Here is a 57,671-nt window from a genome sequence, read left to right as displayed (position 1 = left end):
ACCCATTTGGTTTGAGATAAAGTAGGAAAACGTGTTCCATCTCCTAAACCATTGCTTTGGTGACAGGTTGCACAATATACATTATAGGTTTGTGCACCTATTTCTAACATGCCTTTCTCTAAGTTATCCTCTTCTTCGGAAGGCTTTTTAATATTGGTTCTCGTTTTTTTCCTTTCTTCCAATACGGCCAATGCATCTTCGGTAAAGTCTTCTTTATTCCCGGGATACATTACGCGCCAAATTTTACCTTTCACACTTTCAGTAATATAAAGAGATCCGTCAGGTCCCATAGAAATACCCATCGGTCGGGCTGCAGCATCTCCTGTATTCACAATGGTATCCAACTGGGCAAATCCATCGGCAAACACTTCCCATGGACCGGATGGTTTTCCGCCCTCAAATGGAACAAAGCCGACAAAATAACCTGCCTGAGGATATGGGCCACGAATTGTACTCCCATGAAATGCTACAAATGCACCATCTTTATACCTTTCAGGGAATTGATCTCCTGTATAGAAGAAGAGATCATTAGGGGCATAGTGTCCAGGAAATCCCATTAATGGCATGGCGATTGAATCCACACCTGTAGCCAACTCTTTATCTCCTCCATATTCAGGGTTCAATAGTTTTTTACCACGAATATGGTCATAGTAAAAATAAGGCCAGCCACCATTGGTGCCATCTTCTACTTTGAAAAATTCTTCAGAGGGTAGTACCGCCGACTCCCACCTTGAGTAAAGGTCAGGCCAAGTTCTGTAAAGATTGTCACGGCCGTGTTGCACCACATAGAGACTATTTTCTTTGTCATTCCAATCCATGGCAACCACACTCCTTATTCCGGTAGCATACCGATAACCATCTTTTTGAGTTTGATTCAATTTATTGGCATCGAATCTCCAAATCCCACCATGCCATTCAAGTTGCGGACATGGGAACATACCGGCCATACCCGGACGCCTGTTAAATTCTTGACAAACATCTCCAGGAGAACCAAAAGGAACGTACATGTTTCCTTCATTATCAAAGGCTAAAGGTTTGGCTATGTGCTCAAATCCATGTTCAGCATTTTTATAATCATCTCTCAGGATAAGTTCTGCTTCACCTTCAGGAACCAATTTTTCCGGATCAATTTTCATTCTGAAAACATCCCCGGCAGTACTGAAGTAATAGTACCCATTGTAAATCTCCATACCGGTACCATACCCTCCGTTTTCAGTATAACCACCAAATACTTTGACAATATCTGCTTTTCCATCATTGTCTGTATCTCTTAAGGCCACTATTCCTTGCCCTTCTTCATTGGCAACTCGGAGCTTTACATAAATATCACCATTGTCTCTTACGGTAAGGTGTCTTGCCCTGCCTACGCTATCCGCTACAACTACTGCTTCAAATCCACCTGGAAGCGTTAACCCTCCATTATCTGCGTCTCCTTTTGGTAATTCTACTCCGGATTGACATGCTGCCAAAGTAAAAAGCACTAGCATCATTAGGTAATAACCTAAACGATTTGATTTGTTAAAAGAAATATTTTTCATCTTATATAAACTATTAAAGATTTGTCATTTTAATACTATGTGGGTGATGTGATTACTAAATTAGGAAGGTAAGTTATACTGAAATCATAAAATTCCCTTAAAATCAACACGTAATTCTTAAAAAAATTACTTAAGTGGATAAAGTATTATGGAAATGGTTATTTCTAATATCGACCTGCCAAATTTCATTAAAAAAGAGGTATCAAACTCTTTTTAAATTTAGATCTATTTTTTTCCTATCATCATGCTTTAGAAAGTCTAGTTATACATATTTCTTTTAATTATTTGGATTTACAGCAAAATGAAATGGCATTAAAGCACTGGTTGCTAAGCCTTAAAGTAGGAATTCCCTAATAAATTACCTAGCGTAGTTTGTTTAAATTCAAACCGCCGCTTGCAAATTTTAGCATCAATCTCACGCCAAACACATCGAATGGATGGAGACTGCTCAAATGACAAACAAGAAAATAATTTTTAAAAAGGGTGATATCTTGGGTGAAAATAATGACAAAAGTAGGAAAAAACCCTTCCGCGACAAGGTTAAAAGGTTATTTTTTAACCCTATTCTTGTATTTTTTTGTTAAATATTGATTTTTTGGTTGATAATTGAAGCAAGAACATTTTGGATAACCGGAAATACACCAAACTATGAGATGGTCGACGGTAAAAGAAGGATATATTCCTTAATTTCCTTCAAGTATTCCATCAATTCTACATTCGAGGGCAGCTCAAGTTTTCTCCCTAGGATTTGGTAACCCGAAGCAATGATTTTTGAATCAGGAAACCTTTCCCCCAAAGATTGCAAAAACGGTTCAACCTCTTCGTTGGAAGGGTTGGTAGTAATGGCAGTAACAAGAAATTCCGGTTTATGAACCTTATAAACATTATTCAGGTCTTCATCGGGCGTATTTTGACCTAGGTAAATCACTTTGTGACCATAAGACTTTAATATATAAGAGGTAAACAATAAAGATATTTCATGTAATTCTCCTTCCGGAAGAAACAATAAAAATTTGCTCCCACCTCCATTGTACATTTGCCCGTCAATGGCCACGATTAACTTTTGCCTCACCAAGTTAGATATAAAGTGCTCCTGCCCAGGGTGAATGCTACCCGTCTGCCATAAAATTCCAATTTTTGACAAAAAAGGATAAATAATATTTAACATGGTCTGCTCAAAACCAATTTTGAGGATATTGGTAGCAATAATCTTTTCGAATCGCTCCTCATTGAATTCCACCATAGCCAATACCAATGAGTGAACCTGATCATCATATGCAAAGGAGCGCTCGGTAAGATGAAGAACTTCTGCTTTCATCTCCTCTACAGACATTTTAGCAATTTTACTTATTTTGATACCATTGTCATTAAGCAAGGCCACGTTAAGAATTAACTTTAGGTCATCATCATCATAATACCTGATATTGGTTTCTGTTCTTTTGGGATTAAGTAATTTGTAACGTTGCTCCCATATCCGAACAGTATGTGCCTTGATACCCGACAACTGCTCTAAGTCCTTTATTGAATACTTACTCATCTACCTTTATTTTTAAAGTACTTTCTAGGTACAATGAATAATCCAAATGAAACTGCCCCTTCTTTATCCCTACTTAAATGATGTGCTTGATGAGCACTAAAAATACCCGCGAGATAACCTTTCTTTGGTTTTGAGAATAACTTAAGTCTTCGATGAATCAAGACATCATGCAAGAAAAAATAACTCATACCATAAATGGTGATGCCAAGTCCTAACCAAAACCTATAATCCCACCCATCAATCCCCAAAAAAATGAGCACAATCGCAACACTTGCAAATAGAAGTGAAAAGAGATCATTGCGTTCAAAGAACCCTTTGGTATGGGTATGATGGGTCTTGTGAATTTTCCATAAAATGCCATGCATTAAATACTTATGGATAAACCAACCGGAAAACTCCATGGCCATAAAACCAATAAACGTATAAAACAGAGCGTAAATCATTGTTGTAAAAACTCCTTTTAATCAATTTTGTTTAGCACAAGTCTATTTCTTTTATAAAAGCATTGCCAAAATGGCAAAAAAGAAGAGCAAATTGAAAAAGAGAGTTAGGTGAAGCGGGTTCTCCTTTTCAAAGGAAGCCTTTCTGTAGACTATCTGAATAATAAATGCGACTAAAAACCAGGTGACGTAATTCGACAAAGGTATGCTTTCTTGATGCCACTGCCAGAAATTCAGTTCTACAGCCACAACTTCAAGGTTCAAATCCAATATAACCATTAGTGTCGCAGCTAAAACTGCCGCAATAAGGTCATTTTTTATCATATTTTGAAAAATTCCCCCTGTCAAATAAACCAAAAGGAACCAATTTAGGCCAATTGTAAGCGGAACGCCAAACAGCCTGACTCCCATAACCGAACTGTAGCTGTAGTCTCCAAAAAGCAAACCGGTATTCACCCCTATTATTTCAGTGATCATCCCAAGCAAAAAGGCAAATGAAAAAAAAATGAAAAAGCCCTTGTTAAAATCCCGATGGAAGTAAAGCAGAATACCGGTCACCACCACCAAATGAAAAGGGGTGATCAATTGAAACAATGCCCGGCTCTGCTCCCAATACAGGCCCAATAACCCTACTATGTGTAGAATAGTAATAAAAATTTTTGCTATCAGCGTTTTTTCAGGCCTAAAGCTCATCCAGCTCTTTTTGTTTTTGGGCATAATAAAACAGAAAATTAAATATTGAGGTATTATTTTTGTTTTCAATATACTATAAGTGTTTCTTTACACTTTTGTTCGAAAGAAGGAATACGAATTTAATATAAATTGATTCACACAAGCCATAAAGGTCAATCAAATGGTACTTTATAATATAACAGTAAATATAGATAGTGAAAGGGAGGAAGAGTTTATTGAATGGATGAAACAAGAATACCTCAGCAGAGTAATGCAAACCGGGCTCTTTTACGAAAAACGTTTTTTTAGACTTTTACAAGAAGACAATGGGAACGGGGTAAATTTCTCTGCCCAATTTTTAGCAGAAAACCTTGAGGATCTCGAATTCTTTCAGGCAAGATATGCCGATGTATTAAGTGAAATCATCAAAGAAAAATTTGGAAGCCAATTCGTGTCTTTCCGTTCTGTTTTGGAATCGGTTGATTAAATCTTGGTAGCCTGATTAGCTTCCTAATTTCATTAATAGGTCTCCTTTTCTTTTAATAATCAAAAGACCAAAATGCTCGTTCAACAAGGACTTGCACCTGTTTTCTGCAAACAAAGCACGAGATGGCGTATCGTACAGCAGTGTCATCCTAAGTAAGTTCTTTACATAAGCCGGATCTTGGCCTAGTGTCTGCACCCACTTTTGAAGCGTTTGTTTCCAGTCTTCTTGGTATTTTTCAAAATGACTCTTACCGTCAAATCTCAATTCCAATTGATTGGAGCCAAATTTATACCTATAAATACCTGCCAATTGCCGGTATATAATGGACAAATGTTCGTCTGGAAATGATTTTACGGAAAGAATTTTTAAATAAGTATCATCCTGCAATTCGAGGGGATTGAACAATAGGGTAAAGGCTTTTTTCAGTTCATCCACCATCATCTGCATCATCTCCTTCTCCACGGCCTCTTGGGCTTGCCGTAGGATATAATTTTTATCTAAAGGAAATAGCTTTCTGTTCATAATTAGCCTTTGAACCTGCAAATTAAACAAAAGTAATTTGAAAAATAAGGCAATACGATAATTTACAGCTTGAAATCTTTGTTTTTCATTGAAAAAAAGGGTTCAAACCAAAAACCTTAGCTTTAATTAGAGAAATAGTAGCGCTACTTACCTGGTAGAAGCGCTACTTATGGTCTGACCAAAGAAAACAGCATTTAAAAACAATTTATTGGTTCCATACCAAAAAGCCCTAAAGTTTGGGTTATCTACAAAGCCTATGGTTTTTCCACTTCCTTTTCCCGAAACTTGAACCACTCCTTTGTTTTTTATCATTTCCAGGTTTTTTGGATGGACATAACCACTTGCAAGTGGATCATCAGTATAAACCACAGGGTTAGCGTAAGGATTTCCTGAAAGCTCAAGAAATTGATTCCCTTGCTTAAAAACATGTATGTCTCCTGTCTTATATCCATAACCTATAGGGTGGGTTACATCTAATTTTGCTTTGAAAATAGCTCCTCCGGTAACTTTTGATCCCCTATCATTACTTAAATCAGCATAATCCTTTTGGCGAGTACTGTCAGAATAATCTGCACTGGCAAAATTAAACACTGCAATATCATTCTTTGCTAACCAATTCATGGCAGAACCTCTACTAATAAGAGTGCCTCCCTTTTGAACCCAGGATTTTAGCTTTTCGGCTTCCCTCTCACCAAAACCTCCGTAATTTCCGGTGGGCAATATGATCACATTGTACCTATTAAGGTCAGCTCCTGACATCCTATGTGTAGGCATCAAAGTAATTGGAATCTCCATTCTCTGATCAAAAAGATGCCATATTTCTCCTGCATCAGAACTTCCTACACCATCGTCCACTAGGAGGGCAATCGATGGCTTTTTCAACACACTAATACTTGGGGAACCAAGATTTACTCCGGCTGTAAGCCCCGTAGTCAAAGCATGAATATTTATACCTGTAGTAGCAGCTATTGATTTAAGGTCTTCATAAAATGCCTCGTAACTCCGATCTGAATTTCCTTTTTCAACCAATATGGTTCCTCTACCAAAGCCTTTCTTATCCTTCGTTTGGAATTCCTTATGACTTACCCTTACTTGATAACCAAGATCCATTAGCTTATACAAGGCCTTTGGAGCATAATATTCTTCCCATTCAAAGGCATAACTGTATGCTCCTGCCTTACCAATTACTTCGCCCTTCTTAAAAGATAGTCCCTTACTTACATTTTCTACCTTAGCAAGATTCAAAATCTTACTGCTCAATGACATATAATTTAAATTGAATGACATGGGCAGGTTCCATGTAGACACGTCATAGAATAAACTATCTTGAAAGGTAGTCCTCGTTTCAAACAAAGAATTGATAAGCCTGTATTGGGGTTGGTCCAATGGAACAATGAACGACTTCCCTGATTTGAATGGCACGCCATTTAAGGTAACATCTTCTTCTAAGCTATAAAGCTGTATATCGTGGCGCAATAAAACATCAGCAAAATGAAATGTTCTGCCATAATCCTCTAAAGCACCAAAAATTATCGCCTTGTTGTCATCATTTGTATATTCTTCCTTTGCTTCCTTATAAAAGTCTGACATATAAGTATTCAATTCTACCCTTAGGTCTATGGCAGCATTGAATGAGGAAAGAGCGGTAGTAAATTGGTTTCTGATAGTAAATGGAAAGGATATTTCCCCAAATACATTCTCATGCAGGTGCCCTCTAGAAGATGCCTGTTCAAATAAAATTCCCACAGCCCCCTGGATATCCGGGTAGGTAGAACCTTTACCGAAATAATAATCATCAAAACTTTCCTTGGAATAATATAAGGACCCTATTTTATCCAAATATTTTGCATGGTACCCGGCAATTTTTTCTGTCAATTCAAAGTTCTTAGCTGGTGTAAGCGGATTATTTCGACTAGGTATACCCGGCTGAAAAAAGTAAGTATTGTCAGTACCCATTTCGTGAAAATCAAGAACGATATTAGGTAACCATCCTTGCAATTGGGCAATTCTTCCTTGAGATTCGGGATGTTGCACAGGTAACCAATCCCTATTTAAGTCAAACCAGTAATGATTTGTTCTCCCTCGAGGCCATGTCTCATTAAGTTCCCGATTGTTTCGGTCCCCATTGGGATAATAACTTTTATGACTGTTGACCCAGGAAGCAAAACGGTTAATTCCATCCGGATTTATGGCCGGGTCTATTAACAATATAATATTGTCCAGATCTTCTTCAATTTCTTTGGCAGCAGTAAAATGATAGGCTGAAAGTAATGATGCATTTACCCCCGACGATTCGTTTCCATGAACCGAATGCCCCATATACATTACTACGGGCATTCCTTGAAGATCAGATTTAAAATCAGGATACCTTAACCCCCCACGTTGTTCTTTCAACTTATCCAGTTGCTTGATGTTTTTAGGAGAAGAAACAGCCAACATCAGCAAAGGTCTTTTTTCGTAAGTACTGCCATAATTGATCAAGGTTGCCCTAGAAGATTGTTCGGCTACCATTCTGTAATAGCTTACCACTTGGGTATGATTGGCATGCCACTCTCCCACTTCAAAACCTAAAATGGATGAAGGTTTGGCAATATTCTCATCATAAGTATAGTCATCCGGAAGGTAGTAATCAAGATTAATATCCTGAGCTCCAACTACAAAAAATAGAAATAATAATACACTGCTAAATAGTCCTCTTTTCATTTTTCAGTAAGGTTTAATACGCAAGAATAAAGACCAGTCTTTTCGGGAATGAAATTATGAGGTTTTTTATTAATAATACGACCAGTCGTCAAATCTTAGGAGAATATTTTTTTCAAAGCTAGGTTAAGGTCTCCGTATTGAAATTTGAAGCCTGTACCTTCAATTTTTTCATTACTTACCCGATTACCTCCCAAAATCATATTGGCCATCTCTCCTAGTCCTAGCTTAAGGGCAAATGAAGGAACTCCTATATTAATAAAAGGTTTCCCCTTATACTCAGCAGCTCTCTTGGTGAGGATTTTATTCGTGACAGGCACAGGGCCTACAGCATTATATATTCCGGACAATCCATGATTTTCAAGGGCAAAAGCAAACATGGCGGACAAATCTTCGATAAAAATCCAACTCAAATACTGTTGGCCAGAACCCAGTGGGGCTGCAACCGGTGGCTTAAGCATTTCTTTCAGTGCCCCACCTTCTTTGGCAAGCACTATACCGATTCGAAAAATCACTGTACGAATCTCCAAATCCTGAAATTTTTCTGTCGCATGCTCCCATTCCTTCACAACATCCGCCAAAAAATCATTTCCCGCAGGATCTCCTTCAAAAACCAATTTTTCCCCGGTATCAAACCCATAAAAGCCAACAGCACTGGAACAAACCATAGCTTTGGGTTTATTTTGGGATTTTTTTAATGCTTCATAAAGCAAATTACTGCTCTCAAGCCTACTATTCAAAATCACTTTTTTGCGTTGATCAGTCCACTTCTTCTCCGCCACACCGGCTCCTGCCAGATGGATTATAGCATCTGCCCAGTCTATTGCTTTCTCATCCAATTCACCCTTTTTAGGATTCCAATAGAAGGCTTTTTGTGCGTATTTTTTTGGACTTCTGCTTAACCAAGCCACTTTTTTCCCTTCGGCCTCAAGTGTTTTTGTTATGGAAGTACCCACAAGTCCCGATCCTCCGGTGATTAGTATATTTTGCATAATTAATTGCTACCCTAAAATCTAAATAAACGAAAATTAAACTCCACAAAAATTATTCCACCATGCGAACAATAGCAAAAAATGCTGTCAAAAGATTTGGGGGAGCTTTCAAGTGTACAAATAAGCAATAATACAGGTAAACCTAACTCGCTAAATTTTCAGTTAATTAATAGGATGAGTGAACCACAAGAAGTAGATAAAATCCATTAAAAGCTCGCCTATCCTTGTGTGCAAACCGGGAGCAAGTACAATAAAACTTTTATCAAATGTTTACCTATATTTGTGGGCAATTAGACAGGGTATATTATAAAGAGCCAATTTGCAGTATTTCAAGTAATGAGCTCAACTCATTTACAAAGGTTCCGGGAAATGTTTCCTGCTGAACAAAAAATGTATTCATTCCGGTTTATCGTTTCCCAGAATCTAAATTGTTCACTACATGTCAAATAGGAACCGAAACCTCCTTTTGTTTAACAAATTTATTTTTAAAGAATTAATCCCCAATGTGGTTTACACTGCTAAATGGCTGGTTTTGGCGCTGATCATTGGGAGCTTGGTAGGATCTGCTTCTGCATTGTTTTTAACTTCCCTTTACTGGGTCACCCAATACAGGGAATCCAACCTTTGGATCATTCTATTTTTGCCAATAGGAGGTTTTATCATTGGCTGGATATACCATCGTTTCGGCACTTCTGTAGTCAAGGGAAACAATCAACTTCTAGAAGAATTTTATAATCCCTTGAAGATAATTCCGTTGAAAATGGCTCCTTTGGTGCTTTTGGGGACCTTGCTAACGCATCTTTTTGGTGGTTCAGCAGGAAGAGAGGGCACTGCCATACAAATGGGAGGAGCGATAGCAGATCAATTTACGAAGTGGTTTAACCTTAAAACGGATGATCGTAAGATGGTCATAACAGTGGGAGTGGCAGCAGGATTTGCTTCAGTATTTGGAACACCGCTTGCCGGTGCAGTATTTGCATTGGAATGGCTAATTATTGGTAGGCTGAGATACGAATCTATTCTTCCGGCCTTTCTTGCTGCAATCATCGCCAATTATGCTTGCGAAGGTATATGGCTGGTTCACCATACTGAATACTTAATTCCGACAGTGCCGGTCTTTGGTCTCATCAATGTGTTTTGGGTGATTCCCGCAGGAATATGCTTTGGGCTGGCGGCCAGGCTTTTTTCAAAATCCACTCATTTTTGGTCAAATTATTTTAGTAAAAAAATTAAATACCCTCCTTTTAGACCGGTGGTAGGTGGTGTGATTATAGCTGCCTCCGTCTTTATAATAGGGGATACCAAATACATTGGTTTGGGAATCCCTACCATCGTAGATTCCTTTTCTCAAGACCTTCCTTGGTATGATTTCTTGGTAAAAATAGCCAAAACTTCTTTGACTTTAGGTTCAGGGTTTAAAGGTGGGGAGGTCACGCCCTTGTTCTATACCGGTGCCACCTTGGGCAATGCCTTGTCATCCATTATTCCATTGCCTGTTGCATTATTGGCAGGCATGGGTTTTGTGAGTGTTTTTTCCGGAGCAACAAACACTCCATTGGCCTGCACTATAATGGGAATTGAACTTTTTGGAGCTGAACCAGGTGTGTACATTGGCCTGGCATGTGTCTTGGCTTACTTGTTCAGTGGTCACTCCGGCATCTACAATTCACAGCTTATAGGCTCACCTAAAAACCAACAATTTTTAAGGCGAAAAGGCAAAAAGATTGGTGAACTCTAATTAAGCAAAAACCAAACTTAAAGTAAAATTTGACCTTGTATTTTGGCTGTTTAACAAATTTTAATGAAAAGATTTGTTGAAATGCACAACAAAACAAAAGGTATCTCCGTATTGATTCTGGATTGAACTTAATGCTATGAACAATATTACTGCAATGCGCAAGGCCATAGGAATTTTCCAATCTTACGGAATTCCTTTAACTGGAAAGAAAAAAGCTGCCAACTTTTACTACGATTTGAGGATGGACAAAATTTTTGTCTCAGGATTGATCTTCGAATTAGAATACGAGTTGAAGAAAGAACTGGAAGATGACAAAATTGCCCGTATTCAAACCCCATCAGAATTGATTGACACCCTTTTGAAAGCCTCATAAGCACTGCTTGCAAAAGGTTTTTTCCCATCTATGTAAATTCCAGCTCAATTTTATTGCTGATTTTTTTTACATGGAATCAGTTTATTTTTTTTATGATGAGCATTCTTTGTTTTTCTATGAATGAAAAGCCCCTATCCTAATTTATCAGGACAGTAGAAAAACCGATTTTTAGCCATAAATTTTACCCTCGAAAACTTCGCCCGTATTAGTTAGACCCTATTTCCAAAGCAAATTATAAGTTTTAGGAAGCCCGTTTCCACGGCATTTCACTGCGATTCAAAATTAATTATCAACCATTGCTACCAATCAAATAAAAAATTAGGCAAAACTTGAATTAAATCTCAATTTTCTTTTACTTATGTATTCATTCTGAAAGTATTATCAAACCCAAATCATGAAACAAAGAAGAGAATTTATCAAGAAATCTATTTTTGGAGCAAGTGGATTAACCATTGGAGCAATGAGCTTTAATGCAAAATCTTATGGCTCCATAATTGGTGCCAACGATCGTTTTAGGATGGCTGTATGCGGAGTCAATGGCAGAGGTAAATCCCATATTGGAAATTTCTCGAAATTAGAGAACGTTGAAATTGCCTATTTAGTAGATCCTGACAAAAATGTACTCAATGAACGTGTACAATCTCTTCGAAGTGGAGATACCAAAAGCAACCGAGTAAAGGGTGAAGTAGATGTACGCCGAGTTCTTGAAATGAAAGACATCGATGCCATCAGTGTGGCAACCCCTAATAGCTGGCACTCCTTAATGGTGGTGTGGGCCGCACAAAATGGAAAACATTGCTATGTAGAAAAACCCGCTAGTCACGATGTCCACGAAGGGCGTATCGCTTTGGCTGCCGCTGAAAAATATGGCATAGTAGTTCAACATGGTGCTCAAAGACGTAGTAGTGACGAATGGCGCGATCAGGTAAGTGATATCAAATCAGGAAAATACGGTAAAATGGTGGTTTCCCATGGTTTTGCCTGTAAACCAAGGGAAGGTATAGGCTACAAACCCAATACTGCCCCACCAAGCAATTTGGATTGGAATTTATGGAAAGGTCCTGCAGTAATTGATCAGTACAATGAAAACCTGGTTCATTACAACTGGCACTGGAATTGGCAGGTTGGAAATGGTGAGTTAAACAACCAGGGGACTCATCAACTGGACGTGGCCTATTGGGCCCTAGACGATGAAGTGGCCAATACGCACCCTGTAAGGGTAATGGCTATGGGTGGCAGATTCAATTGGGATGACCAAGGGGAAACGCCAAATACAATGTTTGCTATAGCAGAATTTGCCAATGGCCAACAAGTGTTTTTCAACGTTAGGAATGCAAACCATGAAGGATATGTGAAAGAAGTAACCAATCGCTTCTATTTTGAAGATGGTGGCAAACTTATAGATGGAGAATATAAGTCACACAATGGAAGCCAAGCACGAAATGTCGACGTGAAAAAAGTTCCTATGACACCTGGAGGTGCATTTGGAAGTTTTATCAATGCCTGTCGTGCCAATGATCCAATGATGGCCAATGGCAATATGTATGATGCACATTACAGCTGTACTTTAGGCCACCTGATGAATATTTCTTACAGAATGGGAGAGAAAGTCCCTTTCAATGCAAAAGCAGGTAGATTTGGAGACAATAAATTGGCTTTTGAAGAATTTATGAAGATTCACGAAATCGCAAGAGATGGCATGGGAGTGCCTGTGGATCAAGCAGATTATATCGTAGGTCCATGGCTGGAATTTGATGGAGATTCAGAATTCTTTGTTGGAGACAGATCGGTAGAAGCCAATAGATTACTCTTCGATCCTAGGAGGGCTGAGTTTGACCTTCCTTCACCGGACAAAGTATAAGTAAAAAGCAAAAGAGATTTTCTAATAGAAAATTAACAATAAACCCCAAGGGCTGTTTCCATTTTGGAAGCAGCCTTTTTTATTGGCATTTATCAATAAATAGGGTCTTTAGGCAATGAAAGAAAGCAATGAGGGTGCCTTTTCATCCCTATTTTAGGGTAATAGTCGACAGCTTTGGGCGCTGAAAGCAAAATCAAATTGGACTGAGGAAATGCTTCCTTGGTTAACTTTATCAACTTTTTCCCTATGCCTTGCTTTTGAAAATCAACATGTACAGCCAAGTCTGACAGATAAGTACAATAACTTTGATCAGAGATCGATCTGGCAATTCCGATTAATTCTCCCTCCTTTCTAGCCGTGAGAATCAGGTCAGCATGCAAAAGCATCTTTCCCAGACGCTTTAGATCGTCTACCGGCCTCCGCTCCCCCAAGGTAGAAGAGATTAACAACTTTTGAAAGTCAGCTGCTTTTAATTCAGGCTCAGCCTGATATACAATAGAAGACGACATTTGGATTGGGTTGGTGTACCATTTGTTTCATGCCTAAAAATATTTTATTTTCAGTTTCCGGATAAAAAACAATATCTTGTAATTAAAGAATTTGATCGGAATTTTGCAATTTTATTTAATCCCTATAATTCAATTAAGGATTCAAGAACAACAGCACATAAACAATCGACCATTGCCTATTCAAAACTTTAAACCTAATTAAATCATGACAAGCAGAAGAAACTTTTTGCAAAAACTGACACTCTCGGCAGTTTCCCTCCCTCTTATTCCAAACTTCACGCAAAACACACAAGCAAGCATGAATCACGATACCAAAAAAGCAAGCACCTTAAGGGTTGCAATAATGGGCTTGGGCAGTTATGCTACCCGTGTGGCCAAGGCCATGTTGGATTCCAAAAATGCCAAATTGGTAGGTTTGATCAGTGGCACACCTTCCAAAATTAAGGATTGGCAGGCCACTTACGATATACCGGACAAAAACTGTTACAATTACGAAAATTTCGATGCCATCAAGGACAATCCTGACATTGATGCTGTTTATATCATCACACCAAATGCCCTTCACCACCCACAGACCTTACGGGTCGCTGCTGCAGGTAAGCATGTGATTTGTGAGAAACCAATGGCCATCAATGCCAAAGAAGGCAGAGAAATGGTAGAAGCTTGCGACAAAGCCGGTGTTAAACTCTTGGTAGGTTACCGCATGCACTTCGAACCCAATACATTGGAAATTATTCGCTTACGTGAAAATGGAGCATTTGGCGATATTAAATTCTTTCAGGGCTTGAGTGGGTTCAGAATTGGTGACCCGACCCAATGGCGGCTTAATAAGGAATTGGCAGGTGGTGGTGCCATGATGGACATCGGTATCTATTCTATCAATGGCGCCCGCTATATGGTGGGAGAGGAACCGGAATGGGTAACCGCCCAAGAAACCAAAACAGATCCGGTAAAATTTAAGGAAGGGGTTGACGAAACCATTACTTTCCAGTTTGGATTTCCAAGTGGGGTGATCTCCTCTTGCTTGTCTACCTACAGTACCAGCCATTTGGATAAGTTTTTCCTAAATGGGACTAAAGGTTTTGCAGAAATGCAGCCCTCCACAGGTTACGGTCCTATTAAAGCCTGGACGAATAAGGGCCCATTAAATTTTCCACATGTAACGCACCAAACCGTCCAAATGGATAAAATGGCAGGGATCATTTTAGATGGTGAAACCGCTAAGGTTCCTGTAGATGGTGAGGAAGCGCTTAAGGATCTAATCATAATTGACGCTATTTATAAAGCCGTTAAAACGGGTAAAAAAGTGAAGCTTGATTTGACCTAAAGGAACATCTAAATATAAAGCCAATAGTCATTTAGCTGTAAGTCGAGTTATGTCCCAAAGGAGAAATTCTTTGGGATTTTTTTTGATTAGGGAAATTTATTGCAAAAGGCAATAGATCCCCAAAAACCATCTTAAAAACAAAGCCTAATCCCAAAGGGATGACAGGATTATAGATCCAAAATCCATCTCAAATCAAAATCCAAAGGGGTGACATTAACTTACTTTGTCAAGGTAAAATTATGCCCAAATCTTTCCCTTGACTTTTACCAATGATTTAAAACAGATTTTTTTGATAACCTAAATTGATATGCCACTCCTAAGGAGTTTAAATCCTGCCCTAACCCTATTTTCTATAATCTTAACACCCCTTTGGGGTTTGAAAAATATTATTCCCTTTTTTAAATACCTGAAGACCTACACATTCCACTTCGGTAGGCTCACAATTACCTGATTTTAAATATTGAATAACCAAATTCACCATGTCCTAAACCAAATCCCGAAGGGATGACAGGATTATAGAACCAAAACCCATCTCAAATCAAAATCCAAAGGGGTGAAAGCCATTTTCCAAACCTGACAATATCCAAAAAAATTGGTTAAATTAAGGACTCTCTATCCTCTATTGGAGGATTTTTACTTAACTAACTAAATAACCCTATCAATCAAATTTCTATTTTTCAAAATCCCATATGGTAACAAAAATAAACATCCTAGGTATTTGTGGTAGCGCCAGCCCAAACTCCGCCAACCTTAGCCTATTAAAATACCTCGGGGATTTGGGAAAAGCTATATTTAACATGGAAATCCTCGATAATTTGACGGAACTGCCCCATTTCCAAACTACATTAACGGAAAACAATGTGCCGGAAAAAATCATCTCCTTAAGAGAGAAAATTACCAAAGCAGACGGGGTGATAATTTGTAGCCCGGAATATGTTTTTAGTATACCCAGCGGTTTAAAAAATGTATTGGAATGGTGTGTTTCTACGACCGTTTTTTCAGAAAAGCCTGTTGGTCTGATAACGGCCTCAGCAAGTGGGTTAAAAGGACATGAAGAATTGAAACTAATCATGGAAACCATTCAGGCAACTTGCAAAGAGGAAACATCCCTTTTGATCCAAGGCATCAAGGGAAAGGTAAATTCTGCAGGGGAAATAACAGATCAACCTACAAAAAATCAATTGGCCTTCTTCCTTGGAGCTTTTATCCATTCAATTGAAGGAAAAAGGAACATCTTTTAATTCGATTGCAAGGTCATTAAAAACGAATCGGTATTTGGTAAAACCAGTGGCTCCAATCCTACCCAATCACGCAAAGCATTTCTGGTGATAATGGCCTGGGAACATCCATCTGTTGTACCATATTCATCCTTTAATGAATTTGCGAAACCTCCATCATTACGTGAGAATCGCAGGACATTGTCAATCGAAATTTTAATGATATCATTTTTCTCTTCCTCGCTAATGGCAACATAGGGTTTTATAACGGCCAGTAAATTAAGTGGATTCCTAACCCAAGTGGAATTGCGACATTCCTCTTCACGAATGCATTTTAAGGTGCTTTTGAGAATGCGCTTGGCATTTGGCATTTGCCTATCATATACACCATAGAGCGTACTGACTTTAAAGGCACCTGAAAGTTGAACATACAATGAACCTCCTCCCCAAAAACCATTTTTGTTTTGGTTTTCAGCAAGAAAATCAAACATTTCCTCCACTATTTGTTCTTGTAAGGAATCTTCAAGAGAGGCGATTACATTGCCTTGGGCAGACAAAGTTCCTCCTGCCTTCCAAGGGTTTTCTTCCCAGCCCAAAGTGTCCATCCAATGATTAAAGTTTTCGACAGATTTCAAATGAATTAGGCCATCCTCTTCATCATCCTTGTTTCCCTTAATTTTTGGATAAGGGTATTTTGTACTGGCACCTAATCGCTTAAATGCGCCCTTCACATAAGCTAGTGCTCTTCCCCTTCTCATGTCTATATTCCGATGTTCGTTTGGGTCGTCATAAAACCCAGTGACAGAATCTTGAAACGAATGAAGAAATCCCACCCATTTTTTCTTAAATGGCTCTGGTACTGTATTTATTAACCCGTTGTCATCAAGCCTGCTAATGACCCTGCACGTAGATTCAATTCTCGGCCCCGTCTTTTTTTCGGGGCTATCATAAAATCCTCCGGTACCAGGATCATATAAATTGGCATAAAAAACGAACAGGTTTTCATAGGATTTGTCAAGCGCTTCAACTTCTAGAAGTAATTCATTGCCCTGCTTATTTTTACAGCTGATTGAGAAACTGGTTAATGTTAATACTGCTATAAGAATATAAATCCTTTGCATAATGGATATAAAATCAATTTATGGTGTAAGTGTTGGAAAATACCTGTATCAGACACCAACATTTTTTAGTCAAATATTCTATTCTTACCCAACATATCATTAATATTTTCGATGTGTTTTTCCTGATTACCTAAATTCCCACCTTTAATAACTGCTTTTTTTAACACTTCAACAACTTCTTTTTTGTTGGTATAAGGAGCGGCTTCATTGTTCTGCTTAATAAGTCTAAGCACTTCGAATAACCTCGGGAATTTTACTAGATATGTCCCTTCAGGAACGAAATTTATTTCTTTGAATTCACAATTCCCAAAGAAAACTATTATTGAGAAAAACGGAATTTTTTCAAACTGTCTTAATTGTCTTCTTAAAATCTCAATGTGACGATTATTTTGTTTTATAGGGTTGTAAAATCTATATTTCTTCTTTCCATAAGTTAGAACTTTAGTCCAATGTGAATGATTTGCATTTCCAAAAATCCACCCTTTATAATCCTTCACTTCAAACACAATAATTCCTTCTGATGTTGCAACTGCAACATCAACCTGAGAAAACTCTCCATTCTTCATTTCAATGCATAAATCATGGAAGATTGTTGGTGCAGGAACACCCCATTTCAGTAATTGCAAAACCAAGTTTCTTTCTGATTGGGTCCCACGGTTAAGTGAAGTAACGGTCTTTAGAAGTTTTCTATCCCTAAATTTTCTTATCAACGAAAAAATCACCTTAAGAAGAACCAGACTAATTAGTATCCAAAAAATGATATCGTAATTTTTTAATAATAGTTCCCAAACTCCCATTGCTAGCTTTTCAATATCTAATCTTTATTCCGCGCATCTTATCGTAAACTCAATACATTCTACTTAGATTGATCCAACCATCATATTACTTAGTTAACGAGTATTGCTGTTTTCTTTTTTCAAGCATTCCATAATTAGGAAGGCCATGGAATTCAATAAGGAAATTTGTCTTTCTATTTTAAGTCTGTTTGTCGTTATTATGGATTGATTATTTATTACGTAAGCTATTTCAAAATACTTAAGTTTATTATTCTCCTTAAGACGTGATTTAAATATATTGCTTGCTTTGAATCGATTATGGACTATAGTGTGTCTAATGTCAGAAGTTAGGTCAAACCAAATGTTTAATTGAATCTTGGATGAATTTTCTTTTTCAATTTTTTCATAACTTTTAGAAATTTTCCTCACAATCCACAGGAGTTTCTTGTTGTTCCTGTCCTTTCTCTGCATTTGTTTTATAAAAGCTCCATTTTTTTCGTTCTGGATGAAAAGTTGCTCGTACTTACCGAGCCTAGAGGACAGAGAAGGGTTGAGTTCGAAAAAAACTTGTAGAATTCGTTTTAAATACCCTTCAAACACCTCGTATACCTGACTCAAAGCGAACATAGATTCTCTACTTTCAATCCTTTCAAAAGTCTCTTGAAGGTTATGAGTGTTTACTTCTGTTCTGAATTCTGAAAGTTTAAGATTATTTCCTCGTATTCTGAGATCACGATAAGAGGATGTTCCTTCAATCAATCTAGTCCAAGATTTGAAAGAATGTTTCTCGTTAAACTCACGTATTGCAGACCTAATCGTTAACAACTCACCTTCAATGTACGTCACCTCCTCAAGGTAGGACCTAAATTCAAATTCTAATGGTTTCATTTTCAAATAATACTTAACATTTATATATACCCATATTTTCCAAGGAATTTGTGTTTTATAAATTATGCTCCCAATTTCTAACACATATTAATTCTATCAAATTAAGAATATGGGACATAAAAACCCAATTTCATGGGTTCAATTATATTTGAAATTCATGCTTCATGGTTAAACACCAAAGTAATAGTAAAAATGATAGATTAAGATAATATCCATTGAAATGAACCCCGTTTGAATTGTTCAATCTAAAATTGCACGCATCGACACCTTTCGGCAGGCTCCGGGACCATTCTCAGGGTTAGAGACACTAGCCTTAACTAGGCTCCCACTCAAGGGTATTCAATATAACCTGGAGAAAATTTGGGTTTTTATAATCTGATGCCGCATGCCCTGCCTGGTAATAAAACACCATCCCTTTGCCTTTTGGACTGTACCAGCCTGAAGTGGGCTGGGCTCTTGCTCCACCCTCTGTCCTAAAACCAAATAAAACGGTCTTTTGGTCGTCGGTAAAATGCTGGTTTAAAAACAACTCAGTATTGAAAAGTTGGAAAGCATCAAACTCCCACTCCCCATCGTAATTTGTTTCGTACTCGGATTTAAATGGGACGGCTTTTTCATAGTTGATCCCATTGCTGGTGATAAAATGTCCGGGATTTAGATTTACCATGGAATAGGTCAAATTAGCCAATACCTTCCATGGGTATTCCTTATGGTCCCTTGGGTACAATTTTATACCTAAAAATTCAAGCCATTCGGGATTTTTCATTTTTGAAGAGGAAATTCCATGATGCAAGACAACCAATGAACCTCCATTCATGGTATAATCAATTAATACCTGTGTCGTTCTTGGAGCATGGGTTACATGAACATACATAAAAACAAAGTCAAAACCGGATAAATCGGATTGAAGTTCTTCTTCATTTGCTTTGCTGACGAGGTAACCATTTTCCTTCAAGCCATCCGCCAGAACGTCCATTTCAGGCCAGGTATCAGACACTATTAAAACCTTGTTCTTTTGTGCAAAAGCTGAAATTGAAATAGGTATCAGTACGATTAGTACCAACAAAAATTTAAACGATGGTGATTTTAGGTTCATGGTTTTCTGTTTTTTTCTAGAGCCAAAGTATAGGTATATACCTACTTTCTCCTACCCTGTAGTTTAGCGTATGATAACTTACCTTATAAGTTCTCTTAAAGTTAATAATAATGAGTAAACTGTCAGCGCTCCTTCTTTTAGTCATTTTCTTTAGTTATTCCTTTTTGAAATGCCTTCAGTAAACTAAATGTATACTCGACATCATCTTCAGATTGCCGTGACCATTCCTTGGCAATACCTGAAAGGTGTACTTCCGTAAGGTTCTCAGCTACTACTTTCTGAATACGGTCATTAAATTGTTTCGATTTTTTCAGGTATTCTCTTGCCTCTCTACCTAGAACCTCTGCCGCAATTACCCTCTCATCAAAATCATCGGTAATCATCGTATCATAATGTTTTTTGGTAATTTTATCGAATTCGATATCATAAAAATGGGTTATTATTTTTAGGATATCTCCTAAATCATTATCTCTTTCTTCTGGCCTATCACTCCATGCAATTAATTTTAAAAGTATCATACCAGCTAAAGGGGGGACGTTAACCCATTTATTTTCTATTCGTATAGAAGAGGGTGATTCCAGCACTTCTTGAAAACCTAGGATGTGCAAATCTGAATACCGTTTATTAAAATCCTCTGTGTCATTTTCTTGTATTTGACCTAATGGCAGTAAATCTATAACTACATTATCCTTCTCAAAATAATAAGTCCATGGTTCTTTCGCTTTACGAAAGCCTTTAATTTTTAAAGCTTCTCCAATCTCCTCGTATTCTTTCATAGAAGAAAGCATAATGGCAAAATCTATGTCTTTTGTACCTCGACTTGGTTTAAAACCATCTTTAAGTAATTCTAAAGCAATAGCATTTGCACCAATAAGGTAATATGGGACTCCAAATTGTTCCATTACTTCATCAATGAGATGAAATACTTCGGAAAAATGGGGTATCGCTAACTCTTTATATGATTGATTTGATTTGCTCATTAAATATCATTGCTGCAGTTTCCTTATTTCGTTTTCCTCCTCCAATTAAAAGTTCAGCATAAACAATTATTGAAGGAGCAGTTTGGGTATTCAGGTTTTGATTCCAGAACATTTCCACGACTTCTAGATCACCATCTTTCTTAGGTTTAAGTTTATAGTTTCGTATTAGGTTAGCTTGGTCTTCATTCGTATAAAGAATAAATTTCTCAGGTCGTAAATAATGGGTAATCAAATCTGCTCCTGGCTCCCCTCCCCAAGCAGCAATCCCCTCATTTAATTGAATATCTTTCCAATCTACCCTCATTTGGTAAGTCTTTTTCTTTAACCCTGGCTTAAGGATAGTTTCATAATCTTCGATCCAGCGAAATAACAATTCTTTTCTTTTTTGCCAAGTATACTCTTTTTTATTTAGTGGCAGAAGATATCCAGTTGCCTTCAGCCCATCTAAGACTTGCGGGATATTACCTAAACCTACACCTGTATATTCTGCGATTTCTCTTTGAGTTTTATTCACGAGCTCTGGTTTAAGTAAAAAATGAAAGAGTACTTTTAACCCCGTTTTTGTAAATGCTCTATTCCCTTTTTCATTTGTGTGGTTAATCGGTTTGTGGGTATCTACTAATAAGAATAAATGTCCTTTTTCTATATAAACATTACCATTTGCCTCTATATAAGGCATTTTTCGTTCGCGCAAGGCGATTTTTACTTTGCTAGGAATCCGTTTTGCTACTAAAAGAACGTCTGAATCCATTCCTTTATGTGCTTCTAACTGAGCAACAATGTATTGACGTACTTCTTTTTTTACTTCAATAAAAAAGTGATACTGTTGCTGGTTATTAAATAGTGTAAGTTCACCATCGAATTGTCCTTTTGGTGAATAGTCGAATTGAAAGGGAACTTCTTTTTGTACGTTCTCTAAGGCAATATTTAATATTTCTCTCTCCATTTGTTCACAAATATAACATGTTCACGTTACGTGAACAAGAGAAAAACGTGAACAGTATAAAATTACTCATATGCACTAGCATGTCCAGTCCTAGAAAGCTTATGCTACACTGTCGGCATTTGATTGTATTCCTTGTTCTACTTACCAATGATAGGTCGCTCTAATTTTAAAGTATAGTTACCGCGTTACTACCTAAAATAATAAGCCCCTTAAATCAAAATCCGAAACCATTCTCTATAGTTACACTAATTACCAAGACCCTTACAATGTTTCATAAATTGGACCCTGAGCCTGCCGAAGGATCCGCTTCGCTTTTTATACTCCGCTTCTTTCTATTCACTGATTGCATGCATTTTCACTTTGATTCCGAGGAGGTTCTACTGATTTTAGGTACATTTAGTGCTTCTTGCGCATCCGGTTTCCTGTTCGATGTAATGTCCGCATCACCGTACCACATTACACCTACCCCATAGCCCATTTCACAATCGGTCCAACTCCATATTTCCATATCCAACTGCAAGGAGGATGAAAATGGCATACCATCCAAAGTTCTGCTACGGGTTTCAGTACTAAAACCCTGGCTATTCCTTTCATCACCTGTTTTTCGGTTGAATTTATTGTAAACATTGGACCGGGGCTGGGCATGGAAGGGGTGCTCGTAAAAATCAGTGCTTTTCCCGCCCCAGGAGTAGCCATAATAGTCTTCTGTTCCAGTACCAAATAGGGATGGAAAATCTTCGCCATCTACCCAGATCTTCTCGTCTCCTTCTCCCCACCATCTTTCTACCGGATTCATCACTGTAAGTGCATCTGCTACATATACCCCACGACCTTTAAGGCTTACATAGTTCCAGTCGGAAAATGGACGGGTGGAAACCGGGTATTGTCCTCTCCAAGCAGCATGAAAATACATGCTTCTGGTATCCCATTTATAATCATCCACCATGGCATTTAATTCAATAGTTATTGGCTCGCTATCTAAATTTTCAACACTAATGCTCGCTGTAGATTGGTAGGGCATGACCCATCTACTGGTAAGTGTTCCATCTTCCCCAACGGTGTTGTGCCATCCTTGATAGGGATTCAAACCTATTCCTGAGCCAAAAAAATCACCTATTGGACACCAAACGGTTTCTTTTCCATCAAAATTCATTTTAATAATCGTGGAGCGCATACGCTCGCTTTTTTCATAAGACCCAAGTTTGAGTGCAAGTGTCCTAAGGGCTGCCTCCCCTGCAGGCAGTGTTATGGTTTTTTCTTCGCCTGCAAGCAAAGTTGCTTGCACCTTTACCTGCTCTCCTTCACTGTAGTTGGTTGGGGTTAAAATCTCTTTTCCAACTTGCTCAGCCAATTTTTTAGAATTGTCAAAATCTTCCATCGTAAATGTTTTCACAGCTGTTCCTTCCGGGTATTCACGGTAGGTAAACTGATAAAAGAATGGTGGCCCTGTAGTTGTGATTTTACAACTTCTGGCATAGGGTATCGGGAAGAAGGATACTGCTGAGCGCAAGGATTGATGGGCAAAGGGATAGGGTATTAGGCCCGTTCCATTCAGTAATCCCAAGGCATTTCCTTCTAGCACCGGTTCAGCATTCCCATCCAAATATATTTTAATCTGTAGGTCAGTATCCGGTTTGTCGGCATGGAAGTAAGGCATCCAGGTACGCACAATAGCTCCCGGCCCATTGTGCTCCATCAACACCCATTCCTTTTGTTGCTTGTTTTCTTCGGTACGAATAAAGTTATGGTCATTTTCATTGGCATTAAAGTCGCGGTTCTTGAACCAGCCAATACTGTCTTTGGGATCCACCGATGCCCGATTATAACTGCTTTGTTGCTTTAGCCGAAAATCTGTTTTGGGAAATCGTGACTGTTCCTCTCTATCCACCATTTCGTTCAACATAGATTCCACAGACACCGCACTTCTTTCATCAGTACATGAAAAGAAAGGACAACATAGCGCAAATGCAAAAATGCTTAACTGAAGTATTTTAGGTAAATGAATCATAAGGTTAATGCTTAATGTATGAATCGTAGCTTTGGTTTGTGCATTTGTCTTGTGCAGCTATGATTTTCATACATGATGTTGTTCTTTCGTTTTTCCTTTTCAAATCAGAACATGTAAATAATTAGCCGAATCAATTAATTCATTTTTACGAAATCGATCCAATATCTCAAATTCATCTAAATTGGGATTGGTTCTATTCAACACCAACGCTCTAAAAGCTTCCACTGCAAGATCAGTATTTAGATCAATTGTGTCCGTTATAAAGTCATCTGCTGTCTTTGCTGTTAATCCGAAGCTTGCCAAGTATTCTTTAGGAAAGTCCTTTATGTTATTCGTGACAATAATGTTCGCATTTGTTTTAATTGCTGCTGCTAATACATGTCTATCTTTGTCGTCAGGCAATTCTAACGTGTTAACAAGTGGCTCATAATTATCAACCAATGCATCTGGGAAAGCAAGTTGAGCTTTGCTTAATCTCTTTTTAATCTCTTGGTCAGGAACCCCCTTTCGTTTCATCACGTTCTCCCATTCACAAAATATGTGCTTACTCCATTTTACGGTGAAAAGATCATATGAGGCAAACCAAAATAGAAGATCTCTGATATCAATAGGGTAAATCACATTGGTATCAAGTACACAAGTGAACCGAACACTATGAATCATACAACCCCGCTTCTTCGTCAGCCCTCATGATTTCTTTAAGGAACTCACGTTGTTTGGCTTTCATTTTTCTTTTATAATCAATAATGTCTTGATATTTAATTCTTCTGTGTTTACCAATTTTTGTAAAGCTAATTTCTCCGGTTTCAAGTAATTTCACCAAATGTGGTCTTGAGCACCCTATAAGTTCCGCTGCTGCCTGAGTAGTAATTTCAGTTGCAATTGGAACTATAGACACAGGTTTACCCTGGCTGGTTTCCTTCAGAATTTTAGCTAGAAGTTGCAGTGCTTTTAAAGGAATCTTAATTCTCTCGTTAGTCTCTTCGATTTCAATTTCAGGGTAATCAGAATGAATTTGATCTAATGCTGCGGCCAAGGCACCATAGGATTCCATCGCTGTCTTTTGCTCTTCTTTAGAAGGTCTTTCTATGTTATCAATGTTGTTCATGTCTATTTACTTTGCACAGTAAATATACGAAATACTCGAAACAGCGTTCGTTTATTTCGAATTTATTCCAAATGAAGGGCAATAGCTATATATAGCAATATATTAACAGGTAAATGAGTATATATGGACTATATACCATCCCCCAAAATTCCAACCCTTAAATTAAGGATTTAGGACAATTATTCAAGTGTCATCCCTACATTTAATTTTGAAAACAAGATATTTACTGTAACAACCAATGGATATTATTCAGTTAGAAAATATAAAACTTGTTTTTTCTAAAAAAATATAAGCCATAGCTTTTGTATTAGGCGAAGAAGGCTACCAATTCATCAAAAAACAGGGTGTTTAATACATAATCCAAATCTATAAAACCTACCCCTACTCCTCCCTAGGCATCATTTCCTCTCTCTCTGCAATTTGATAGACAAGGGATGCAATTACTGTGGCATTGATCATCACATCTCGTTCGGGCACGTATTCCAAGGCATCCAGGTTGGTATGGTGGGTTACGGTGAAATAGTTTAACATGTCCTGAATGATCTGGAATCCGGGGATTTTGTAATAATCAAAAACATCGTGGTCGGTGTAGTTGGTATTTTGAATACTTAGATTACCCACATCAAGATGATCATAAGGCGCCAGCATTTCCTCAAAAACAGGTCGTACGCCTTCATTTCCCTGCAGGTAGATGCCTCGCATTTTACCTGCCCCATTGTCCATGTTTAAATAGGCAGAAATTTTTTCAACTTCCTTCTTTCTGCTTGTTTCCCCTACTTTGCCATAGTGGTCCTCAGCATAGGCCAATGAACCTAAAAAGCCTTGTTCCTCGCCTCCCCATAGGGCAATTCTTATGGTTCGCTTGGGTTTCAATCCTGTGGCTTTGAGGATACGCATCACTTCCATCATCACACCGGTGCCTGCTCCATTGTCTGTGGCGCCGGATGCCGGATGCCAAGTGTCAAAATGGGCACCTATCATCACCACTTCATCTTTTAATTTGGGGTCTGAACCTGTAATTTCTCCTATGATGTTCACATTATTTTCCGGCTTCAAATAAAGCTCTGAATCCAAATGAAATTTGATTTTTGGATGGATTTCTCTGTCAACAAGACGTTTTAATTTCCCGAAACTTTCCGGAGAGATTGCAAAATAGGGCACTGATTTGATGTGACTTTCTCTAAAACTGTAGGTACCACTCGGATGAACAATACCTGGAAATAAAGGGGTAGTTCCTAAAATACTTAATGCTCCTTCTTCTTTCAGGAAGGCATAAAAAGCATCGTTCTTCCGCATTCCTTTTTCAAAAACAACATCCTTATTTGCTACCAGGTCAACATTTCCGGAAGTTGGGCCCAATGGACTTGGAGAGGCTGGTAGTATATCTTTTTTAGCGCCCTCGATTTCCTCTTCGGTAAATCTTTCCGAAAGTGGATCGAACAACATGTTTTTCTTGGGAACCGAGCCTATCAATACCGTCTTCCCTTTCAGTTTCCCTGCCCATTGTTTTTTCACGGCTTCAATAGCTCCATAATTTTCTATCCATACCATGTCCCCTATTTGCACACCCTTGGAACTTTCGGTCCAGGCATAAGGATAGGCATCTATTTTCATATAGGCCGGTTCAATCATTTCCACATTAAATGACTTCACTTCCCAACCCATACAGTCGTCACAATAATTCTCGAAATACACCTTGTCCACTCCCCAAGCTTCCATGGTTTTCTTCGCCCAATGGGCTGCGGTAAGGTACTGATCGGTACCGGTCAATCTAGGCCCATAAACATCGGACAAATCTCCTATAAGCTGCATGACCTGTGACCGCTGAAAGCCTTCGGTGTTGATTTTGGAAATCGCTTGGGATGTTGTTTGTCCAAAGGAACTGAATCCAACAAAAAGAAATAGGGCAATAAATAGAGTAGAAAAGACTTTCATAAGGTGATCGAAAATATACTTGGTTAAAATCGAATGAAATTAAGAAAGAATTATGAAAGCACAAGGCCACAAATAATTATAATGTTAGATATAGCGGACTAGTTATGGACTAAAGCAAGATTTGAGAATACCTCCACCTAATCCCTATACCTTTTCCCTCTTATTTAAACCTTAGGGTTCTCTATGCCTCACAGAAACGTTTAGTATAGACCACACCATGAGGAATTATATAGTAAAATGCCTGTCAATCAAAGTCCCGGACAAATTAAAGGGAAAATGATAAAGAGATGGATGAAAAACATAACGACATAGATCAAGCCCATCACCAAAGGATAAACAAGCATATTGTGCTTTGTTCGGGGACTGATATTATGGGTCAATAAGCCATGTACACCTGCCATAAACATTAGAAATGGCACAACAGCAAACAATTGCAAGAAACTAGCGGCATAATTTTGGTAGGCAATGCCATAAAAATAGCCACCAATAAGGATGGAAAGGACAATTAAAATCCAGGAAATTCTTTTAGTTATCATGATATTATAAGGTTACAAAGTAGATTATTGATTTTGATTCAGTTGGAATAATTGTTTTTCATTAAACTCAGAACAGGCACATGACTCCGGAACTCCATTTTTTTCACCAGATCCGGATGAAACAATTTTTCCAATAGTCCGTTCTCTTTCTTTTCCAGCATAACCAATAGGTCTATCTGGTTTTGATCTATAAAATGCACTAATCGATCTTCCGCTTTCTCAGAATACAGCCCCTGAAAACTAATATTAGGATAGTCTATCAGGTCATGAATTTGTTTTTTAAAGTATTCGAAAAACTCGGCACTTTCAGCCTCATCATATTTACTTACATGCGTAACAATGATTTCAGGATGAAAAGGAGATATGATTTGTACCAAATCTTGCAGGGCCTTGAGGTCTTCTTTTTGGAAATCAGAGGCGAAAAGCACTTTTTTCAATTTAAATGCTAAAACGTTCTCCGGTACAGCCAAAATTGGGACGGGAGACTTGCTCAATAGAGATTTGGTGGTACTTCCAATCAGCAATTCTTTGACTTTACTCCCTCCTTTGGTTCCCATCACCACAAGGTCCGCACTGCTCTTTTCTATGGCCTCTAATATCCCCTTTGTCATAGAATCATTTTCAACAGTCAGGTAAGTCACATCCAAAACTTCATCGCTCCCGGTATGGGATTCGAAGAGCGCTACTAATTTTTTCTCTGCCTCCCTAATACCCTGCTGTTCCATATCAAGGGGGTCTTCTATGTAGGGATATTCCCATGCAGTAGGCACTTCAAATACATGAAGCATTATCAATTCAGCACCATGGTTTCTAGCAAGGTTTAATGCAAAATCAAGAGACTTTTCAGCATTTTCAGAAAAATCCGTGGCAAACAAAATCTTTTTCATAACAAGCTTCTTTTGGTTTTCATTTTAAAACTACTTGAAACATAGTAGAACTTGTATGACATAAGTCACTAATCACCTCATAGCGAGAGAAATCCTTCATGGGTTTCTGTTTACAACTACATGGATTTAACTCGGATTGTGCCATAGGATTCAGGAAGCCTGTGCCATGTTTATGGGAAGGGTTGCAATCGCGAAAAAATCAGGTTGTTTGGAGGTTTTAGCAAAGCGTTGATACTTCATGTAGATAAGATATTCCGCCCCTCCAGGGCTTGGATTTACAATTGTTGATGCTGACACAGGGCTTCACCCTGTGCTAGGATATTTCGCCCCTGCAGGGCTAGAATAAAGTTATTTCTATAAAGTGGAGGCCTGAAAGGCTGGCATCTCATAGCGATGGGTGAAGCCCATCGGTACATAGTTTAGTGATTCCACAAGCCAGGGCAAAATATTTCATTTCTCGATTCTGGGTTTAACCAAATTTAACCTAGTAAGGCACACTCTTTGATAATCTGAAAAAATACAGTCCCTTTCTCCGTATAAACAATTGTAAGCCTCCCTTCCAATGAAAAACTTAAAAACCAATATTTACTTTAAAGTAACTACAATCACCATCATCGGTTTGTTATTACTCATTCCAACTTTTATGATTGAAAATTTAATTAGTGAAAGGGAGTGGACCCAAGATGAAGCAATCAGGGAAGTCAGTGCCAAATGGGGTGAGGAACAGACAATTTCCGGTCCTTTTATTTCCATTCCTTACCATCGCTATGTAAAGCAATTTTCACCCAAAGATTCCATTGAAAAAATAGTTCAGATAAAAGAGCATCTCCATATATTACCAACAAAGCTTAATATTTCCGGCAATATAAACCCCGAGAAACGCCATAGAGGCATCTACGAAATCGTCGTCTACAATTCTAAACTTGATATTTCTGGAACATTTAACCAATTTGACCTGAAAGCACTTGATATCCAAACTAAAGATATTTTATTTGATCAGGCAGAATTTGTGTTGGGGATAAATGACCTCAGAGGGATCGAAGAACAAGTGAATTTGAATTGGAATAAGGAAAAGGTCTCCTTCAATCCCGGTGTACCTACCAATGATATCGCAGGTAGCGGCATCAATGCTTCTTTAGCGATCGACCCAAATGTTGATAAAATTTACGATTTTGATTTGAGTCTAGACATAAAAGGAAGCCAAAAACTGTATTTTACCCCGGTTGGCAAAATAACGGATATTGATTTATCTTCAGAATGGCCCAACCCAAGTTTTAATGGTGCATTTTTGCCCGACCATAGAGAAGTAAATGATAAGGGATTCAATGCGAATTGGAACATCTTGCATTTAAATAGAAACTACCCTCAAATATGGGCCGGAAGCCGACATTCCATTGATCCCTCTTCTTTTGGAATAGACCTACTCCTGCCAGTCGACAATTACCAAAAAACCTACAGATCCATCCGATATGCAATCTTATTTATTGGCTTTACCTTCCTTGTATTTTTCTTTATTGAGGTACTAAATAAAATTTTTATTCACCCAATCCAATACATCCTGGTTGGGGTTTCATTGATTGTTTTTTATACGCTTTTACTTTCCATATCCGAACACCTTAAATTTAATCTCGCCTTTATTGTTTCCGCTATAGCAACTTTGTCCCTTATCGCAGGATACGTGAGGGCCATCTTAAAATCGGGTAAATTAACCATGCTGATCACCGGAATTTTAACGGTGCTTTACAGCTTCATCTTTGTAATTATTCAACTTCAGGACTATGCGCTCCTTATTGGAAGTATCGGTTTATTCATTATTCTGGGGCTGGTTATGTACTTCTCACGTAAGATTGATTGGTACAATATTAACTTGGAAGGAGAAAAATAGTAATCCTGCCACATTTAGAGATAGAGGTAGCCCAAAGGTTTCGCATTTTCTTTCCCGAAAAATGTGAAACCTTTGCCTAAAAGGCTGATATCTCAACGGGATGGGTGAAGCCCATCATTCCATAGATTAGGAATTACATAAGCCCTTACCAAACAAAATATATTACCTCTTTAAATTTAATGAATCATTCACCATAAAGAACCATATCCTGTTTTGAGTATTTAATTAATTATCGTAATATTGCAATCAAACAATAACCAAGGATGGGCTTAGCAAAAACAGAGATATTTACCGACAAACAAAACGAAATCGCTTTGTTTGCAAAAGCCTTTGGGCATCCAGCCAGGGTATCCATTTTACAATACCTGTTTAAAATTGATTCCTGCGTTTGTGGAGATATCGTCAATGAAATCGGTCTGGCCCAACCTACCATATCCCAACATTTAAAAGAGCTTAAACAGTTAGGACTAATACAGGGCAATGTGGAAGGAACAAGTGTTTGTTACTGCATCAACAAAGAAAAATGGGCCGCCATGAAAGCAATATTGACCGATTTTTTAAACCAAGGCCATTCCATTAAGCCCACTTGCTGCTAAAGATAAAGAACCTAAAACTGAATTTTAGCCGTTGAGACCAAATTCATTACGGAATCATTTATTAAGATCAATCCTATTCCATACTCAGTAATAAAATCCATCACTCATGGAAACGACTCAGTCAAAAATTCTTCAACCATTAACCAACACCATTAGCACCTTAAACCTGGTAGATATACCGGAGACACGCAAAAAGGCGTTACAGCCTTTGATTGATTTTATTCAAGCTAAAGCAGATACACAACAAGAAATTCGACTTAATTTTATCTGCACCCATAATTCCAGAAGGAGTCATTTATCACAGGTTTGGGCCCAGTTGATGGCCCATAATTTTGGAATAAGTAATGTGGTTTGTTATTCCGGAGGAACTGAAGCCACAGCCCTTTTCCCTATGGTTGCAGAAACCCTTGAAAATTCAGGATTTCATATTCAAAGCCTATCGAAAGGAGAAAATCCTGTCTACGCAATTAAATATGCAGAAAACCAACATCCTATTGTAGGCTTTTCTAAAAGGTTTGACGATGCTTTTAATCCCAAATCAAATTTTGCGGCAATTATGACTTGCTCTCAGGCTGATGAAGGCTGCCCATTTATTCCGGGAGCAGAGAAACGTATCCCAATAACCTTTGAGGATCCCAAAGCCTTTGACAATAGCCCTGTACAAGCAGAAAAATACGAGGAAAGAAGTTTGCAGATTGCTACTGAGTTGGGCTATGTTTTTTCCAAAATCAAACCCTAAGGTGAAGGTTAAAATACCACTGCTCAATGATTTTAATGGATGATTGGTAAGACAATGCTTACACTTGTTGCCAATTCCGGGTATAGGAGAGAAAACTGTTTTTAATGCAGTGCTATATCTCTACTAGATTTTCCAACTTTTATTTCCTCTCGCCATTTTTAATATCTTCCATATTGCTGGAGCAATTCCGGTCGATTGTCAAAGAATTGCGTTATTTTTGTGCCTGAGAAAAATTCAACGTCGTGTACAAACAGATCATAAAGCCCCTTCTTTTTCTAAAAAATCCGGAATCTGCACATCATTTCACATTTTCCTGGATCAAAATATTGTTTAATTTACCCCTGCTTAAACAAGCAATAAAGGGGAATTTTGCATTTGAACACAAGGAGCTGGAAAGAGAAGTGTTTGGTTTAAAGTTTAAAAATCCCATAGGATTGGCCGCCGGTTTTGACAAGGACGCCAAGCTTATTGATGAAATGTCTCTTTTAGGATTTGGCTTTATTGAAATTGGCACCTTAACCCCAAAACCTCAGGATGGAAATCCACAGCCAAGAATGTTTCGCCTTCCGGAAGACCAAGCACTGATCAACAGGATGGGCTTCAACAATGGTGGAGTGGCAGCAGCTGTGGAAAGGTTGAAAAATAGAAAATCTGATGTTTTGGTGGGAGGAAATATCGGTAAAAACAAAGTTACCCCAAATGAGGATGCCATTTTGGATTACCTTTTTTGCCTACATGCCTTGCATGCACATGTAGATTATTTTGTGGTAAATGTAAGCTCTCCCAATACGCCGAATTTGCGGGAATTACAGGAGAAGGAGCCTTTAAAGAAACTCTTGGCCGTAGTGAATGAAGCCAATTTTACTTACGACAAACCCAAGCCTATTTTGCTAAAAATCGCACCGGATTTAACGGATGGACAACTTGATGATATCATCTCAATAGTGCAGGAAACAAAGATTGCAGGAGTGATTGCTACCAATACCACCATAGACAGGGAGGTATTGAAGACAGATGCTGCACAGGTCAAAGCCATTGGAGCAGGAGGCATAAGCGGAAAAGTATTGAACGAGAGGAGTACTGAAGTCATAAGGTACCTGACTCAAAAATCAGGAAATGCATTTCCGGTAATTGGCGTCGGTGGAATTTTTTCTGTGGAAGATGCCAAGGCAAAATTAGCGGCCGGGGCTAGTCTGATACAGGTATATACTGGTATGATTTATGAGGGGCCCAGCCTAATAAAAAGATTGAAAAAAGGCCTGGTAAATAATTCAGTACGATAAGAGAACTTTTATATTACCAAAGCAAGCATTAAATTACATCCCTACAGCGGAGAAAGGAAGCACCATGGCTGCAAATACGTACAAAAAAAACACTTTTAAAAAGAAGGAGACCCCTGGGAAACCAGCCCCCAAAAGTAAAAGAAAATTCAATTGGGCTTTTTTCAATGATAAACGCTGGAGTTTATCTTTTGGAATCCTCTTTTTGATGTTTTCTGTTTTTATGTTTTTGGCTTTTTTGAGTTACCTGTTTGTAGGACAGGCAGACCAAAGCCTCGTTAACGCATCAGGAATGCCAATTCGTACCAAGGCAGGTGAAACCCAAAATCTATTGGGCTATACGGGGGCTGTTATGAGTTATTTCATGATTTACCGCTGGTTTGGAATCGCTGCCTTGTTCTTTCCTCCATTCTTGTTCTTTTTGGGCTACAGGTTATCTTTCAAAAACTCTCTGGTATCCCTTACCCGCTATGCGGGATTTTCATTGTTCTTTTTGGTATGGTTGGGACTACTGATGGGCTATCTGGTTCATCTGATTGATGGCTATAATTACCTGGCATTTCTTAGTGGGGGTTTTGGTTATGAACTTGCCATGCTTTCGGATGCCTTTCTTGGCTGGGGCACCTTTATCCTAATCTTTGGGTCCTTGTTGATTTTTGTTATCGTATTTTTCAATGTGGATCAAATTACTTGGTTCAATGGCTCTGAAAAAGAAACATCACAAGCCACAGATACTGAAGACAGGCAGAACAATTATGTCCCCGAGGGCAAAGATGAAGACGATTTTATTGATGAACCCATAGAGGAAACTGAGGCGGAGGAAGATGAACCGGAAGAGGAGGAAGAAAAATCTGATGCCAACAGCTGGAAGGTTTCTGATGCAGATAAGTCAGCACAGGTTTCCAAAAAAGACAAAATCTCTTCCCCTGCATTTAAGGTAGAAGACACGACAAAAGATGGCCCGGTGGAAACTGAAGATCCATTGGCAGGCAATAACTTCGTTGTAAAGAACAAGGGAAATGAAGAAAAGACTGCCGAGATGGTTGAAAACTTGGATCCATACGACCCTACCCTTGACCTTCCGAGCTATCAGTTCCCTACCTTGACTTTGCTCAACGAATATGACCAGCAAAAGGTCACTGTGACAAGGCAGGAATTAGAGGAGAATAAAAATAAGATTGTTGAAACGCTTATTAACTTTAAAATAGGCATACAGGAAATTAAAGCCACCATAGGCCCTACGGTAACCCTATATGAAATTATTCCCGAACCGGGGGTAAAAATAAGCAAAATTAAAAACCTGGAAGATGATATCGCGCTTAGCTTGGCTGCATTGGGGATTCGTATTATTGCTCCAATTCCAGGAAAAGGAACGATAGGCATAGAGGTTCCGAACAAGAATAGAGAATTGGTGGCTGCCCGCTCCGTATTGGGCACCGAGAAATTCATGAAGAGCGACAAGGAGCTTCCAGTAGCATTGGGAAAAACCATATCCAATGAGGTATTTGTTGTTGATTTGGCCAAAATGCCCCACTTATTAATGGCCGGAGCAACCGGGCAGGGTAAGTCAGTAGGCTTGAATATGATTCTAGCTTCCCTAATTTATAAAAAGCATCCATCCCAGCTTAAGCTTATTCTGGTGGATCCTAAGAAGGTAGAGTTAACGCTATTTAATAAAATTGAAAGGCATTTTCTTGCCAAACTTCCAAATGCTGAGGAAGCCATAATCACCGATACAAAAAAAGTGATCTATACATTGAATTCCCTGTGTATAGAAATGGACAACAGATACGATTTATTAAAAGATGCAGGATGTAGGAACCTGAAGGAATACAATGCCAAATTTGTCGCTCGAAAGCTAAACCCTGACAAAGGCCATAAATTTATGCCCTATATTGTTCTGGTGATTGATGAACTTGCCGATTTGATGATGACTGCAGGCAAGGAAATTGAGGGGCCCATTGCCAGACTAGCGCAATTGGCCAGAGCCATTGGAATACATCTGGTCCTAGCCACCCAAAGACCATCGGTTAATGTGATTACAGGTATAATCAAAGCCAACTTCCCTGCCAGGCTGTCCTTCAGGGTAACCAGTAAAATTGATAGCCGTACCATTCTGGATGCAGGAGGGGCTGAACAATTGATTGGTATGGGCGACATGTTATTATCTATGGGTTCTGATGTCATTCGCTTACAGTGCGCTTTCTTAGACACCCCTGAAGTAGACGCGGTATGTGATTGGATAGGCGACCAAAGAGGCTATTCTGACGCCTACCTGCTGCCTGAATTTGTTGGAGAAGAAGGCGACAGCGGCATTGGAGAAGTTGACTTGTCGGAACGAGACGCCTTATTTGATGACGCCGCCAGACTTATTGTAATGCATCAGCAAGGCAGTACTTCCCTGATCCAAAGAAAACTGAAGCTTGGTTATAATCGTGCAGGAAGAATAATTGATCAACTGGAAGCTGCCGGAATTGTTGGCGCTTTTGAAGGCAGTAAGGCTAGGGAAGTATTGGTCCAAGATGAAAACACTTTGGAACAGTTATTGAATAACCTATAAAATATATTGATTTGTAACATGTTAAGTAAAAAAATAATCACCATAGTACTCATTTTTAGTTGCTTTTCCACTGCTTTATTTGCGCAAAGCAATGCCAAAGCAATAGAAATCCTTTCTAAGGTCAGCGAAAATTATAAAAACCTTAACGGTTTCACAGGGCTTTTTGAATACAGTTATTCCACAGAAGATGAAGGACTTATCCAAACCAATACAGGAAATGTGACCGTAAAAGGCGATAAATACAGGCTTACGCTTGATGACCAAGAAATATTTAATGATGGAAAAACGGTTTGGACACTAATAAAATCCTCCAAATACAAAGAGGTCACCATAAACAATGTGGAAGATGATGCAGATGAACTTACCCCTTCTAATGTTTACAACATCTATAAAAAAGGTTACACCTCTCAATTGATTGGTAGCAGTGATATAAATGGCATTCCGGCCCATGAAATTTTACTGACTTCAGATAAACCCAACGCTAGGTTTAAAAGAATCAAGCTTTACATTGATAAAGCAAAAAATGAAATATTGGCTTGGGAGATCAAAGATGATGTTGGGGGAACATTTAAATATACTTTTAAAGAGTTGAATCCCAATGTGAAGATTGTGGATGATTACTTTGTATTTAAAGTAGGTGAAAATCAAGATGTAGAGGTAATTGATTTGAGGTAATCCCTCAGATTTAATATTTCCATTCCCTTTTTTATAAATTTGCCCCATGACTTCTCAAGAAATATTTGCCCAAATACAGAAAAAATCCTCCTTTCTATGTGTCGGCTTGGATCCCGACCTACAGCGAATCCCTAAACATTTGCTTAAGGAAGAGGACCCTATTTTTGCTTTCAATAAAGCAATCATTGACAACACTAAAGACCAAGCGGTGGCTTATAAACCAAACCTTGCCTTTTATGAGGCCATGGGACCCGCGGGTTTAGAGACATTGGCAAAAACACTTGACTATATCCCAGAAGACATATTTACCATAGCCGACGCCAAAAGAGGTGATATTGGAAACACCTCTCGACTGTATGCCAAGGCATTTTTTGAGCAGATGAATTTTGATGCCATCACAGTGGCCCCGTATATGGGAGAAGACAGTGTGGGACCATTTTTAGAATTTGAAGGGAAGTGGGTGATTCTATTGGCCCTCACCTCCAATCAAGGGAGTAAAGACTTTCAATTCATAGAAAATCAATCCAACCAACCACTTTATGAAACTGTGTTGGAAAAAAGCAAAGCCTGGGGAAATACCGGAAACATGATGTACGTGGTTGGGGCGACACGAGGAGAGTCAATTGCCGAAGTAAGAAAGCTGGTACCTGATCATTTTCTACTGGTTCCCGGCGTTGGTGCCCAAGGAGGAAGCCTGGAAGAAGTGGCCAAATTTGGAATGAACAGTCAATGTGGGCTTTTGGTAAATTCATCCAGAGGAATCATTTATGCCTCCTCCGGAGAAGATTTTGGTGAAGCCGCCAAAAAAGAAGCCATCCTTCTTCAGGAGTCAATGGCAAAGCAACTGGATATTTACTGTAAATAAAATATCCAATCCAATTATTTCGTTTTCTTTATATTTTTAGGTAATTTCATAAGGCAATTATGAAATAAACCTATGTTTCGTTTTCAAGAGGATTTTCTTCAGCTAATTTGGAAATACCAGTATTTTGATAAAAATACCTTGGAAACTGAAGGAGGTAGCTCCATAATCATTCATAAAATAGGTTTTCATAATCAGCACGAAGGTCCTGATTTTAAAGAAGCAGAAATTTCACTCGGAGGAATCCGTCATTATGGTCACATAGAAATTCACCTTCGCACTTCCGATTGGAAAAACCATAAACATCACTCAGATAGTGCCTACAATGCAGTAATTCTTCATGTGGTTTGGCAACATGATGAAGAAGTAAAAAGAAAGGATGGGACCCTAATACCCACATTGGCTCTTGAAGGAAAGGTATTGTTGGATGTAATTCGGAATTACCAAAGACTACAAAGTTCTACTAAAAAGCTTCTTTGCACGGACAGCCTCCCTGATCTCTCTTCAATTTTGAAATTTTCCATGTTGGAAAAAGCGCTCGTCGAACGCCTTCAAGGCAAAAGTGACCAGGTTTTGGATCTGCTAAAAGAGAATGGGAATGATTGGGAAGAAACAGCTTATCAATGGCTGTTTTTTTCATTTGGTTTTAAAACCAACAGTATCCCCATGTTAAAATTGGCGCAAAGCCTACCTTACAAGTTAATTAAGAAAAATGCAGGGAATATTGAGCAAATTGAAGCCCTAATCTTCGGGCAGGCCGGTTTGTTTACGCCTTCATTGGATTTAAGCCAAAGCTATGAAAAAGGGTTGCAGGCGGAGTATGACTATTTGCTTAACAAATACTCTCTTAAGAGAAACCTTTTTCCCTCAGAATGGAAATTTATGAAGGTGAGGCCAAGTAATTTCCCAACTGTTAGATTGGCTCAGCTTGCAGCCTTGCTCAGCCGAAGCCCCCATCTATTTGACTTGGTACTTCATGAATTAGACAGCAGTCAATCCATTGAAAGAACCTTTGATTTGTCTGTGAGTGAATACTGGAAAAAGCATTATCACTTTGGTAAGCCAAAGCCCCATGCTACGCAAGGAAAATTAACCCAAAACATTCTGGGACTTTTAATAATCAATTATGTGGTGCCTCTTTGGTATGCCTACGGAAGATATGCAGACCTTTCCGTTTGGCAGGAGAAATGCTTCAACCTTCTACAGGAAATCCCTGCAGAAAAAAATAGCCTAATCGATATTTATCAGGCTGTGGACTGGCCGGCCCTCAATGCCTACGACAGCCAGGGCATGCTTGGGTTGTACCATCAATACTGTTCCAAACGCATGTGTTTGCATTGTAAAATCGGTCAAAACTTGCTCAGACCTAATTTAAAATGATCTTTTGCATAGGTTGGTAATTTCCATTAATTTTGTATTTCTAAAACAAAATTATGGAAAAACCAATCATTATCTTCGGCGCCAAAGGAATTGCACATCCTGCATTAGAAATATTCAATAGTCATGATGCTGTGGTCTATGGATTTTTGGATGATGATGCCACTCTCCACCAAAAAGAAATTAACAATGTTGCCATCCTCGGGAAGCTTGAAGACGACGGTTTTCTTAAGCTTATCGGGAAAAAATGTGAAGCATTTGTTGCAGTAGATGACCCAAAGTACAGAGAGACCATAGTAAAATTGCTGAATGAAAGGAGAAAAACACAACCGGTAAATGCTTTGCATAGGTTGGCATATATCTCTACAGATGCAGGCATTGGTCATGGAAATTTTATCAATGCCAAAGTTACCATAGGAGCTGGAGCTGAAATTGGGAACCATTGCATTTTACACACCAATGCCACAATAGAACATCAGGCTAAGCTTGGAGATTTTGTTCAAGTGGGCGCAGGTGCTGTCATTAATTCCGGTGTTACCGTCGGAAAAGGCGTTTTTATAGGCTCAGGTGTGACCATCGTTTCAGGAGTTAAAATAGGAAAGAATGCCAGAGTAGGTGCAGGATCCGTAGTCATAGCGGATATTGAGGATAACCAAACAGTATTTGGCAACCCTGCTCAGGTTATAGAAAAATAGTTTTATCGTTTATTAAACAAATAACACCCTGCCGGAAACAGGGCTTAAGTTATGGATTACAACATCTTACTTTATTACTGCTATGCCCAGATAGATGATCTGGAAGCATATCGCGAAGAACACCACTTATTTTGTGTTGAAAACAATATAAGAGGAAGAATTATCATCTCATCAGAAGGTCTGAATGGAACTGTTTCTGGATTGAAAGAAGACTGTGAAAAGTACATGGCCTATGTAAAAGGCGACACCAGATTTGCCGACACAGAATTCAAAATTGATGAGCATCAGGAACATGCCTTTGCGAAAATCAATGTTCGAGCCAAAGAAGAAATTGTCCACTCAGGATTACGACACCTCAATCCCAGAGAAAAAACAGGCAAGCACCTAGAGCCTGAGGCCTTCAAGGCCATGAAAGATGAGGAAGATGTGGTGATTTTAGATGTTCGCTCAAATTACGAACACGAATTGGGGCATTTTAAGAATGCCGTACGCCTTGACATTGACAATTTTCGGGATTTTCCGGAAAAAGTAAAGGAGCTTGAACACCTGAAAAACAAAAAGGTACTTACCTATTGTACCGGTGGAATAAAATGCGAAAAAGCTTCTGCTTTCTTGCTGGAGCAAGGCTTTGAAGATGTCTACCAGCTCCATGGAGGAATCATTAAATATGGAATGGAAGCCGGCGGAGAAGACTTTGAAGGTAAATGCTATGTGTTTGACAACAGGCTGGCCGTGGATGTAAATAAGGTAAACCCTAAAACAGTTTCCAAGTGTTATGTTTGCAACAGCCTGTCTGACCGGATGGTCAACTGTGCAAACCCAGAGTGCAATGTTCATGTTCCCATTTGTGAATCCTGTGGATGGGAAATGGAAGGAGCATGCTCTGAAAGTTGCAAAACAGCTCCTCAAAAGAGGCCATATAATGGCACAGGCTATTACCAGAAAAACACCAATGGTTACAATCCCTATAAAGGCTTGTATCAAAAACCCAATGCTGACAAAATAAAAGCAAGCCTACATGCACAACCCGATACCTGAATCGGAACTTATCATCAATCCTGATGGGAGTATTTACCACCTTCGCCTCAAACCGGGGCTGGTGGCAGATACTATCATTACTGTAGGAGATCCTAACCGCGTAGAGAGAATATCTTCCCATTTTGAAAAAATAGAACTTCAGGTAGCTCACAGAGAATTTGTTACCCACACCGGCTGGTACAAAGGCAAAAGAATCAGCGTAATCAGTACCGGAATGGGTACGGATAATGTAGAAATTTTTATGACGGAGTTGGATGCTTTGTTTAACGTGGATTTTAAATCCCGATTACCTAATTCCAAGCACAAAAGGCTCAATATCGTCAGAATTGGCACATCCGGAAGCATGCAAAGCACACTACCCGAAGGCAGTATTCTAGCCAGTTCAAAGGCCGTGGGCTTGGATACCTTAATGGCTTTTTATACCATCCCACAAACGGCATTGGAAAGCAAAATAGCCGAGCACGTGCAAAAATGCCTATCCCTTCCCTTTATACCTTATTGTGTCAGCGGTTCAGAAAACCTATTAAAAAAAATTGGAGAAGGCCTGCCTTCTGGAATTACAGTAACCTGTCCCGGATTCTTTGGCCCACAGGGCAGAGAAGTAAGATTAAAGCCTCGAATTCCTGATATCTTCGATTTATTAGGCACCCAACCTTTTCAAAATGAACCTTTTACCAATTTTGAAATGGAAACCGCAGGTTATTATGCCATGGGAAAAATGTTGGGGCATGAGGTCCTTAGCATGAATGCCATTGTTGCCAATCGTATCTCTGGAAAATTCTCCGCAGACCCGAGCGGAGTCGTTGACAAGTTGATTGTTTCTGTTTTGGAAAAAATCTAACTTCTCCGCTTGCCTCAGTCTGCTTAAGCTTAGCCAATTAATTAGGAAATCCCATCAAGCTCGCTTAATTCCAGCCATCTCATTTCCAAGGTTTCTATTTTTTTGTCCAATTCTTCAATTTCCAGTGACCACTTCATTAGTTCTTCATGATCTTCCGTGCCTTGGTTAATCTTTTGGATATAGGTATCTTTTTTGGCGGTCAATTGCTCAAGCGATGCTGAAATCTCTTCAAATTCTTTCTTGTCCTTAAAGGAAGCCTTGGTACTTTCCTTTTCGGCAGTTTTCGTTGCCTCAGGTTTTTTTTCTGCCACCTGTTTGGGCGCCACATTTTTAGCCGTTTTTTTTTTTTCTCTTAAGTCTGTGTAATTCCCGGGGAAATCGCTGATCTGCCCATCTCCTTCAAAAACAAATAGGTGGTCTACCAGCCTATCCATAAAATACCTATCGTGGGAAACAATCACCAAACATCCGGGAAATACATCCAAAAATTCCTCAAGTGTATTGAGGGTTACGATATCCAAATCATTTGTAGGTTCATCCAGAATGAGGAAGTTGGGGCTCTTTACTAGAATTAGTAGCAACTGAAGCCTTCTTCTCTCTCCTCCGCTCAGCTTGGCAATGTGTGTATGTTGCTGCTTGGGTGGAAAACCAAATTGGGTCAGGAATTGGCTGACGGTAATGGTAGCCCCTCCGGCCACCGTAACCACTTCTGCAACTTCTTTTACAATATCTATCAATCTCAAGGTTTCATCAAAGCTATCCTCCTCTTGTTTATAATAACCAAAAGCAGTGGTTTGCCCAATAGTAACCGAACCCTTGTCAGGATCATTTTTACCAATAAGCATATTCAAAAAGGTGGTTTTCCCTGCTCCATTCGGTCCGACTATGCCTACTTTGTCTCCTTTTTTGAAAGTATAACTAAAATCCTCAATCAGTTTAAGGTCACCATATGATTTGTAGATTTTCTCTATCTCTACAATTTTCTTCCCCAGCCTTTGAGCAGTCACCTCTAGGCTAATGTCTCTTTCCTCTTGTTTTTTGAAGGCTTTCTCTTTGGTATCATTGAAGGCCTCCACCCTGTATTTGGCTTTGGTCCCTCTTGCTTTAGGTTGCCTTCTTATCCAATCCAGTTCCTTTTTATAAAGACTTTTGGCTTTTTCCTGTTCTGTGGCCTGATTGGCTTTTCTTTCTGCCTTCTTTTCTAGAAAATAACTGTAATTGCCTGCATACCGATACAATTCACCATTTTCAAGTTCTAGGATATTGTTGGTAACCTTGTCCAAGAAATACCTATCGTGTGTCACCATTAAAAGTGAGAGATTGGACTTCGAAAGGTATTCTTCCAGCCATTCGATGGTTTCCAGATCCAGGTGGTTGGTTGGTTCATCGAGTAGCAATAGATCGGGGAAGTGAAGAATGGCTCTGGCAATGGCAACCCTTTTTCGCTGCCCTCCACTGAGAGCAGACACTTGAAGCCCGGTATCATGAAGCCCAAGCTTTCCCAAGACTTCATTGATCTGGTACTCAAAATCCCAGGCTTGCAGCCGATCCATTTTTTCAAAAACAGGTTGTAATGCTTCACTATTGTCTTCTCCACCTTCTGCTTTGATCATTAGGGCTTGGTATTCATGAATTACTTGAATGATCTCATTGTCGGGATCATCAAATATGGTTTGGTAGATGCTCTTCTCTCCGGCAAAAACCGGATTTTGATGCACATAGGCCATTTTAATTTCCTGATTGATGACCACTTGTCCTGCATCAGCAATTTCTTCCCCCATAATGATTTTCATTAAGGTGGACTTCCCTGCCCCATTTATTCCAACAAGAGCGGTTTTTTGTCCTTGGGCTATTCCGAAGGAAATTTCTGAGAACAAGACTCTTTCTCCAAAGGACTTGCTAAGTGTATCAACTGAAAGGTAATTCATGCCACAAAATTACAACGGTATTTCGGATATTCCCGAATTATTGACTGGGTTTCGTCATCCATTTTAAATTTAAAAATAAATAGCTCCACGCTAACTTATAATTTTTTTAATGGAGATGACATAGAAATTATTCTGATGACCAAAATTGACATCAGACATTCGGAAAAAAGGGTTGCTTATAAAAAAACAAATACGCTAAAAAATCTTGTACAGCAGTTGTGAACAATAACTAGATCTTTGCGAAGGTCAATACTATCTCTACCAAAAAGATTTAAAGCTGAATTTATAAGCTAATTCCCAAATCTTAGAATCAACTAAAAAGTAAATATTAATAGTGATATTAACTGATTGTCAGTATATTTCCGAAGGTTTTTATTCTGATAAATCTTATTACATAGTCGGATACATAACCAATTTTACTGTAAAGCTCGGTACAGGTTTGGTGCAAAAATTAAAATTACTATATCAAATAAACCTAGAACAGCTATAAAATGAGCCTATTGATGAAAATCATCCATGTATTTTTAATATTTAGTTTGCTGACTTTTTCCTGTAAGGAGAAAAACGAATCTCAATATAAAAAGGAAAAAATCATAAAAGCCCCTATTGGTGTTAATGTTACTAATCAAAATGCCATTAATAGAAATATTCTTGATCAAGTAAGGGGCTTTGAATTTTTGCCTTTAAAAGGCATCCCTGCTGATAAATCAATTCTTAAAGTAAATAAGGTTATAGAATACGATGAAAAGCTCCTACTGCTTGATAAAAAGAGCTCAAATTTGCTTGAATTTACCTTAAATGGTGATTTTATAAAAATAATTGGTGTAAAAGGAAATGGACCAGGAGAATATAAGTCAATTAATGATTTTTCTGTACATAAAAATAGAAATGAAATCATTATCCTCGACTATGAAAGCATGCTTTTCTATGATTTAAATGGGAATTTCAAAAACAAAGTTTATTTAGGGAGTAACCTATACCCTAACTCATTATCAATATTAGACGATAATCATATCGCATTTAATGTAAGCGTAAATGGGAATGAAAATTATAAGTTATTGATAACTGACATACATGGAAATGTCAAAGGAAAAGCAGCAAAATTTCCTGAGGCGGGGAAATATTTGAATTTCGAATTCACTGGGGGGATGAATGGAGACGGATTAGACACCTATTATAATGCGCCTACCTCGTCTTTAGTTTATAAAATAATTCCCCCTGCAGATCTTTCACCACTTTACCAATTAAATTTTGGAGCAAATACTTGGCCTGAGAATAAAAAATATAATCACCAGGAGTTTGATAAAGAAATAATGGATCTCAATGTATCCTATCTAAATCATAGTTATAAGATTACATCAGACTGGTTTATATTTAGTTATACAGATAAAAACAGGATTTTATACGGTTACTATAACATAAATAACCAACAGGTTTATACTTCAAATACCATCAAAAAATCTCAACGTTTAATTCGTTTTTTACTACCCGTTCCCGTCGGTGTGGATAGCAATAATAGATTCATAAATTCTATTGAGTTTGAAACGTTTTTATCTTTTAAGAGGACTGATTCTTCCGAGTTTATGAAGGGTTTAAAAAAATTTAATCTAGACTTATACAGTGCATTGGAAAAAATGAACTATGATAATTCTATTATCTTGACTTTTTATCAGCTAAAATGAGATAAAATTAGGCGAAAGCATATAGATCAGCCACCGATTATTGTTTGATTTTAACATCCCACTATTTTTAGGCCATTTTATAAATTTCCCCTCAGCCAAATTGGAAATAATTAATTACCAAAAAACTTCCAAAGAAAATACAGGCCAAAATTCACCAAATGATGGCAAATTTTCAGGGATGACCAAACAAAAGGTTATTTGTATAAAGGAATAATATTTGGTTCTATTTCAGCATTTCATTGATGGCATGTACCAATGACTTAACTCCTTGCTTAAAATGAGCCATAGAATCTTCCAAAAATGGTTTGGCCGTACTTGATTTGCTCTGGTACTTTTCCTCAAACTTGGCCTTCTTTTCCTGAAATTCCTTCTCTAGTTTTTCTTTGTTTTTGTGCAGGTCTTTGATTTTTTTCTCAATTTCCTCACTAGCCTCCCCTGTAGCCTTGGTTCCTTTTTCGATCAAGGTCTCAATTTTGCTTCCAACTTCCTGAAGCATTTTTTCAATATCATCAAATCCGGTGTTCTTTTTTTCCATCGCTTAACAAAGTTTAACTTTTTTAAAAGTAAGTAAAAAAATGTATAAAACACCCAAAAAAACGCTCTCCATTTTATGATTACCTATTATCCCATAAAAAAAGCCCCATAATCTTGGGGCTAATATGCTGTTGGTTTAACCGGCCAATAAGATAAAATATTTATTTAATATTGGCTCGTATGCTTTTGAAAAAGTGCCGTAACACCACTTTCTGAATTCTTCCAGTTCTCCAGGAACCAGCATATTCAGACCCTTTCTCAACTCTTTCTCGAAGAGCTTGCCGTCAAAACTTACTTTTAATAAAATAGTCTTAACATATTCCATCATGGTTCACGATATTTTAATTTTAGGTTTAATTAAAAAGATTGATTTAAATACTATTAACGGTTTTCGTCTAGATTTGTTACGTATAAAATATACTTGTTAATTTGCAGTTATTAAATTACGAAAACACAATCGTATTATATGTATTCAACGAAAAACCATTTTCTTTTTGTATGCCTGCTGGGTCTTTTTTCATTAACTGCTCATGCACAGGATGTCAAAATCGAATTGGGCCAAAATGAAGTTGCTCTCAACGAAACCTTCACAATAAAAGTAATTGTGTCAGGAGACAAAATAAGGTCCTATGACCAATTACCTGATATTCAAGGCTTCCAAAAGCAAGGTATTTCCCAAAGCTCATCGATGAATATCATCAATGGACAAATGAGTAGTACCAACAGTGTCATACAGTATTACAAGCCCCTAAGAAAAGGGCAGTTTACACTTCCTGCCTTTGAAATAGATGTAAATGGAATCTCGGCTTCCTCCTCAGGCACCACCATTACGGTAGTAGATGCCCGCTCTAATGCCCAAAGTAATCGTGCATTGGATCCTTTTGATGATCTTTTTGGGAGAAACAACACAGAACAACCAGAATATGTGGAAGTAGAGGACGATGCTTTTTTCTCACTTTCTGTCAGTAAGGATGAGGTGTATGTAGGGGAAGGATTCAGTGTCAGTTTCGCATTTTATATGTCTGAGAGCAATCAGGCACCTTTTAACTTTCATGAACCCGGCAAGCAACTTGAACGGATTATTAATGAAATTAAGCCCGGAAACGCTTGGGAAGAAAACTTCAACATTACCAGCATTCAGCCGGAACGTGTGGAATTTGGGGGCAAGAAGTGGACCAAATACAAGGTTTATGAAGCCAACTTTTACCCATTCAATTCCGGAACAGTAGATTTCCCTTCTGTAGGCTGGGAAATGATTAAATACAAAGTCGCCAAGAACCCTAGTTTTTTTGGTAGCAACAGGCTCCAGGATTTTAAAACCTTTTATTCCCAACCCAAGAGCATAAAAGTAAAAGAACTTCCCCCTCACCCACTTAAAAATGAAGTCAGCGTCGGGAACTACAGACTCAGAGAAAACGTCAGCGATTTAGAAGTTCAAACCGGGGAAGGCTTTACTTATGATTTTATCATCACAGGGGAAGGCAATATAAGCTCCATTCGCCCACCAAAAGTTAAAAAAGGTCAAAAATTGAACACTTTTGACCCTAATGAGCAGGTGCAAATCAACAGAGGTAGAGGAAAAGTGACCGGTATGAAGGAATTTAGCTATTTCATGACATTAAATGAAGCAGAGGTAGTACCTTTGAAAGATCATTTTGAATGGATCTATTTTAACCCGGAATTGGCCAAATATGATACGCTTGTTCCTCAAGCTGTAGTACGGGTGACCGGAGAGAGCCGAATCAACCAGGCCATTTCTTCTTCCAGGCTGGGAGGATTATATGACCTAATAGAAGTAGAAGACAATAAGCTTTTAAACCAAGGATATAAGTCTTATTTTTCCAGCCTAATTAATATTTTGCTATTGCTGGCCTTGGGATTATTGGCCTATTTGATTGTAAAGAAAAAGTAATTCATGCGTAATACATTTGGAAACATATTCACAATTACCACCTTCGGAGAATCTCATGGCAGAGGACTCGGAGTGATTATAGATGGCTGTCCGGCAGGCGTTAAGATAGACGAGGATTTTATCAGGACGGAATTGCAGCGAAGGAAACCCGGTCAATCTAAAATAACTACCCAAAGGAAAGAAGAGGACAATTTTGAGATCCTTTCCGGAGTATTTGAGGGACAGAGTACAGGCACTCCCATTGCCATGGTCATCTACAATACCGACCAGAAAAGTAAGGATTATTCACATATTGCCGATAAATTCAGGCCTTCCCATGCTGATTATACTTATCACGAGAAATTCGGAGTAAGGGATTATAGAGGAGGAGGAAGAAGTAGCGCCAGAGAAACTGCTGCTCGGGTGGCTGCAGGAGCTGTTGCCAAACTTTTGCTGGCTAGCTATGGTGTGGCAATCAATGCTTATGTAAGCCAGGCCGGAGACGTTAAATTAGAAAAACCCTACCAAGAATTAGACTTTAGTCAAACTGAGTCAAATATAGTAAGGTGTCCTGATACAGACACTGCTGATAAAATGATTGAACTGATCGATCAGGTCAGAAAAGAAAGAGACACCATAGGAGGAGTTGTAAGCTGTGTGGCAAAAGGCGTCCCTGTTGGCTTGGGAGAACCTGTTTTTGATAGGTTACATGCCGTTTTAGGCCATGCCATGCTAAGCATCAATGCGGTGAAAGGTTTTGAGTTTGGAAGCGGTTTTGAAGGAGTTACCATGAAAGGCTCCCAACACAATGATGCCTTTTATACTGAAGGAGATAAAGTAAGAACAAGGACCAACCACTCAGGAGGCATTCAAGGAGGAATCTCCAATGGAGAAGATATTTATTTTAAAGTAGCTTTCAAACCGGTGGCTACCATCATGCAGGACCAGGAGAGCGTCAATGCGCAGGGTGAAACCACCACCGTCTCAGGCAAAGGGCGTCATGACCCCTGTGTGGTACCGCGCGCCGTTCCTATAGTAGAAGCCATGTGTGCCTTGGTTTTGGCAGACTATCTTTTATTGAATAGGTCAAGCAAAATTTAATTTGTACAAATCAATGCGTATGAAAAGAAAAATACCACTGCACACCAAAATAATCATCGGGCTGATTTTGGGATTGTTGGTTGGCTTGGGTGTTGTGAAATTTGGAATCTCTCCGGATTTCATTAATGATTTCGTCAAACCTATAGGTACCATTTTCATAACTGCGCTTAAAATGATAGCCGTTCCTTTGGTGCTGGCTTCGCTAATCGTAGGTGTGTCCAATTTAGGAGACATTACTAAGCTAAGTAGAATCGGAGGTAAAACAATATTGACCTATATTTTCACTACAGCACTTTCCGTAACCGTTGGTTTACTCCTAGTGAATCTATTCAATCCCGGCAGAAGTCTTCCCTCTGAAACCAGAGAGAAGCTGATGGAATTGTATGATGAAACTGCCGGAAGTAAATCCCAAGAAGCTGAGCAGCTCAAAGAACAAAGTCCCTTAAAACCTTTGGTGGACATGGTGCCTGAAAATGTTTTTCAAGCGGCTGCAGCCAATGAGATGATGTTGCAGGTGGTGTTCTTTGCAATCATTATGGGGATCGCATTGATTCGAATCCCCAAGGCAAAATCTGCTCCTGTAATAGCTTTTTTTGAAGGCATCAATGATGTCATTATCGAAATTGTGGGCTTTATCATGATTTTAGCACCCTATGGAGTATTTGCTTTGATGGCCTCATTAATAGTAGATATCACCGGAGACAACCCCGATTCCGCGGTAGAATTACTCCTGGCCTTATTGAAATACAGTGTAGTGGTTATCGGAGGCTTACTATTAATGGTAGTCTTCTTTTACCCCATGATTCTCAAAATCTTCACCAAGGTAAAATACTTGGATTTCTTTAGGGCGCTGCAACCGGCCCAATTATTGGCATTTTCTACCAGCTCTAGCTCTGCTACTTTACCTGTAACCATGAAACAAGTGGAAGAGGAAATCGGTGTATCCGAAGAAATAAGTAGCTTTGTGTTGCCCCTTGGGGCCACCATCAATATGGATGGAACAAGTTTATATCAAGGTGTAGCTGCGGTATTTATCGCTCAAGCCATGGGTTTTGACCTTAGTCTTAGCCAACAATTGATGATTGTGATGACAGCTACCTTAGCCTCCATAGGTACAGCCGGTGTTCCGGGGGCCGGTATTATTATGTTGATCATTGTTTTGGAGTCTATTGGTGTACCTTCTGCCGGAATCGCTTTAATTTTGGCCCCGGATAGGATTTTGGACATGTTTAGAACCATAGTCAATGTGACAGGTGATGCCATGGTATGTACGGTAGTGGCCTCTACAGAGGGTGAGTTGCCTGATGGATTGATAAGAAAATCAAATCCATTAACCAATTCCTAATTAAGTAAAACCCCATTATTTTCTGTCATTCGAACCAAGATGATCTCACTTTCGTTCTAAGATTACACAGGAAAAATAGTAAGAATTTATAATAGCGATATAATGTTAGAAGCACAAAAAAGACCCGTACACCTGTACATGGAGGCAAACCCAAACCCAAATTCATTAAAATTTGTCGCCAATTTTATGTTGACAGATGATGGGGTAAGTTTTGATTTTCCGGACGAAGAAAGTGCGGCAAATTCTCCCCTTGCATTGGAGCTGTTTAATTATGCTGCAATAGAAAGGGTATTCATTGCCTCCAACTTTGTAACTGTTACCAAGAAAGGTGACATTCCTTGGGAAGACATTCAGCAACATATTCGAGATCAAATCAAAAACTTTTTAGAAAGTGGCAAACAACCCATCTCCACTCAATTTGATTCTGATCCACTTTTTGATGAGAATGACAGTGAGGTTGTCAAAAAAATCAAAGGCATACTTGATGAATACATTCGTCCGGCTGTAGAACAAGATGGAGGAGCAATTGTCTTCCATAGTTTTCAAGACGGAGTTGTAAAAGTGTTATTGCAGGGTGCCTGCTCCGGTTGCCCTTCGAGTACCGTTACACTAAAAGCAGGTATTGAGAACCTATTGACAAGAATGTTACCGGAAGTAAAAAGTGTGGAAGCTGAGGGTGTTTAAGCCTTGGTAATTTTCTACATCTATACACTTGAATAGGCAGATGAGGATTGGCAAATGGACAGGTGTATACCTTGGGATAATTGCGCTTTTGTTTAGGTACTTTGCTGCATCATCCCCCTTTCATACAGAAAAATGGTATACAACCGGCCTTTACCCTTTGGTTAGGGCCTTTCTTGATCATACCCTTCTACTTTTACCTTTTCCTGCGCTTTACCTTTTAATTATTCTCCTTATTTACTTAGGGTATCGCTTTGTTCGAAAGCTTTTCAAGTTGGAAAGCCGGAAGCAAGGCTTTTTCTTGTTTTCCAGGATTATTTTAAATTTCTTGGGTCTTGTAATTTTTTCCTTTCTGTTTTTTTGGGGATACAATTACTACCGCGTACCACTGTACCAAAAACTTGAGTTAAGCCCAAGCCCTCTTTCTACCGGCTTATTAATTACAGAAATGGAGTCCACGCAACAGTCTCTCCAAATTTTAAGAGATAAGGTACAGTCGGATTCGACAAATTGGGCTGATACTCCCGATTTTTCTACTCAAGCTTCCATGATCAGAGATGAAATGAAGTCGGTGCTTAGAGAATGGGAACATGGAGGGAAAGGTTCTCCGGTCGTCAAGCAGTTTTACCCGGAAGGCACATTAAGGAGGCTTGGGATTTTCGGTATATATTTCCCTTTTACAGGAGAAGCTTACTTGGACCCAAGTCTTCATCCATTGGAAAAAGGTTTTACTATGGCACACGAGTTGGCACATGGTTTTGGTATAACCGATGAGGGAGAGGCAAATTTTATGGCATGGTTGGTTTGCTCCCAAAGTTCCAAGGCCTTTTTTCAATACGCTGCGACCATGAAGTTATTTAGGTATCAGCTCAATGATCTTTACAGAATGGATAGTGAGCGATATAAGGAATTTCTGGTACACATACCTGAGCCAATAAAAAATGATATAAGAGAAATTCAGGAAAGCAACCGAGCCATTGTTCCCTTTGCTTCGGAGCTGAGCCGAAGATCAAACGATTTGTATTTAAAGTCTCAGGGGGTAAAGGCCGGTGTAAGGAGTTATGCCCAACTCCCCATGCTTGTTTATGCTTGGAAAGGAAAACAATGATGGTGAAACTTTCTTCTAAGAGGGGGCGGGTTATTAAATTAAAAATTTATTATAATGCTTTTTAATGAGTTCCTGTAGGAATCACTAGCTTAAAGGTTGAACCTTTTCCTTCTGTACTTTCCACCTCCAATTTCCCACTGAGCTTATGCGCACTTTGATTGCAAAAATGGAGCCCCATTCCGGTACCCTTTTCTTGTTCCGTTCCATAGGTAGATTTTATGTCTTGCTCAAAAATATTTTTTAACCTTTCTGGCGAAATGCCTATCCCATTGTCCGACACCTCAAGTATTAAGAAACCTTCTTCGCTATTTATTGAGATAACAATTAACCCATCAGCAGGCGTGAACTTAATGGCATTTTGCACCAAATTTCTGAAAATAAGCAACAACCTGTCTGTTTCTATGTTAACCAATGGGTTCTTATGGTAATTGACCTCAATGTTTATTTTTTTTTGTCTGGCAATTACTTTCAAAATCTCTACCGTGTCATCAATAAGGTCTTTTATTAGGATTTTTTTTATTTGAGAAGTTTCATTTTTCAATTCAAAGGAGGACCATTCCAAAATATTCTCCATCATTTGAAAAGTCCGATTGGTTGTATTTAACAATTCTTCATTGAGGAGTTTGACTTCTTCTTCATCAAGCATTCCGGAATTCACCAGCTTTAAGGTTTGAATAATCGACTGCAAGGGATTTTTAAGATCATGTGAAATAATGGTAATGATTCTGTCCTTTTGAGCACTTGTCTTCTGCAAGCTACTGTTGGTCTTAGCCATAGCAACCGTTTGTTCCTTCACTTTACTTCTTTGATTTTCATAAAATTGCCTAACACTATTTATCAATAAGGTAAACCCAATTATGGTAACAATATAAGTAAAGCCATGATCAATAAAAACGGCATCCTTGTTGGTATAACTTTGTGTAATCAATTCATCGTGGTAAAGGCCAATATAAAAAAGGCCTAAAAAAAACAATCCATTAACTATACTCCAAAAAAAATGGTACTTTAATTTCACAATGCTATGAATAATTAAATGCACAAGTAGAAGCATGTAAAATGTTGGCCCATAAATTCCTTCATGGTTTAGAAAAGTAAAGACAAAAACAAGATAACTCATTGAAAGAGCTAGATAAAAAGATGTTTTAAAGGCATTTTTCACCCTTAATAAATAAAAACAGCCTAATAGAAACAGTGCCGCCCCCAGACTAGCCCATAGCAATACAATATTGGATAAAACCAAATTAAAAATAACGAATATAAGACAGCTGAAAATAGTAATAATCAAAAGCGCATTATAAATCTGTAATTCCATGGATGGGTCTCCCTCCAGGTAAAACAAATGTTTGCCTAATCTTCTAATTTTTGTCCAGTAACGCTCTATCAAAATATATCATTAAGTATTTACATTTATACAAAAAAATAGTTTTGAATATATATAAGACTCCTCGCCCACTAACCTAAATGCATAATTAAAGATGAGGAATAACCATCAATGCAGTAATATATAAGGTCATAAAGTGCACAAAAAATGAGTCCCCCAAGCCCGTTGCCTTTTAAGCAACTTCAATATAATCTTTAGTTATCAAAAAACCATTAGAAGGATATATTTTTTCCTTTATTCGTTTAATAGTTAGCAAAGGATTTTAACTATAGTGACAATAGTCAGGTGGCAAGTCCGGATACAATTATTAAGAACAGCCTTTCAGAGGATTAATATAATCAATAGTATCGCTTATTTCATGATTGGACAAAGAGGGAATTTAAATAAAGCCTGATATATGCTCCTTTAGCCTCTATAAAATTACCGGTGAAAAATATTACACCTAATTTTAGTAAAAAAATGCAGAGAAAATTGCTAAACTATAGAAAAGATTTCCAAGAAGAATTAGGTATTAATTCCTGTAGGAATCACTAGCTTAAAGGTTGAACCTTCTCCTTCTTTACTTTCCACCTCCAATTTCCCGCTAAGCATATGGGCACTTTGAAAGCACATATGAAGCCCCATACCAGTTCCTTTCTCCTGTTCGGTACCGTAAGTAGATTTTATATCTTGTTCGAAGATAGTCTCTAAGCGTTTGGGAGAAATTCCAACCCCATTATCCGTTATCTGCAGGGTCAATTGTTCTTCTTGACTGTAAATATCAACCATAACATGCCCGCCTGAAAGCGTAAACTTTATGGCATTCTGCACCAAATTTCTAAAAATAAGGAGCAGCCGATCTGTTTCTAAATTTAATAGAGGGTTTTGATGGTAATTGACCTCCAAATCTATGCTTTTTTGCTTGGCAATCACATTCAAAATCTCTACAGTATCTTCAATGAGGTCTTTAATGTGTATTTTCTTTTCCCTTTTAGCTGCATTTTTTAATTCAAAAGAAGACCATTCCAATATATCTTCCATCATTTTGTAGGTGTTTTTGGTGGTTTTCAGCAATTCCTGACGAAGGTACTTAATGTCTTCCTCAGTAAGGTCTCCTGAATTAATTAACTCAAGGGTTTGTATAATGGATTGAAGAGGGTTCTTCAAGTCATGGGAAATAATGGCAATAATTTTGTCTTTTTGGTTGTTGGTTTGTTTCAGGTCTTTATTTATTTTTAATAAAGCCACCGTTTTTTCTTTCACCTTTCGTTTCTGAATCGAAATAAAGCGTTTCATGGCAAACATTATCATTGTAATACCAAGAATGGAGGCACAATAAGTAAGCAAATGATCGGTTAAAATTTCAAACTGACTATTATAATTTTTTGGTATCAGTTCTCCATAATAAAGGCCAAAGCAGTAAAGTAAGAAGTAAAACAATACATTCAGGAAACTCCAGAAAGTATAATGCTTTGTCCTTACGATGCTAAGGACCAGCAAATGAATCAAAGAAAGAATGTAAAAAGTGGGGCCTATTATACCATCATTGTGATAGAAATTAAAGAGTAAAATCGGATATGTACTAAAGCTTGCCAAATAAAAAGCTGTTTTAAAGGCATGCCTCACCCGCAATAGATAGATAAAAAAGGATAAACTGGTTGCAACTATTATGCAAAGTTTCACCAAACTATAGTTCAGTAACCATAAGTTAATTATGGCTAGAAAAAGGACAAAAACAATTAAAATAACCAAGGCAGCATTGAAAACTTGTATTTCTAGGGACGGACTCTTGTCCCAGAAAAACAAATTCTTACCCTGCTTCTTTAACCTTGCCAAAAAACCTTTTTTCAAAATTATGATTAATTAAAATGCTTTCCTCTATCCAAAAACTTTTACAAACTTAAATAAGTCACTGTCAAACAATCCTTTGTCACTTAATTTTAAATGTGGGATTACCAATAAGCCCATAAAACTCAAGGTCATAAAAGGTGACTGCAAGCCAGATCCAAGCTCTTTCGCTTTTTTATCTACTTCAATGTAACTACTTGCAACCGAAAATCCATCTGAATTACTCATTAATCCTGCCACAGGCAAGTTCAAAACCTTGCTTCCGGTGGGCCCTACAGCTGATAACCCTCCCTTTTCCTTGATAATTAAGTTGGCTGCTTCGGCCATCAGACTATCGCTTGTGCCCACTACTATGATATTATGTGAGTCATGGGCTACAGATGAGCCAATAGCTCCATTTTTTAATCCGAAATTTTTAACCAAAGCTACAGCCGGCTTTACATTGGGCAGGTACCTGTTGATGATGGCAATTTTTAAGATATCATTATTAATATCCACCCTTACTTTTCCATCTTTTTCAGGCACTTCACAGGCAATTGTTCCGGTGATCAATTGAGAATCCTCCACCACTATCACTTTAGCCTCTCCTCCCTGATGATCCAATTCAAAATCATTGGCAGAAACCGGATAAGCTTTAAAATTATTGATCGACTCCGTCTTGGTAGATAATATTTTACTTTGGCCTTCTTTGGCTACCAAAGTTCCTGAGATATAGGTTTCTAAAACATTAAAATTAACTAAATCTTTAACTACTACAAAATCAGCAGGGTCATTGGGTCTTAATCTACCTACTCCAATATTATAATGCTGAACGGGAGTAATACAGCATGCTTTTAAAACATTAAAAAGATCTTTCCCCTTTTTTACCGCCCTAGCAGCCAATTGATTGATGTGTCCTAATAACAAACTATCGGGATGTTTGTCATCTGAACAAAACATTATTTGATCAGGAAATTCATCAATCAAATCTATCAGGGCATCAAAATTTTTCGCAGCACTCCCTTCTCTTATCGCTATTTTCATCCCATTTTGAGCCTTAAATCGGGCCTCATCTAACGCGACACATTCATGGTCAGTAGATATCCCAACATTAATATATTTAACAGCCTTCTCTCCTCTCAATGCAGGAGCATGACCATCTACAGGCTTACCAAATTTCTTGGCCAATTCAATTTTTTTCAAAACTTCAGCATCTCCTGAAAGCACTCCCGGCCAATTCATCATTTCAGCCAAATAATAAATGTCATCCCGCTTTAAGAGCTTGGCAATTTCAGTGCTGTCGATAGTAGCCCCGGCTGTTTCAAACAGTGTTGCCGGCACACAAGAGGGGGCACCAAAGAAAAACTTAAATGGAGATAGCCTCCCATTTTCAACCATATATTCCACTCCTTTGAGTCCACAAACATTGGCAATTTCATGGGGATCAGAAACGGTGGCCACAGTTCCATGAACAGCGGCCAGGCGAGCAAATTCTGTAGGTATTAGCAGGGAAGACTCAATATGGACATGTGCATCTATAAAGCCCGGAAGAATGTATTGATCGGGTGAAGAATCGATCCTAACTATCTTGCTGATCTTACCATCGGACACCTGAACTTTTACAGGATAAACTTCCCGATTATCAATATCAACAAGTTTACCTTTAACACTAAAAGCTTTAGACATTCTTACCTAAAAATTTAAATAACCCATTTCTTTTTCATGTTACAGATCCTTTATTGGGAATAAAAATCAATTCAAATAAAGCATACTGCCAAGAATACTTATAAATATACTATATTTGCCATTGAAAAGGAAAGCAGTAAGCAATTTCATTTTTCTTTAATGAAAAAAATTATCGTTGCCATCGACGGGTATTCAGGATGCGGGAAAAGCACTACAGCCAAAGCTGTAGCAAAGGTTCTGCAATATACTTATTTGGATTCCGGCGCCATGTATAGGGCAGTAACCCTATATTTTTTAAGAAACAATACAGAAATTACTTATACTGAAGAAGTTAACAAAGCCCTTAAAGACATAAAAATTACTTTTCATTTCAATGAAGCCAAAGGTATTCAGGAAATTTTTATGAATGGAGAAAATGTAGAAAGTGAAATCAGGGGAATGGCCGTATCTACTTATGTGAGTCAGGTAAGTAAATTATCAATTGTTCGTCAAGCCATGGTGGATATCCAAAGACGCATGGGCAATGAAAAAGGCATTGTAATGGATGGCCGTGACATTGGCACTGTTGTTTTCCCCGATGCCGAGCTAAAGATTTTCATGACTGCAGACACCACCATACGTGCAGAAAGAAGGCAGAAAGAGCTCTTAGAAAAAGGTGAAAAAATTAGTTTAGATATCGTTAAGCAAAATCTTGAATCAAGAGATAAGATAGATTCTGGAAGATCAGTAAGCCCATTAAAAAAAGCAATAGATGCCGTAGAGATTGATACCAGTTATCTTGATTTTAAGGAGCAGGTGTCAAGAATAATTGAATTGGCCAAGGAAAGAATGAACTAACTTTATGGAAGTCACAATAGATAAAAATTCCGGATATTGTTTTGGTGTTGAATACGCAATCCAAATGGCAGAGGATGAGATGGAAAGCAGTTCTAAGCTCTATTGCCTTGGAGATATTGTGCACAATGCCATGGAAGTAAACCGCCTAAGTGACAAGGGTTTGGTGGTTATTGACAGGGAAAACTTAGAAGAATTGCATGATTGCAAAGTCCTGATTCGTGCCCATGGCGAACCACCGGAAACTTACAGAACAGCCATCAAAAATAATATTGAGCTAATTGATGCTTCTTGTCCCGTGGTATTAAAATTACAACATCGGGTAAAGAGTGCCTTTGACAAGATGGAAAGTCAGGATGGTCAAATTGTAATTTATGGTAAAAAAGGGCATGCAGAAGTGATTGGTCTTACCGGCCAAACGCTTGAAAAAGCAATTGTAGTAATGGATGATGAAGATTTGGACCAAATTGATTTTTCCAGACCTGTAACCTTGTTCAGTCAAACTACCAAAAGCACGAAGGGTTTTTACGAGTTGAAGGCAAAAATTGAAGCTCGGATAAAAGAAGCAAGAGGGAGCATGGAAGAAATGGATTTCAATGCCAATGATTCTATTTGCCGTCAAGTATCTAACCGTGAACCTCAACTCCAAAAATTTTCCAAAGACAATGATGTAATAATTTTTGTAGCAGGAAAAAAGAGCTCAAATGGGAAAGCTTTGTATCAAGTGTGTAAACACATCAACCCAAGGAGTTATTTTGTAGAAAATGAAGCAGAGATTAACTTAGATTGGCTCAATCCGGAAGATAAAATAGGCATTTGCGGGGCTACATCCACACCAATGTGGTTAATGGATCAGGTAAAAGAACACATTTTATCTTATAATAAAATCAGTATCAAGGCAAACAATTAAGAATCCGTTAAAATAATTGGGTTTTACAGATAAAAAATAGCT

Annotated in this window: 51 protein-coding genes (1 of these 51 only partly in view); 25 read left to right on the top strand and 26 right to left on the bottom strand. The window is 38.4% G+C overall.

Annotation, left to right across the window (positions count from 1 at the left end; genetic code table 11):
* The 4 genes from Q4534_RS15310 to Q4534_RS15295 form a co-directional block, all read right to left on the bottom strand.
* Positions 1 to 1,538 carry the 5' portion of a c-type cytochrome gene (locus tag Q4534_RS15310; RefSeq protein WP_303614023.1) on the bottom strand. 220 nt of this gene lie to the left of the window's left edge, so the window shows 1,538 of its 1,758 coding nt (coding positions 1–1,538); its start codon is at positions 1,536 to 1,538; its stop codon lies beyond the left edge, outside the window.
* Between the two features lie 646 nt (positions 1,539 to 2,184).
* The gene (locus Q4534_RS15305) at positions 2,185 to 3,075 is read right to left on the bottom strand and encodes a MerR family transcriptional regulator (RefSeq protein ID WP_303614022.1); all 891 of its coding nucleotides are present in this window, start codon (positions 3,073 to 3,075) and stop codon (positions 2,185 to 2,187) included.
* Positions 3,072 to 3,518 carry a sterol desaturase family protein gene (locus tag Q4534_RS15300; RefSeq protein ID WP_303614021.1) on the bottom strand — a complete coding sequence of 149 codons (447 nt, stop codon included), beginning with the start codon at positions 3,516 to 3,518 and terminating at the stop codon, positions 3,072 to 3,074. Before Q4534_RS15300 ends, Q4534_RS15305 begins: the two co-directional genes overlap by 4 nt.
* A gap of 51 nt (positions 3,519 to 3,569) precedes the next feature.
* A complete protein-coding gene (locus Q4534_RS15295) occupies positions 3,570 to 4,232 on the bottom strand; it encodes a carotenoid biosynthesis protein (RefSeq protein ID WP_303614020.1) in 663 nt (220 codons plus the stop codon).
* 136 nt (positions 4,233 to 4,368) lie between these two features.
* Between Q4534_RS15295 and Q4534_RS15290 the strand changes: the two genes are divergently transcribed.
* A complete protein-coding gene (locus Q4534_RS15290; RefSeq protein WP_303614019.1) occupies positions 4,369 to 4,674 on the top strand; it encodes a DUF4286 family protein in 306 nt (101 codons plus the stop codon).
* 15 nt (positions 4,675 to 4,689) lie between these two features.
* On the opposite strand, the gene Q4534_RS15285 is transcribed toward Q4534_RS15290, so the two are convergent.
* From Q4534_RS15285 to Q4534_RS15275, 3 genes are all read right to left on the bottom strand, one after another.
* A complete protein-coding gene (locus Q4534_RS15285) occupies positions 4,690 to 5,196 on the bottom strand; it encodes a hypothetical protein (RefSeq protein WP_303614018.1) in 507 nt (168 codons plus the stop codon).
* Between the two features lie 147 nt (positions 5,197 to 5,343).
* Complete coding sequence (locus tag Q4534_RS15280; protein ID WP_303614017.1) at positions 5,344 to 7,899, bottom strand: M14 family metallopeptidase; 2,556 nt, start codon at positions 7,897 to 7,899, stop codon at positions 5,344 to 5,346.
* Positions 7,900 to 7,994: 95 nt separating this feature from the next.
* The gene (locus Q4534_RS15275) at positions 7,995 to 8,888 is read right to left on the bottom strand and encodes a TIGR01777 family oxidoreductase (RefSeq protein ID WP_303614016.1); all 894 of its coding nucleotides are present in this window, start codon (positions 8,886 to 8,888) and stop codon (positions 7,995 to 7,997) included.
* Positions 8,889 to 9,327: 439 nt separating this feature from the next.
* Here Q4534_RS15275 and Q4534_RS15270 point away from each other — a divergent pair, with 439 nt between their 5' ends.
* The 3 genes from Q4534_RS15270 to Q4534_RS15260 all read left to right on the top strand — a co-directional run bounded on the left by Q4534_RS15270 (position 9,328) and on the right by Q4534_RS15260 (position 12,860).
* Entirely contained in the window at positions 9,328 to 10,626 is a 1,299-nt protein-coding gene (locus Q4534_RS15270) for a voltage-gated chloride channel family protein (protein ID WP_303614015.1), read from the top strand.
* Positions 10,627 to 10,762: 136 nt separating this feature from the next.
* A complete protein-coding gene (locus tag Q4534_RS15265) occupies positions 10,763 to 10,999 on the top strand; it encodes a hypothetical protein (protein WP_014020075.1) in 237 nt (78 codons plus the stop codon).
* Positions 11,000 to 11,393: 394 nt separating this feature from the next.
* Entirely contained in the window at positions 11,394 to 12,860 is a 1,467-nt protein-coding gene (locus Q4534_RS15260; RefSeq protein ID WP_303614014.1) for a Gfo/Idh/MocA family protein, read from the top strand.
* Between the two features lie 92 nt (positions 12,861 to 12,952).
* On the opposite strand, the gene Q4534_RS15255 is transcribed toward Q4534_RS15260, so the two are convergent.
* Positions 12,953 to 13,369, bottom strand: a complete 417-nt coding sequence (locus Q4534_RS15255) for a GNAT family N-acetyltransferase (protein WP_303614013.1) — start codon at positions 13,367 to 13,369, stop codon at positions 12,953 to 12,955.
* 205 nt (positions 13,370 to 13,574) lie between these two features.
* Between Q4534_RS15255 and Q4534_RS15250 the strand changes: the two genes are divergently transcribed.
* Together Q4534_RS15250 and Q4534_RS15245 are read left to right on the top strand one after the other, a co-directional pair.
* Positions 13,575 to 14,696 carry a Gfo/Idh/MocA family protein gene (locus Q4534_RS15250; protein WP_303614012.1) on the top strand — a complete coding sequence of 374 codons (1,122 nt, stop codon included), beginning with the start codon at positions 13,575 to 13,577 and terminating at the stop codon, positions 14,694 to 14,696.
* A gap of 689 nt (positions 14,697 to 15,385) precedes the next feature.
* Positions 15,386 to 15,937 (top strand): NADPH-dependent FMN reductase, encoded by a 552-nt coding sequence (locus Q4534_RS15245; protein ID WP_303614011.1) that lies wholly within the window; start codon positions 15,386 to 15,388, stop codon positions 15,935 to 15,937.
* Here the strand turns inward: Q4534_RS15245 and Q4534_RS15240 are convergent.
* The 12 genes from Q4534_RS15240 to Q4534_RS15185 all read right to left on the bottom strand — a co-directional run bounded on the left by Q4534_RS15240 (position 15,934) and on the right by Q4534_RS15185 (position 28,194).
* A complete protein-coding gene (locus Q4534_RS15240) occupies positions 15,934 to 17,034 on the bottom strand; it encodes a hypothetical protein (protein ID WP_303614010.1) in 1,101 nt (366 codons plus the stop codon). The two genes, Q4534_RS15245 and Q4534_RS15240, sit on opposite strands and share 4 nt — an antisense overlap.
* Positions 17,035 to 17,099: 65 nt before the next feature.
* A complete protein-coding gene (locus Q4534_RS15235; RefSeq protein ID WP_303614009.1) occupies positions 17,100 to 17,831 on the bottom strand; it encodes a nuclease-related domain-containing protein in 732 nt (243 codons plus the stop codon).
* Positions 17,832 to 17,924: 93 nt separating this feature from the next.
* Positions 17,925 to 18,698, bottom strand: coding sequence for a hypothetical protein (locus Q4534_RS15230; RefSeq protein WP_303614008.1), 774 nt, complete (start codon positions 18,696 to 18,698; stop codon positions 17,925 to 17,927).
* Positions 18,699 to 19,011: 313 nt separating this feature from the next.
* A complete protein-coding gene (locus tag Q4534_RS15225; RefSeq protein ID WP_303614007.1) occupies positions 19,012 to 19,794 on the bottom strand; it encodes a ThuA domain-containing protein in 783 nt (260 codons plus the stop codon).
* 137 nt (positions 19,795 to 19,931) lie between these two features.
* A complete protein-coding gene (locus Q4534_RS15220; RefSeq protein WP_303614006.1) occupies positions 19,932 to 20,774 on the bottom strand; it encodes a hypothetical protein in 843 nt (280 codons plus the stop codon).
* Positions 20,749 to 21,720, bottom strand: coding sequence for a type IV toxin-antitoxin system AbiEi family antitoxin (locus tag Q4534_RS15215; RefSeq protein ID WP_303614005.1), 972 nt, complete (start codon positions 21,718 to 21,720; stop codon positions 20,749 to 20,751). The genes Q4534_RS15220 and Q4534_RS15215 overlap by 26 nt, the downstream gene beginning before the upstream one ends.
* Before the next feature lie 355 nt (positions 21,721 to 22,075).
* On the bottom strand, positions 22,076 to 23,728 hold the full coding sequence (locus tag Q4534_RS15210; RefSeq protein ID WP_303614004.1) for a glycoside hydrolase family 172 protein: 1,653 nt from the start codon (positions 23,726 to 23,728) through the stop codon (positions 22,076 to 22,078).
* A gap of 99 nt (positions 23,729 to 23,827) precedes the next feature.
* Positions 23,828 to 24,391: a PIN domain-containing protein gene (locus Q4534_RS15205; protein WP_303614003.1), complete on the bottom strand. Its 564-nt coding sequence runs from the start codon at positions 24,389 to 24,391 to the stop codon at positions 23,828 to 23,830.
* On the bottom strand, positions 24,381 to 24,836 hold the full coding sequence (locus Q4534_RS15200; protein WP_303614002.1) for an excisionase family DNA-binding protein: 456 nt from the start codon (positions 24,834 to 24,836) through the stop codon (positions 24,381 to 24,383). The genes Q4534_RS15205 and Q4534_RS15200 overlap by 11 nt, the downstream gene beginning before the upstream one ends.
* Positions 24,837 to 25,217: 381 nt before the next feature.
* Positions 25,218 to 26,771, bottom strand: coding sequence for a M20/M25/M40 family metallo-hydrolase (locus Q4534_RS15195; RefSeq protein WP_303614001.1), 1,554 nt, complete (start codon positions 26,769 to 26,771; stop codon positions 25,218 to 25,220).
* A 248-nt stretch (positions 26,772 to 27,019) separates the two neighbouring features.
* Positions 27,020 to 27,307 carry a hypothetical protein gene (locus Q4534_RS15190; RefSeq protein WP_303614000.1) on the bottom strand — a complete coding sequence of 96 codons (288 nt, stop codon included), beginning with the start codon at positions 27,305 to 27,307 and terminating at the stop codon, positions 27,020 to 27,022.
* Positions 27,308 to 27,345: 38 nt separating this feature from the next.
* Positions 27,346 to 28,194 (bottom strand): universal stress protein, encoded by an 849-nt coding sequence (locus Q4534_RS15185; protein WP_303613999.1) that lies wholly within the window; start codon positions 28,192 to 28,194, stop codon positions 27,346 to 27,348.
* Positions 28,195 to 28,756: 562 nt separating this feature from the next.
* Between Q4534_RS15185 and creD the strand changes: the two genes are divergently transcribed.
* The 11 genes from creD (at position 28,757) to Q4534_RS15130 (ending at position 40,742) form a co-directional block, all read left to right on the top strand.
* A complete protein-coding gene (gene creD, locus Q4534_RS15180) occupies positions 28,757 to 30,079 on the top strand; it encodes a cell envelope integrity protein CreD (RefSeq protein WP_303613998.1) in 1,323 nt (440 codons plus the stop codon).
* A 263-nt stretch (positions 30,080 to 30,342) separates the two neighbouring features.
* Positions 30,343 to 30,675 (top strand): helix-turn-helix transcriptional regulator, encoded by a 333-nt coding sequence (locus Q4534_RS15175; RefSeq protein WP_303613997.1) that lies wholly within the window; start codon positions 30,343 to 30,345, stop codon positions 30,673 to 30,675.
* Positions 30,676 to 30,781: 106 nt separating this feature from the next.
* Complete coding sequence (locus Q4534_RS15170; RefSeq protein WP_303613996.1) at positions 30,782 to 31,414, top strand: low molecular weight phosphatase family protein; 633 nt, start codon at positions 30,782 to 30,784, stop codon at positions 31,412 to 31,414.
* A gap of 242 nt (positions 31,415 to 31,656) precedes the next feature.
* Positions 31,657 to 32,697: a quinone-dependent dihydroorotate dehydrogenase gene (locus tag Q4534_RS15165; RefSeq protein ID WP_303613995.1), complete on the top strand. Its 1,041-nt coding sequence runs from the start codon at positions 31,657 to 31,659 to the stop codon at positions 32,695 to 32,697.
* Positions 32,698 to 32,761: 64 nt separating this feature from the next.
* Positions 32,762 to 35,254 (top strand): DNA translocase FtsK, encoded by a 2,493-nt coding sequence (locus tag Q4534_RS15160; protein ID WP_303613994.1) that lies wholly within the window; start codon positions 32,762 to 32,764, stop codon positions 35,252 to 35,254.
* Positions 35,255 to 35,272: 18 nt separating this feature from the next.
* Positions 35,273 to 35,929, top strand: a complete 657-nt coding sequence (locus tag Q4534_RS15155) for an outer membrane lipoprotein carrier protein LolA (RefSeq protein ID WP_303613993.1) — start codon at positions 35,273 to 35,275, stop codon at positions 35,927 to 35,929.
* A gap of 46 nt (positions 35,930 to 35,975) precedes the next feature.
* Positions 35,976 to 36,794, top strand: coding sequence for an orotidine-5'-phosphate decarboxylase (pyrF, locus tag Q4534_RS15150; protein ID WP_303613992.1), 819 nt, complete (start codon positions 35,976 to 35,978; stop codon positions 36,792 to 36,794).
* Between the two features lie 72 nt (positions 36,795 to 36,866).
* A complete protein-coding gene (locus Q4534_RS15145; protein WP_303613991.1) occupies positions 36,867 to 38,171 on the top strand; it encodes a DUF2851 family protein in 1,305 nt (434 codons plus the stop codon).
* Positions 38,172 to 38,224: 53 nt separating this feature from the next.
* A complete protein-coding gene (locus tag Q4534_RS15140; RefSeq protein WP_303613990.1) occupies positions 38,225 to 38,863 on the top strand; it encodes an acetyltransferase in 639 nt (212 codons plus the stop codon).
* A gap of 51 nt (positions 38,864 to 38,914) precedes the next feature.
* On the top strand, positions 38,915 to 39,901 hold the full coding sequence (locus Q4534_RS15135) for a rhodanese-related sulfurtransferase (protein ID WP_303613989.1): 987 nt from the start codon (positions 38,915 to 38,917) through the stop codon (positions 39,899 to 39,901).
* Positions 39,882 to 40,742: a nucleoside phosphorylase gene (locus Q4534_RS15130; RefSeq protein ID WP_303613988.1), complete on the top strand. Its 861-nt coding sequence runs from the start codon at positions 39,882 to 39,884 to the stop codon at positions 40,740 to 40,742. Before Q4534_RS15135 ends, Q4534_RS15130 begins: the two co-directional genes overlap by 20 nt.
* Positions 40,743 to 40,783: 41 nt before the next feature.
* Here Q4534_RS15130 and Q4534_RS15125 read toward each other — a convergent pair whose 3' ends face one another.
* A complete protein-coding gene (locus Q4534_RS15125; protein WP_303613987.1) occupies positions 40,784 to 42,670 on the bottom strand; it encodes an ABC-F family ATP-binding cassette domain-containing protein in 1,887 nt (628 codons plus the stop codon).
* Positions 42,671 to 43,173: 503 nt separating this feature from the next.
* Here Q4534_RS15125 and Q4534_RS15120 point away from each other — a divergent pair.
* Positions 43,174 to 44,352, top strand: a complete 1,179-nt coding sequence (locus tag Q4534_RS15120) for a 6-bladed beta-propeller (RefSeq protein WP_303613986.1) — start codon at positions 43,174 to 43,176, stop codon at positions 44,350 to 44,352.
* Positions 44,353 to 44,575: 223 nt separating this feature from the next.
* Here the strand turns inward: Q4534_RS15120 and Q4534_RS15115 are convergent, their stop codons facing one another.
* Positions 44,576 to 44,887: a hypothetical protein gene (locus Q4534_RS15115; RefSeq protein WP_303613985.1), complete on the bottom strand. Its 312-nt coding sequence runs from the start codon at positions 44,885 to 44,887 to the stop codon at positions 44,576 to 44,578.
* 135 nt (positions 44,888 to 45,022) lie between these two features.
* On the bottom strand, positions 45,023 to 45,214 hold the full coding sequence (locus Q4534_RS15110) for a hypothetical protein (RefSeq protein WP_303613984.1): 192 nt from the start codon (positions 45,212 to 45,214) through the stop codon (positions 45,023 to 45,025).
* 138 nt (positions 45,215 to 45,352) lie between these two features.
* On the opposite strand from Q4534_RS15110, the gene Q4534_RS15105 reads away from it, so the two are divergent.
* The 5 genes from Q4534_RS15105 to Q4534_RS15085 all read left to right on the top strand — a co-directional run bounded on the left by Q4534_RS15105 (position 45,353) and on the right by Q4534_RS15085 (position 51,012).
* A complete protein-coding gene (locus Q4534_RS15105) occupies positions 45,353 to 46,798 on the top strand; it encodes a BatD family protein (protein ID WP_303613983.1) in 1,446 nt (481 codons plus the stop codon).
* 3 nt (positions 46,799 to 46,801) lie between these two features.
* On the top strand, positions 46,802 to 47,878 hold the full coding sequence (gene aroC, locus Q4534_RS15100; protein WP_303613982.1) for a chorismate synthase: 1,077 nt from the start codon (positions 46,802 to 46,804) through the stop codon (positions 47,876 to 47,878).
* A gap of 19 nt (positions 47,879 to 47,897) precedes the next feature.
* A complete protein-coding gene (locus Q4534_RS15095) occupies positions 47,898 to 49,223 on the top strand; it encodes a dicarboxylate/amino acid:cation symporter (RefSeq protein ID WP_303613981.1) in 1,326 nt (441 codons plus the stop codon).
* Positions 49,224 to 49,325: 102 nt separating this feature from the next.
* A complete protein-coding gene (locus Q4534_RS15090) occupies positions 49,326 to 49,907 on the top strand; it encodes a NifU family protein (protein WP_303613980.1) in 582 nt (193 codons plus the stop codon).
* Between the two features lie 40 nt (positions 49,908 to 49,947).
* Complete coding sequence (locus tag Q4534_RS15085) at positions 49,948 to 51,012, top strand: DUF3810 domain-containing protein (RefSeq protein WP_303613979.1); 1,065 nt, start codon at positions 49,948 to 49,950, stop codon at positions 51,010 to 51,012.
* 61 nt (positions 51,013 to 51,073) lie between these two features.
* Here Q4534_RS15085 and Q4534_RS15080 read toward each other — a convergent pair whose 3' ends face one another.
* The 3 genes from Q4534_RS15080 to ade all read right to left on the bottom strand — a co-directional run bounded on the left by Q4534_RS15080 (position 51,074) and on the right by ade (position 55,885).
* Positions 51,074 to 52,129, bottom strand: a complete 1,056-nt coding sequence (locus Q4534_RS15080; protein WP_303613978.1) for a sensor histidine kinase KdpD — start codon at positions 52,127 to 52,129, stop codon at positions 51,074 to 51,076.
* Between the two features lie 768 nt (positions 52,130 to 52,897).
* The gene (locus tag Q4534_RS15075; RefSeq protein WP_303613977.1) at positions 52,898 to 54,223 is read right to left on the bottom strand and encodes a HAMP domain-containing sensor histidine kinase; all 1,326 of its coding nucleotides are present in this window, start codon (positions 54,221 to 54,223) and stop codon (positions 52,898 to 52,900) included.
* A 27-nt stretch (positions 54,224 to 54,250) separates the two neighbouring features.
* Positions 54,251 to 55,885: an adenine deaminase gene (ade, locus tag Q4534_RS15070; protein ID WP_303613976.1), complete on the bottom strand. Its 1,635-nt coding sequence runs from the start codon at positions 55,883 to 55,885 to the stop codon at positions 54,251 to 54,253.
* 159 nt (positions 55,886 to 56,044) lie between these two features.
* Between ade and cmk the strand changes: the two genes are divergently transcribed.
* Complete coding sequence (gene cmk, locus Q4534_RS15065) at positions 56,045 to 56,722, top strand: (d)CMP kinase (protein WP_303613975.1); 678 nt, start codon at positions 56,045 to 56,047, stop codon at positions 56,720 to 56,722.
* Between the two features lie 4 nt (positions 56,723 to 56,726).
* A complete protein-coding gene (locus Q4534_RS15060) occupies positions 56,727 to 57,629 on the top strand; it encodes a 4-hydroxy-3-methylbut-2-enyl diphosphate reductase (protein WP_303613974.1) in 903 nt (300 codons plus the stop codon).
* Positions 57,630 to 57,671: the final 42 nt, after the last annotated feature.

It is taken from the genome of Cyclobacterium sp. 1_MG-2023 (genome assembly GCF_030546805.1).
Taxonomy (GTDB): Bacteria; Bacteroidota; Bacteroidia; order Cytophagales; family Cyclobacteriaceae; genus Cyclobacterium.
This window is presented reverse-complemented; position numbering and strand designations above follow the sequence as displayed.

Excerpts from the sequence above, each read along its gene's own strand:
- Q4534_RS15305 (WP_303614022.1), bottom strand. The coding sequence starts at position 3,075 with ATGAGTAAGTATTCAATAAAGGACTTAGAGCAGTTGTCGGGTATCAAG.
- Q4534_RS15300 (WP_303614021.1), bottom strand. The coding sequence starts at position 3,518 with ATGATTTACGCTCTGTTTTATACGTTTATTGGTTTTATGGCCATGGAG.
- Q4534_RS15295 (WP_303614020.1), bottom strand. The coding sequence starts at position 4,232 with ATGCCCAAAAACAAAAAGAGCTGGATGAGCTTTAGGCCTGAAAAAACG.
- Q4534_RS15290 (WP_303614019.1), top strand. The coding sequence starts at position 4,369 with ATGGTACTTTATAATATAACAGTAAATATAGATAGTGAAAGGGAGGAA.
- Q4534_RS15285 (WP_303614018.1), bottom strand. The coding sequence starts at position 5,196 with ATGAACAGAAAGCTATTTCCTTTAGATAAAAATTATATCCTACGGCAA.
- Q4534_RS15280 (WP_303614017.1), bottom strand. The coding sequence starts at position 7,899 with ATGAAAAGAGGACTATTTAGCAGTGTATTATTATTTCTATTTTTTGTA.
- Q4534_RS15275 (WP_303614016.1), bottom strand. The coding sequence starts at position 8,888 with ATGCAAAATATACTAATCACCGGAGGATCGGGACTTGTGGGTACTTCC.
- Q4534_RS15270 (WP_303614015.1), top strand. The coding sequence starts at position 9,328 with ATGTCAAATAGGAACCGAAACCTCCTTTTGTTTAACAAATTTATTTTT.
- Q4534_RS15265 (WP_014020075.1), top strand. The coding sequence starts at position 10,763 with ATGAACAATATTACTGCAATGCGCAAGGCCATAGGAATTTTCCAATCT.
- Q4534_RS15260 (WP_303614014.1), top strand. The coding sequence starts at position 11,394 with ATGAAACAAAGAAGAGAATTTATCAAGAAATCTATTTTTGGAGCAAGT.
- Q4534_RS15255 (WP_303614013.1), bottom strand. The coding sequence starts at position 13,369 with ATGTCGTCTTCTATTGTATATCAGGCTGAGCCTGAATTAAAAGCAGCT.
- Q4534_RS15250 (WP_303614012.1), top strand. The coding sequence starts at position 13,575 with ATGACAAGCAGAAGAAACTTTTTGCAAAAACTGACACTCTCGGCAGTT.
- Q4534_RS15245 (WP_303614011.1), top strand. The coding sequence starts at position 15,386 with ATGGTAACAAAAATAAACATCCTAGGTATTTGTGGTAGCGCCAGCCCA.
- Q4534_RS15240 (WP_303614010.1), bottom strand. The coding sequence starts at position 17,034 with ATGCAAAGGATTTATATTCTTATAGCAGTATTAACATTAACCAGTTTC.
- Q4534_RS15235 (WP_303614009.1), bottom strand. The coding sequence starts at position 17,831 with ATGGGAGTTTGGGAACTATTATTAAAAAATTACGATATCATTTTTTGG.
- Q4534_RS15230 (WP_303614008.1), bottom strand. The coding sequence starts at position 18,698 with ATGAAACCATTAGAATTTGAATTTAGGTCCTACCTTGAGGAGGTGACG.
- Q4534_RS15225 (WP_303614007.1), bottom strand. The coding sequence starts at position 19,794 with ATGAACCTAAAATCACCATCGTTTAAATTTTTGTTGGTACTAATCGTA.
- Q4534_RS15220 (WP_303614006.1), bottom strand. The coding sequence starts at position 20,774 with ATGAGCAAATCAAATCAATCATATAAAGAGTTAGCGATACCCCATTTT.
- Q4534_RS15215 (WP_303614005.1), bottom strand. The coding sequence starts at position 21,720 with ATGGAGAGAGAAATATTAAATATTGCCTTAGAGAACGTACAAAAAGAA.
- Q4534_RS15210 (WP_303614004.1), bottom strand. The coding sequence starts at position 23,728 with ATGATTCATTTACCTAAAATACTTCAGTTAAGCATTTTTGCATTTGCG.
- Q4534_RS15205 (WP_303614003.1), bottom strand. The coding sequence starts at position 24,391 with ATGATTCATAGTGTTCGGTTCACTTGTGTACTTGATACCAATGTGATT.
- Q4534_RS15200 (WP_303614002.1), bottom strand. The coding sequence starts at position 24,836 with ATGAACAACATTGATAACATAGAAAGACCTTCTAAAGAAGAGCAAAAG.
- Q4534_RS15195 (WP_303614001.1), bottom strand. The coding sequence starts at position 26,771 with ATGAAAGTCTTTTCTACTCTATTTATTGCCCTATTTCTTTTTGTTGGA.
- Q4534_RS15190 (WP_303614000.1), bottom strand. The coding sequence starts at position 27,307 with ATGATAACTAAAAGAATTTCCTGGATTTTAATTGTCCTTTCCATCCTT.
- Q4534_RS15185 (WP_303613999.1), bottom strand. The coding sequence starts at position 28,194 with ATGAAAAAGATTTTGTTTGCCACGGATTTTTCTGAAAATGCTGAAAAG.
- creD (WP_303613998.1), top strand. The coding sequence starts at position 28,757 with ATGAAAAACTTAAAAACCAATATTTACTTTAAAGTAACTACAATCACC.
- Q4534_RS15175 (WP_303613997.1), top strand. The coding sequence starts at position 30,343 with ATGGGCTTAGCAAAAACAGAGATATTTACCGACAAACAAAACGAAATC.
- Q4534_RS15170 (WP_303613996.1), top strand. The coding sequence starts at position 30,782 with ATGGAAACGACTCAGTCAAAAATTCTTCAACCATTAACCAACACCATT.
- Q4534_RS15160 (WP_303613994.1), top strand. The coding sequence starts at position 32,762 with ATGGCTGCAAATACGTACAAAAAAAACACTTTTAAAAAGAAGGAGACC.
- Q4534_RS15155 (WP_303613993.1), top strand. The coding sequence starts at position 35,273 with ATGTTAAGTAAAAAAATAATCACCATAGTACTCATTTTTAGTTGCTTT.
- pyrF (WP_303613992.1), top strand. The coding sequence starts at position 35,976 with ATGACTTCTCAAGAAATATTTGCCCAAATACAGAAAAAATCCTCCTTT.
- Q4534_RS15145 (WP_303613991.1), top strand. The coding sequence starts at position 36,867 with ATGTTTCGTTTTCAAGAGGATTTTCTTCAGCTAATTTGGAAATACCAG.
- Q4534_RS15140 (WP_303613990.1), top strand. The coding sequence starts at position 38,225 with ATGGAAAAACCAATCATTATCTTCGGCGCCAAAGGAATTGCACATCCT.
- Q4534_RS15135 (WP_303613989.1), top strand. The coding sequence starts at position 38,915 with ATGGATTACAACATCTTACTTTATTACTGCTATGCCCAGATAGATGAT.
- Q4534_RS15130 (WP_303613988.1), top strand. The coding sequence starts at position 39,882 with ATGCACAACCCGATACCTGAATCGGAACTTATCATCAATCCTGATGGG.
- Q4534_RS15125 (WP_303613987.1), bottom strand. The coding sequence starts at position 42,670 with ATGAATTACCTTTCAGTTGATACACTTAGCAAGTCCTTTGGAGAAAGA.
- Q4534_RS15120 (WP_303613986.1), top strand. The coding sequence starts at position 43,174 with ATGAAAATCATCCATGTATTTTTAATATTTAGTTTGCTGACTTTTTCC.
- Q4534_RS15115 (WP_303613985.1), bottom strand. The coding sequence starts at position 44,887 with ATGGAAAAAAAGAACACCGGATTTGATGATATTGAAAAAATGCTTCAG.
- Q4534_RS15110 (WP_303613984.1), bottom strand. The coding sequence starts at position 45,214 with ATGATGGAATATGTTAAGACTATTTTATTAAAAGTAAGTTTTGACGGC.
- Q4534_RS15105 (WP_303613983.1), top strand. The coding sequence starts at position 45,353 with ATGTATTCAACGAAAAACCATTTTCTTTTTGTATGCCTGCTGGGTCTT.
- aroC (WP_303613982.1), top strand. The coding sequence starts at position 46,802 with ATGCGTAATACATTTGGAAACATATTCACAATTACCACCTTCGGAGAA.
- Q4534_RS15095 (WP_303613981.1), top strand. The coding sequence starts at position 47,898 with ATGAAAAGAAAAATACCACTGCACACCAAAATAATCATCGGGCTGATT.
- Q4534_RS15090 (WP_303613980.1), top strand. The coding sequence starts at position 49,326 with ATGTTAGAAGCACAAAAAAGACCCGTACACCTGTACATGGAGGCAAAC.
- Q4534_RS15085 (WP_303613979.1), top strand. The coding sequence starts at position 49,948 with ATGAGGATTGGCAAATGGACAGGTGTATACCTTGGGATAATTGCGCTT.
- Q4534_RS15080 (WP_303613978.1), bottom strand. The coding sequence starts at position 52,129 with ATGAGTTATCTTGTTTTTGTCTTTACTTTTCTAAACCATGAAGGAATT.
- ade (WP_303613976.1), bottom strand. The coding sequence starts at position 55,885 with ATGTCTAAAGCTTTTAGTGTTAAAGGTAAACTTGTTGATATTGATAAT.
- cmk (WP_303613975.1), top strand. The coding sequence starts at position 56,045 with ATGAAAAAAATTATCGTTGCCATCGACGGGTATTCAGGATGCGGGAAA.
- Q4534_RS15060 (WP_303613974.1), top strand. The coding sequence starts at position 56,727 with ATGGAAGTCACAATAGATAAAAATTCCGGATATTGTTTTGGTGTTGAA.